Source organism: Massilia sp. UYP32, from assembly GCF_050434365.1.
Lineage (GTDB): Bacteria > Pseudomonadota > Gammaproteobacteria > Burkholderiales > Burkholderiaceae_D > Telluria > Telluria timonae.
The window spans coordinates 1-57,671 of sequence record NZ_JBNDIK010000023.1 but is presented as its reverse complement, the minus strand read 5'-3'; the positions used below and the strand labels follow the sequence as shown (position 1 = coordinate 57,671).

Annotated in this window: 43 protein-coding genes and 2 pseudogenes (1 of these 45 running past the window's edge); 26 read left to right on the top strand and 19 right to left on the bottom strand. The window is 67.4% G+C overall.

The window, feature by feature from the left end; translation table 11 throughout:
- The 3 genes from ABIB42_RS18400 to ABIB42_RS18390 form a co-directional block, all read left to right on the top strand.
- Window positions 1–97, top strand: the 3' portion of a protein-coding gene (locus ABIB42_RS18400) for a bifunctional rhamnulose-1-phosphate aldolase/short-chain dehydrogenase (RefSeq protein ID WP_429248771.1). Its footprint begins 2,012 nt before the window's first position; only the last 97 of its 2,109 coding nucleotides appear in the window; its start codon lies off the left edge, out of view; the stop codon is at window positions 95–97.
- Between the two features lie 126 nt (window positions 98–223).
- The gene (gene rhaI / locus ABIB42_RS18395) at window positions 224–1,519 is read left to right on the top strand and encodes an L-rhamnose catabolism isomerase (protein ID WP_429248770.1); all 1,296 of its coding nucleotides are present in this window, start codon (window positions 224–226) and stop codon (window positions 1,517–1,519) included.
- Window positions 1,520–1,521: 2 nt separating this feature from the next.
- A complete protein-coding gene (locus ABIB42_RS18390) occupies window positions 1,522–1,845 on the top strand; it encodes an L-rhamnose mutarotase (protein ID WP_005670405.1) in 324 nt (107 codons plus the stop codon).
- A gap of 50 nt (window positions 1,846–1,895) precedes the next feature.
- On the opposite strand, the gene ABIB42_RS18385 is transcribed toward ABIB42_RS18390, so the two are convergent.
- Window positions 1,896–3,245 (bottom strand): hypothetical protein, encoded by a 1,350-nt coding sequence (locus ABIB42_RS18385; protein ID WP_005670407.1) that lies wholly within the window; start codon window positions 3,243–3,245, stop codon window positions 1,896–1,898.
- A 156-nt stretch (window positions 3,246–3,401) separates the two neighbouring features.
- Here ABIB42_RS18385 and ABIB42_RS18380 point away from each other — a divergent pair, with 156 nt between their 5' ends.
- Entirely contained in the window at window positions 3,402–5,675 is a 2,274-nt protein-coding gene (locus tag ABIB42_RS18380; protein ID WP_429248769.1) for a DUF6250 domain-containing protein, read from the top strand.
- Between the two features lie 15 nt (window positions 5,676–5,690).
- The gene (locus ABIB42_RS18375; protein WP_429248768.1) at window positions 5,691–7,052 is read left to right on the top strand and encodes a glycoside hydrolase family 88/105 protein; all 1,362 of its coding nucleotides are present in this window, start codon (window positions 5,691–5,693) and stop codon (window positions 7,050–7,052) included.
- 71 nt (window positions 7,053–7,123) lie between these two features.
- Here ABIB42_RS18375 and ABIB42_RS18370 read toward each other — a convergent pair whose 3' ends face one another.
- Genes ABIB42_RS18370 through ABIB42_RS18350 form a run of 5 tightly spaced genes read right to left on the bottom strand, consistent with a single transcriptional unit; the run spans window position 7,124 to window position 15,195 of the window.
- The gene (locus tag ABIB42_RS18370) at window positions 7,124–8,098 is read right to left on the bottom strand and encodes a glycoside hydrolase family 43 protein (RefSeq protein WP_273028825.1); all 975 of its coding nucleotides are present in this window, start codon (window positions 8,096–8,098) and stop codon (window positions 7,124–7,126) included.
- Window positions 8,095–9,384: a rhamnogalacturonan acetylesterase gene (locus ABIB42_RS18365; RefSeq protein WP_273028826.1), complete on the bottom strand. Its 1,290-nt coding sequence runs from the start codon at window positions 9,382–9,384 to the stop codon at window positions 8,095–8,097. Before ABIB42_RS18365 ends, ABIB42_RS18370 begins: the two co-directional genes overlap by 4 nt.
- 19 nt (window positions 9,385–9,403) lie before the next feature.
- Window positions 9,404–12,085 carry a Tat pathway signal sequence domain protein gene (locus ABIB42_RS18360; protein ID WP_429248767.1) on the bottom strand — a complete coding sequence of 894 codons (2,682 nt, stop codon included), beginning with the start codon at window positions 12,083–12,085 and terminating at the stop codon, window positions 9,404–9,406.
- Window positions 12,086–12,089: 4 nt separating this feature from the next.
- Entirely contained in the window at window positions 12,090–13,310 is a 1,221-nt protein-coding gene (locus ABIB42_RS18355; RefSeq protein WP_005670418.1) for a DUF4861 family protein, read from the bottom strand.
- A 10-nt stretch (window positions 13,311–13,320) separates the two neighbouring features.
- Window positions 13,321–15,195, bottom strand: coding sequence for a rhamnogalacturonan lyase (locus ABIB42_RS18350; protein WP_184235794.1), 1,875 nt, complete (start codon window positions 15,193–15,195; stop codon window positions 13,321–13,323).
- Window positions 15,196–15,456: 261 nt separating this feature from the next.
- Between ABIB42_RS18350 and lldD the strand changes: the two genes are divergently transcribed.
- Window positions 15,457–16,590, top strand: coding sequence for an FMN-dependent L-lactate dehydrogenase LldD (lldD, locus tag ABIB42_RS18345; RefSeq protein ID WP_429248766.1), 1,134 nt, complete (start codon window positions 15,457–15,459; stop codon window positions 16,588–16,590).
- A gap of 18 nt (window positions 16,591–16,608) precedes the next feature.
- Here the strand turns inward: lldD and ABIB42_RS18340 are convergent, their stop codons facing one another.
- From ABIB42_RS18340 to ABIB42_RS18320, 5 genes are all read right to left on the bottom strand, one after another.
- Window positions 16,609–17,601, bottom strand: coding sequence for a site-specific integrase (locus ABIB42_RS18340; RefSeq protein WP_429248765.1), 993 nt, complete (start codon window positions 17,599–17,601; stop codon window positions 16,609–16,611).
- A 239-nt stretch (window positions 17,602–17,840) separates the two neighbouring features.
- The gene (locus tag ABIB42_RS18335; RefSeq protein WP_429248764.1) at window positions 17,841–19,292 is read right to left on the bottom strand and encodes an MFS transporter; all 1,452 of its coding nucleotides are present in this window, start codon (window positions 19,290–19,292) and stop codon (window positions 17,841–17,843) included.
- Window positions 19,293–19,340: 48 nt separating this feature from the next.
- On the bottom strand, window positions 19,341–19,937 hold the full coding sequence (locus ABIB42_RS18330; protein ID WP_005670428.1) for a TetR/AcrR family transcriptional regulator: 597 nt from the start codon (window positions 19,935–19,937) through the stop codon (window positions 19,341–19,343).
- Window positions 19,938–20,040: 103 nt separating this feature from the next.
- The gene (locus ABIB42_RS18325; RefSeq protein ID WP_429248763.1) at window positions 20,041–21,882 is read right to left on the bottom strand and encodes a DEAD/DEAH box helicase; all 1,842 of its coding nucleotides are present in this window, start codon (window positions 21,880–21,882) and stop codon (window positions 20,041–20,043) included.
- A 74-nt stretch (window positions 21,883–21,956) separates the two neighbouring features.
- The gene (locus ABIB42_RS18320) at window positions 21,957–22,901 is read right to left on the bottom strand and encodes an alpha/beta hydrolase (RefSeq protein WP_229409918.1); all 945 of its coding nucleotides are present in this window, start codon (window positions 22,899–22,901) and stop codon (window positions 21,957–21,959) included.
- Window positions 22,902–23,159: 258 nt separating this feature from the next.
- Here ABIB42_RS18320 and ABIB42_RS18315 point away from each other — a divergent pair, with 258 nt between their 5' ends.
- From ABIB42_RS18315 to ABIB42_RS18295, 5 genes are all read left to right on the top strand, one after another.
- Window positions 23,160–25,358 (top strand): OsmC domain/YcaO domain-containing protein, encoded by a 2,199-nt coding sequence (locus ABIB42_RS18315; protein WP_219864272.1) that lies wholly within the window; start codon window positions 23,160–23,162, stop codon window positions 25,356–25,358.
- Between the two features lie 104 nt (window positions 25,359–25,462).
- Complete coding sequence (locus ABIB42_RS18310) at window positions 25,463–27,064, top strand: phytoene desaturase family protein (protein ID WP_429248762.1); 1,602 nt, start codon at window positions 25,463–25,465, stop codon at window positions 27,062–27,064.
- A gap of 426 nt (window positions 27,065–27,490) precedes the next feature.
- The gene (locus ABIB42_RS18305) at window positions 27,491–29,611 is read left to right on the top strand and encodes a TonB-dependent receptor (RefSeq protein ID WP_005670438.1); all 2,121 of its coding nucleotides are present in this window, start codon (window positions 27,491–27,493) and stop codon (window positions 29,609–29,611) included.
- 11 nt (window positions 29,612–29,622) lie between these two features.
- Entirely contained in the window at window positions 29,623–31,461 is a 1,839-nt protein-coding gene (locus ABIB42_RS18300) for a glycoside hydrolase family 2 protein (RefSeq protein ID WP_005670439.1), read from the top strand.
- 148 nt (window positions 31,462–31,609) lie between these two features.
- Window positions 31,610–32,332, top strand: a complete 723-nt coding sequence (locus tag ABIB42_RS18295) for a GntR family transcriptional regulator (RefSeq protein ID WP_184235823.1) — start codon at window positions 31,610–31,612, stop codon at window positions 32,330–32,332.
- 2 nt (window positions 32,333–32,334) lie between these two features.
- On the opposite strand, the gene ABIB42_RS18290 is transcribed toward ABIB42_RS18295, so the two are convergent.
- Window positions 32,335–32,772 carry an FKBP-type peptidyl-prolyl cis-trans isomerase gene (locus ABIB42_RS18290; RefSeq protein ID WP_429248761.1) on the bottom strand — a complete coding sequence of 146 codons (438 nt, stop codon included), beginning with the start codon at window positions 32,770–32,772 and terminating at the stop codon, window positions 32,335–32,337.
- 397 nt (window positions 32,773–33,169) lie between these two features.
- Here ABIB42_RS18290 and ABIB42_RS18285 point away from each other — a divergent pair, with 397 nt between their 5' ends.
- On the top strand, window positions 33,170–36,013 hold the full coding sequence (locus ABIB42_RS18285) for a TonB-dependent receptor (RefSeq protein WP_184235826.1): 2,844 nt from the start codon (window positions 33,170–33,172) through the stop codon (window positions 36,011–36,013).
- A 97-nt stretch (window positions 36,014–36,110) separates the two neighbouring features.
- Here ABIB42_RS18285 and ABIB42_RS18280 read toward each other — a convergent pair whose 3' ends face one another.
- The gene (locus tag ABIB42_RS18280; protein ID WP_005670454.1) at window positions 36,111–36,839 is read right to left on the bottom strand and encodes a GntR family transcriptional regulator; all 729 of its coding nucleotides are present in this window, start codon (window positions 36,837–36,839) and stop codon (window positions 36,111–36,113) included.
- Window positions 36,840–37,475: 636 nt separating this feature from the next.
- Here ABIB42_RS18280 and ABIB42_RS18275 point away from each other — a divergent pair.
- From ABIB42_RS18275 to ABIB42_RS18245, 7 genes and pseudogenes are all read left to right on the top strand, one after another.
- Window positions 37,476–38,207, top strand: a complete 732-nt coding sequence (locus ABIB42_RS18275) for a gluconate 2-dehydrogenase subunit 3 family protein (RefSeq protein ID WP_184235829.1) — start codon at window positions 37,476–37,478, stop codon at window positions 38,205–38,207.
- Window positions 38,208–38,213: 6 nt separating this feature from the next.
- Window positions 38,214–39,989, top strand: a complete 1,776-nt coding sequence (locus tag ABIB42_RS18270; protein ID WP_429248760.1) for a GMC family oxidoreductase — start codon at window positions 38,214–38,216, stop codon at window positions 39,987–39,989.
- Window positions 39,990–40,001: 12 nt separating this feature from the next.
- Window positions 40,002–41,399 carry a cytochrome c gene (locus ABIB42_RS18265; RefSeq protein WP_005670459.1) on the top strand — a complete coding sequence of 466 codons (1,398 nt, stop codon included), beginning with the start codon at window positions 40,002–40,004 and terminating at the stop codon, window positions 41,397–41,399.
- A 220-nt stretch (window positions 41,400–41,619) separates the two neighbouring features.
- The gene (locus tag ABIB42_RS18260) at window positions 41,620–42,708 is read left to right on the top strand and encodes a tartrate dehydrogenase (protein ID WP_005670461.1); all 1,089 of its coding nucleotides are present in this window, start codon (window positions 41,620–41,622) and stop codon (window positions 42,706–42,708) included.
- A gap of 121 nt (window positions 42,709–42,829) precedes the next feature.
- Window positions 42,830–43,069: pseudogene (locus tag ABIB42_RS18255) on the top strand (cation:dicarboxylate symporter family transporter); the annotation flags it as partial.
- A 1-nt stretch (window position 43,070) separates the two neighbouring features.
- Window positions 43,071–43,574 (top strand): TonB-dependent receptor domain-containing protein, encoded by a 504-nt coding sequence (locus tag ABIB42_RS18250; RefSeq protein ID WP_273028845.1) that lies wholly within the window; start codon window positions 43,071–43,073, stop codon window positions 43,572–43,574.
- A 17-nt stretch (window positions 43,575–43,591) separates the two neighbouring features.
- Window positions 43,592–44,572 carry a glycoside hydrolase family 43 protein gene (locus ABIB42_RS18245; RefSeq protein ID WP_184235839.1) on the top strand — a complete coding sequence of 327 codons (981 nt, stop codon included), beginning with the start codon at window positions 43,592–43,594 and terminating at the stop codon, window positions 44,570–44,572.
- A 61-nt stretch (window positions 44,573–44,633) separates the two neighbouring features.
- On the opposite strand, the gene ABIB42_RS18240 is transcribed toward ABIB42_RS18245, so the two are convergent.
- Together ABIB42_RS18240 and ppk2 are read right to left on the bottom strand one after the other, a co-directional pair.
- Complete coding sequence (locus tag ABIB42_RS18240; protein WP_429248759.1) at window positions 44,634–45,602, bottom strand: phytanoyl-CoA dioxygenase family protein; 969 nt, start codon at window positions 45,600–45,602, stop codon at window positions 44,634–44,636.
- 156 nt (window positions 45,603–45,758) lie between these two features.
- Complete coding sequence (gene ppk2, locus ABIB42_RS18235; RefSeq protein ID WP_184235845.1) at window positions 45,759–46,679, bottom strand: polyphosphate kinase 2; 921 nt, start codon at window positions 46,677–46,679, stop codon at window positions 45,759–45,761.
- A gap of 154 nt (window positions 46,680–46,833) precedes the next feature.
- On the opposite strand from ppk2, the gene ABIB42_RS18230 reads away from it, so the two are divergent.
- The 3 genes from ABIB42_RS18230 (at window position 46,834) to htpX (ending at window position 49,851) form a co-directional block, all read left to right on the top strand.
- Window positions 46,834–47,217, top strand: a complete 384-nt coding sequence (locus ABIB42_RS18230) for a hypothetical protein (protein ID WP_005670470.1) — start codon at window positions 46,834–46,836, stop codon at window positions 47,215–47,217.
- Between the two features lie 136 nt (window positions 47,218–47,353).
- Window positions 47,354–48,937 (top strand): TerC family protein, encoded by a 1,584-nt coding sequence (locus ABIB42_RS18225; protein ID WP_273028837.1) that lies wholly within the window; start codon window positions 47,354–47,356, stop codon window positions 48,935–48,937.
- A gap of 38 nt (window positions 48,938–48,975) precedes the next feature.
- On the top strand, window positions 48,976–49,851 hold the full coding sequence (gene htpX / locus ABIB42_RS18220; RefSeq protein WP_005670474.1) for a protease HtpX: 876 nt from the start codon (window positions 48,976–48,978) through the stop codon (window positions 49,849–49,851).
- Here htpX and ABIB42_RS18215 read toward each other — a convergent pair.
- Entirely contained in the window at window positions 49,848–50,861 is a 1,014-nt protein-coding gene (locus tag ABIB42_RS18215) for a DUF4105 domain-containing protein (RefSeq protein WP_429248758.1), read from the bottom strand. The two genes, htpX and ABIB42_RS18215, sit on opposite strands and share 4 nt — an antisense overlap.
- A complete protein-coding gene (locus ABIB42_RS18210; RefSeq protein WP_429248757.1) occupies window positions 50,858–52,234 on the bottom strand; it encodes a uracil-xanthine permease family protein in 1,377 nt (458 codons plus the stop codon). Before ABIB42_RS18210 ends, ABIB42_RS18215 begins: the two co-directional genes overlap by 4 nt.
- 100 nt (window positions 52,235–52,334) lie before the next feature.
- Between ABIB42_RS18210 and ABIB42_RS18205 the strand changes: the two genes are divergently transcribed.
- The 4 genes from ABIB42_RS18205 to ABIB42_RS18190 all read left to right on the top strand — a co-directional run bounded on the left by ABIB42_RS18205 (window position 52,335) and on the right by ABIB42_RS18190 (window position 55,862).
- Window positions 52,335–53,678, top strand: a complete 1,344-nt coding sequence (locus tag ABIB42_RS18205) for an MBL fold metallo-hydrolase (protein WP_429248789.1) — start codon at window positions 52,335–52,337, stop codon at window positions 53,676–53,678.
- 53 nt (window positions 53,679–53,731) lie between these two features.
- The gene (locus ABIB42_RS18200; RefSeq protein ID WP_081589997.1) at window positions 53,732–53,977 is read left to right on the top strand and encodes a LuxR C-terminal-related transcriptional regulator; all 246 of its coding nucleotides are present in this window, start codon (window positions 53,732–53,734) and stop codon (window positions 53,975–53,977) included.
- Window positions 53,971–54,720 (top strand): aquaporin Z, encoded by a 750-nt coding sequence (gene aqpZ, locus ABIB42_RS18195; RefSeq protein WP_005670483.1) that lies wholly within the window; start codon window positions 53,971–53,973, stop codon window positions 54,718–54,720. The genes ABIB42_RS18200 and aqpZ overlap by 7 nt, the downstream gene beginning before the upstream one ends.
- A 236-nt stretch (window positions 54,721–54,956) precedes the next feature.
- Window positions 54,957–55,862 carry a PLP-dependent cysteine synthase family protein gene (locus ABIB42_RS18190; RefSeq protein ID WP_429248756.1) on the top strand — a complete coding sequence of 302 codons (906 nt, stop codon included), beginning with the start codon at window positions 54,957–54,959 and terminating at the stop codon, window positions 55,860–55,862.
- 2 nt (window positions 55,863–55,864) lie between these two features.
- On the opposite strand, the gene ABIB42_RS18185 is transcribed toward ABIB42_RS18190, so the two are convergent.
- Together ABIB42_RS18185 and ABIB42_RS18180 are read right to left on the bottom strand one after the other, a co-directional pair.
- Window positions 55,865–56,554 (bottom strand): trimeric intracellular cation channel family protein, encoded by a 690-nt coding sequence (locus ABIB42_RS18185; RefSeq protein WP_005670486.1) that lies wholly within the window; start codon window positions 56,552–56,554, stop codon window positions 55,865–55,867.
- Window positions 56,555–56,637: 83 nt separating this feature from the next.
- Window positions 56,638–57,462: pseudogene (locus ABIB42_RS18180) on the bottom strand (alpha/beta fold hydrolase).
- Between the last annotated feature and the right edge of the window lie 209 nt (window positions 57,463–57,671).

Below are 57,671 nucleotides of genomic sequence, written 5' to 3'. Positions count from 1 at the left end.
CGAAGCCGTGTACTTCTTCGCCGGCGACAAGTCGGGCAAGAGCACCGGCAACATCCTGAACGTGGATGCCGGCAACGCGGCCGCCTTCACCCGCTGACTACGCTGCCGACTGCGGTCGATACGCTAAGATAGCGGGACATCACAACAAGCCGGGACGCAAACCCTCCAGGGCGCGCGTCACCGGTCATCGGCGGCTTATGCCGCCTGCATCAAGGAGACGAGTATGACAAGCGTTATCGACGCCGGCCTGGTCGCGGACCAGAACGCCAAACTGGACGCGCAGCTGCAGGCCGACTACGAGGGATTGGGCGGCATGCTGGCGCGCCGCGGCCTGGACATCGACCGGTTGACCGCGCTGGCGCAGAGCTTCGCCGTGGCGGTGCCCAGCTGGGGCGCCGGCACCGGCGGCACGCGCTTCGCGCGCTTCCCGGGCCGCGGCGAGCCGCGCAATGTGTTCGAGAAGCTGGAAGACTGCGCCGTGATCCACCAGCTGACCCGCGCCACGCCCAGCGTGTCGCCGCGCTTCCCGTGGGACAAGCCGACCGACGCCTCCGAGTTGCGCGAAACGGCGCAGGCGCTGGGCCTGGCCTTCGACGCGGTCAATTCGAACACTTTCCAGGACCAGCAGGGCCAGGAACAGAGCTATAAATTCGGCAGCCTTACGTCGGCCAGCGCCGCCGTGCGCGCCCAGGCGGTGGCCCACAATATCGAATGCATCGAGATCGGCCGCGCGATCGGTTCGCAGGCGCTGACCGTGTGGGTCGGCGACGGCGCCAACTTCCCCGGCCAGCATAATCTGCGCGGCGCGCTCGAGCGCTACCTGGACAGCATGCGCGAGATCTACGCCGCGCTTCCCGCCGACTGGAACGTGTTCATCGAGCACAAGCTGTTCGAACCGGCGTTCTACGCCACCACCATCGCCGACTGGGGCACCAGCTTCGCCTGCGCCACCGAGCTGGGACCGAAGGCCAAGTGCCTGGTCGACCTGGGCCACCATGCGCCGAACACGAATATCGAGATGATCGTGGCGCGCCTGGCGCAGTTCGGTAAACTTGGCGGCTTCCACTTCAACGACAGCAAGTATGGCGACGACGACCTGGATTCCGGCTCGATCAACCCGTTCCAGCTGTTCCTGGTGTTTAACGAGCTGGCCGATGCGGCGCGGCGCGAGGGCGACGCCTTCAAGCCGGCCTATATGCTCGACCAGTCGCACAATGTGACCGACCCGATCGAGAGCCTGATGAGCAGCGCGGCCGAGGTGCAGCGCGCCTTCGTGCAGTCGGCCCTGGTCGACCGCGCCGCGCTGGCGGCTCTGCAGGAGCAGAACGACGTGCTGGAGGCCGCGCAGACCCTGAAGCGCGCCTTCCGCACCGACGTCAGCCCGATCCTGGCGATGGCGCGGGTGCGTGCCGGCGGCGCCGCCGATCCGGTGGCCTGCTACCGCGCCAGCGGTTACCGCGACCGCGTGGCGGGCCTGCGTCCGGTCAAGGCCGGGGCCAGCAGCAGCGGGATCGTCTGACCATGACCGTTCACGCCACGCGGGCGTTCCGCATGAAGCTCAAGGCCGGCAACGAGGCGGAATACCGGCGCCGGCACGACGCCATCTGGCCCGAGCTGGCCGCGCTGCTGTCTGGCGCCGGCATCCACGATTATGCGATCTTCCTCGACGAGGCGACGCTCGACCTGTTCGCGGTGATGAAGCTGCACCCGGGGCATGAGCTGGGGCCGCTGCCCGACCATCCGGTGATGCGCAAATGGTGGGATTACATGGCCGACCTGATGGAGGTCGAGCCGGGCAACCGGCCGAAGGAGTGGCCGCTGACCCAGGTATTCCACCTGGCTTGAACCCGATTGGTCCCGCGGCCTGGCATTGCCAGGCCGTTTTTCCGTTTGCGTCAGCGCGCCGGGAAGCTGCGCTCGAGCCAGGCCTTCGGCACCGGCACCACCACGATATTCATCGAGCGGCCGTCCTCGGACAGCATCGCTGACTGGATCTGGATGCGGGTGCCGTCGGCATTGAAGGTCGGGTGTGGATGGTCGGCCGCGGTGGTCTTGTGGCCGGTGGTGAGCAGCATCATCTCGCGGTTGCGGCGGTCGATCAGGTAGACGCTGCGGCTGAAGTCATCGCCCACCGCGAAGCGGCCATCGCTCGAGCCGTGCACGTGCCACAGGCCGCTGCCCGATTCGGTCTGGCCGACGATCTGCATCTGGCGCGTGCGCAGGTTGACGATCGCCAGGCCGGTCGGCTTTTCGCGGGTGCCGGTGGCGCCCCAGCCGTCGTCCTGGCCCGGATTGGCGCCGCCGACGTCGGTGGCCGGGCCGGCCACCGAGGCCGCCGCGCCGGGAATCGCGCGGTGGCCCATGATGGCCATCGCCACCTCGTCCTTCGTGATCACCGCCTCGTGCGTGACCCATTCGTACGGCGCTTCCGGATACAGCGGACGCAGGCCGCTGCCGTCGGCGCGCACGGTCCAGGTGCGCTGCGGCGACTTGCCGCCGGTCTCCCAGCAGAACACGATCTCGCCCGGATTCCACAGATTGGCCTGGATGTGGCCGACCTGGAACGGCACCGACACCACGTGTTTTATTTCGCCGGTGCGCACGTTGAGGCGCGCGATGCCTTGCGGGCCGGCGCCCATCTTGCGCGGGCCGAAGGCCGGCTCGATCTTCGTGCCCGGCGCCAGGTGCCTGGCCGCCTGGCCGGGGCCGACCTTGAAATAGACCCATTCCTCGTCGGCGTCGAGCGCCAGGTCGCCGCCGGCTTCCAGTTCGGCCGGCAGGTTCGAGACCACGCGCTGGTAGGTCGCCGCGGGCTGCATGCGCCTGGCGGCGCTGTCGGCCAGCACGCGCGCCAGGTCGGTTTCGACGATCTGCAGGCCAGCGTCGCCTTTGCGCATGTAGTACAGCTTCATCGACTTCTGCGCCAGGTTCAGCATGCCGGTGTAGCCGCCTTCGGTCACCTGCACCAGGTCGCCCGTCTCTTCGTTCACCGCCAGCGCCTCGCTGCCGGCCAGCCGCGAGCGGAACACCAGCCACTTGCCGTCGGCGGTCCATTGCGGGTGGGTCGGGTAGATCTTCGAATCGCCATGCGGTTTGCTGGTCAGGAAAGTCAGTTCGGTGCCGGTGACCGGATCCTTGACGAGCTTGCGCTCGGAAGGAAAGCGTTTGCCGATCTGGGCCGAGGCGTCGGCGCACAGCAGCAGCGCGACGGCCAGGCCGATCGCGGAATGGATGAGGGGTCGCATCAGGGTGTCTCCGTCTTGTGGATGTTGTCCGCTCATTGTTACAGTACGAGTTGCTCATTTCCAATCATATTGCTGATTCTTTCTGCGGTTTGACCGCCGCGGCTGATTACGCCGCATAGAATCTGCCTATAACAACGACCGACGGAGACCGTGGCAATGACTGTTTCGCGCGCCCTGCAGCGGATACTGGTATGGCTGGCGCTGGCCTGCGTCATGGCATCAAGCCATGCGCAAGGCCCGGCCGCCGCCGTGAATACCGACCCCGCGCGCGCCCGGGTCGTGCTGCCGGAACCGGCCAACCCGGCCCTGCCTTCGATCATCCTGATCGGCGACTCCACCGTGCGCAACGGCCACGACGACGGCCAGGGCAAGGGCGCGCAGGGGCAGTGGGGCTGGGGGAATCCGCTGGCGGCCCACGTCGATGCGGCGCGCGTCAACCTGGTGAACCGCGCCGTGGGCGGCCTGTCCAGCCGCACTTATATCAGCAGCGGCCATTGGGAGCGCACGCTGGCCCTGGTCAAGCCGGGCGACGTCGTCATCATGCAGTTCGGGCACAACGACGCCTCGCCGGTCAACGACGACAAGCGTGCGCGCGGCACGCTGCGCGGCGTGGGCATTGAATCCACCGAGATCGACAACCTCCTGACCGGCCAGCGCGAGACGGTGCACAGCTACGGCTGGTACCTGCGCAAGTACATCGCCGACATCCGCGCGAAGGGGGCGACGCCGGTAGTCGCCTCGCTGGTCCCGCGCAAGGCCTGGAACGACGATGGGGGCAAGGTGCGCCGTAACCGCGCCGATTACGCTGGCTGGGCGGCCGAGGTGGCGCGCAGCGAACAGGTGGGCTTCATCGACCTGAACGAGATCGTGGCGGGGCGCTACGACGCGATGGGACGTGACGCGGTCATGGCACTGTTCCCGGCCACCGTGCCGGACGAGCGCGTCCATACCAACTGGGCCGGCGCGGTGCTCAATGCCCAAGTGGTGGCGCTCGAGTTGGCAAAGCTGGGCCACCCGCGCATGAAGACGTTCCTGAAACCGGTGGACGACGTGCGGCCGGTGGTCGATGCGCGCACCGTGCGCGACGAGGTTGCGCGCGATCCGACCTTGCCGACCCTGTTCCTGGTCGGCGATTCAACCGTCAAGAGCGGTGGACAGAACGGGGCGATCGGCTGGGGCGAGCGCATCGCGCCGTATTTCGACGCCGGCAAGATCAATGTGGTCAATGCCGCGATCGGCGGCCGCAGCAGCCGCACCTTCTTCACCGAGGGCCGCTGGGAGCGGGTCAGGGCGCAGCTCAGGCGCGGCGACGTGGTGCTGATCCAGTTCGGTCATAACGACGGGGGCCGCATCGGCGACCCGGCCTCGAAGAACCGCGCCTCGGTTCCGGGCATCGGCCCCGAGACGGTCGAGGATACCCGGCCCGACGGCAGCAAGGAACAGGTGCACAGCTTCGGCTGGTATATGGCGCGTTACGTCGCCGACGCCAGGGAGAAAGGCGCCACCGTCGTCATCGCCTCGCCCATCCCGCACCGCGACAAGTGGCAGGGCGAGCGAGACTTCGCCAACATCGCCGACTGGGGCAGGCAAGTGGCCGCGGCCGGCGGCGCACACTTCATGGACTTGACGATGCTGGTTTCGGACGCCTATCGCGATATTGGGGCGGCCACCGTCGACACCTTCTTCTCGGACGCCCGCACCCATACCAACGCGGCAGGCGCCGAATTCAACGCGCGCCAGGTCGTCGCCGGCCTGGCCGCGTTGCCGGGCGATCCGCTGGGGCCTTATTTTTCGCCGCAGGCCTGCGTGCGCTGGGGCGAGCGCGGCGCCTTGCTGCACCGGGACGATTTCGATGGCCCATTGAGCGGCTATGTGAGCGAATATGTGCGCAAACCCGGCAACATCGTCGCCAACCGCGACGGCCGCCTGCTGATCGACGTCGATTCGGGCGCCACCGTGTGGCTCGACAAGCCCCTGTCGGGCAATCTCCTGATCGCCTACACGCGCCGGGTGGTGATGGACGGCGGGCCGAACGACCGCCTGTCGGACCTGAACCAGTTCTGGATGGCGCGCGACCCGGCGCGCGACTCGCTGTTCACCCGTTCCGGCAAGTTCGAGGACTACGACGACCTGGAACTGTATTACGCCGGCATGGGAGGCAACGGCAACACGACCACGCGCATGCGGCGCTATGGCGGCGGCCAGCGCGAGCTGGTCGCCGAACGCCTGGGCAGCGACTTCCTGCTCGAGCCGAACCGCGACTACCGCGTCGAGATCGCGGTGCAGGACGGCTGCACGCGCATGCGCGTGGACGGCCGAGACGTCTTTACTTATCACGACCCGCGGCCGCTCACGCGCGGGTATGTCGGTTTTCGCACCACGTGGTCGCGCCAGACGATCGACGGACTGACCATCCACCAAATCCAATAAAAGGAGACTTCACCGATGCATTCCCCCAAGCCGCGCCACACCCTGATGGCCATTCTCGTGGCGGGCCTGTTCCCGTTCTCCCTGGGCGCGATCGCGCAGGACGCGCCGCCGCCGCAGGAAAAAGGACCGGCGCCGGCCGACGCCATGCTGCACGCGCTGGAGGTGACTTACCCGACGCCGTACCGCGCCATGGAAGCGGCCGAGGTCAAGGCCGTGCTCGACCGCGTGTTCGCCTACCTCGACCGCACGACGCCCGCTGAACTGATCGACAAGACCACGGGCGCCGCCATCACCGACGTAACGAAGGCCGACCCGAACGCGGTGCTCAAGCCCGGCGACTTCCGCCTGACCAGCTACGAGTGGGGCGTGACCTATATCGGCATGCTGGCCGCGGCCCAGGCCACCGGCGACGCCCGCTACCAAGAGTACGTGACCAGGCGCCACACTCTTCTGTCTCAATTGACCCGCGCCTACCTGCCGGTAGTGAAGGCCGATGCGCAGAACGCGCATGCGCCGATCAAGAGCTTCCTGAACCCGCACGCGCTGGACGATGCCGGCGCGCTGTGCCACAGCTTCATGAAGGCCAGGGTGGCCGGCTCCAAGGTCGATTACGGCCAGATGATCGGCGTGTGCGGCGACTTCGTCACCAACAAGGAATACCGCCTGAAGGACGGCACGCTGGCGCGCGGCGGCCCGGACGGCAAGGGCGGCCGCAAGATGCGCCCGCTGCCGGACACCCTGTGGCTGGACGATATGTTCATGGGCGTGCCGACCATGGCCTACCTGGGCAAGACCACGGGCGAGGCCAAGTACTACGACGACGCGGTGCGCCAGGTGCAGCAGTTCTCCAAGCGCATGTTCAACCCCAGGCTCGGCATCTACATGCACGGCTACGTCGAGGGCAAGCGCGATCATCCCGAGCTGCGCTGGGCCCGCGCCAACGGCTGGGCGGTGATGTCGATGGTCGAGGTGCTCGAAGTGCTGCCGAAGACCCACAAGGGTTACAACGCCGTGCTCGAACAGCTGCGCGCCCACATCCGCGGGCTGGCCGGCTACCAGAGCCGCGACGGCTTCTGGCACCAGCTGATCGACCGCAACGACACCTACCAGGAGACCTCCGCCACCGCGATCTATGCCTACGCGATCGCGCGCGCGGTCAACCGCGGCTATGTCGAACCGGAGATGTATGGCCCGATGGCCAACCTGGCCTGGAACGCCGTGGCCAGCAAGGTGACGCAGAATGGCCAGATCGAGGGAATCTGCGTGGCACCGGCATGGCCTTTGATCCGGCGTTCTATGCTTATCGCCCGACCAGCGTCAAGGCGGCGCACGGATATGGTCCGACCCTGCTGGCCGGCGCCGAGATCATCGAGATGAACAAGAAGTTCAAGTTCGGCTTGAACGATAGCGGCCTGATGTTCCAGGGCGGCCGCGACTGAGCCTCCCTCTCAGGGCGCCAGCGCCCTGAGCCGCTCCACCAGGCTGGCCGGGGCCGCGAACGCGGTCCCGTGGCGCATCTTGCGCGGAAAGCGCATGCGCGTGCTGACGTCTTCCCAGTGCAGCATGTCGCGCGAGCGCAGCGCGCCGTAGTGGCCGGCGGTGTAGGCGTCGAAGTACAGCAGCACCTCGTCCCCGACCTGCAGCGCGCTCGGTCCCTCGGCCCACAGGCCGGCCGGCGTGACCGGCGCGCTCAATGGTCCGAACGGGCCTTCCAGGCTGGCCGCCTGTGCGACCTGCAGGTATTTGCGGGGAGGATGGCGGGTCTCGTCCTTCACCACCAGCCACTCGCGCCCCAGCGCCCGGACGAAGGTGGCGTCGATCACCGAGAAGCCCGGATCGTAGAATAGCCGCGTCGGCGTGAAGCTGGCGAAATCCTTCGTGGTGGTGGCGTAGATGCGGTGGTCGTACCTCTTGTCGCCGGCAGCGTCGCCGCCGGCCTCGGTATGCGGGAAGCGGCCCGGGATCGTCGACGACCACAGGATCAGGAAATGCGCGCGTCCGGCGTCGTGGAATATTTCTGGTGCCCAGGCGTTGAGCGCGCCCGGTTCGTGCGCCATCACCGGCAGGCTGCGCTGGCCCGACCATTGCACCAGGTCGGGCGAGGAGGCGTAGCCGATGCCGGTGTCGTTCCAGCCGCTGGTCCAGACCATGTGGAACAGGCCGTCCGGACCGCGTTCGATGCACGGGTCGCGCATCAGTTTGGTCGGGCCGACGGTGGGCGCCAGGAAGCTGGCGCCGCCGCGCAGCGCTTCCCACTGGTAGCCGTCGCGGCTGGCGGCAAAATGCAGGCCGTCGGCGCCGTTGCCCAGGAAGTAAGAGAACAGGTAGGCCTGGTCGTCGTCGCTCCGGCTGGCCGGCAGCGGGCCGGCGCAGCCGCCGAGCAGGCCGCCAGCCAGCAGGGCCAGGGTGGTACGGCGCTTCATCGAGCAGCTCCGCTGGTCACTTCGCGCTGCCCGTCGTCGCCGAGCGGTCGTGGTTGCGTGCGTCCGGGGCTGGGCGGCGCCGTGAAGCCGGCCACCGGATCGGGATGGGCCGGGTCGAAGCGAAAGTCGGGGACGAGGTGGGCGGCCAGCGCAAGCTTCGCCTCGCGCATGCCCAGCGCCACTGCCTTGGCCAGCAGGTAGCTGCCATATGGGTTGTGGTGGGTGTTGTCCAGCTTTCCCGGGGCGGGTGAGGCAAACGCCGCCTTCGAGCCCTCCACCCCGAGCGCGGCGTACAGGGTCTTGCTCATCGCGTTGAGGTCGATGAACGGCACCCGGAGTTCGCGCGCCGCCTGGCGCGCGGCCTCGGCATAGTCGCTGAGCGTGGGCCTGACCTGGCCCGCCGCGTCGAAGGCGCGGCGCTCGACCGGCGAGACGATCACCGGCAGGCCGCCGCGCGCACGCGCCATGTCCACATGGGCCCTGATCTCGGCCTTGTAGGTCGTGAACGGGCCGCTGCGCCCGTCCTTGACCTGCTTCTGGTCGTTGTGCCCGAACTGCATCAGGAGCAGGTCGCCCGGCTGCATCATGCTCAGGATCTTGTCGATGCGGCGGCGCGCCAGCGAGTCGCGGTAGGTCTCGCCCGACTGCGCGTGGTTCGACACCGCGACCCGGGGTCCGAAGAAGCGCGGCAGCATCTGGCCCCAGCTGTTGTACGGTTCGCCCGGCTGGTCGCTCACGGTCGAGTCGCCCAGCAGGAAGATGGTCGGCACCCTGGCCGGCACGATCTCGATGCGCTGGACGGCGTTTGGCTCGCCATTGAATTCCAGGGTCAGGCGCTCGTCCCAGTTCCAGGCTTCGGACTCGGTTTCGCGCGGGGCCTTGAGGGCGACCGCGCCGGCCGCGACGCCAGGCACGGGGGCGATGCGCGCGGTGCGCACATTGGCGACGAAGGTGCGCAGCACGCGCTGTCCGGCCGCCGCCGGCACGTTTTCGAGCATCAGCCGGCGCAGCTCGGATTTTATCGTGGTCGCCGTCGGCTGCGTGGCATGGCCCAGGACGACGGTGACGGCGTAGTTGCCCTCCGGGAGGCGGACCGAGAAATAGTGGCCGCCATCCTCGAAGCCGTAGCCGCGCGCCGCGTCGTAGGGCGCACCAGGCGCGACGCGGGTGTGGCCGGCGGGCGCCTCGGCGTCGCCGAACACGAACCGGGTCGGCGCGGCGGCGTGCACGTGGGCGGCCAGCAGCGCGCCGGCCGCCAGGCAGAATGCATGGAAAGTGTGGGTCATGGCGAATCGCATCGAAGGGTCAGAGGGCGTCACCGATCAGCGCCAGGTTCTGGATCGCGGCCAGGCCCCATTGCGCGGTGTCGTTGGTCGTGGCCCACGGCACCTCCATGACCGGATTGAGCGTGGCCGCGCCAAGGACCCTGGTCGCCACGAAGGGCGGATAAGGGCGGGCGTGCGCGAACTCGGCCCAGGCGCGGCGCGCCAGCGCCGGGTCCTTGCGGCGCCAGGCCGCATACGCCGTCTGGCGCGAGTGGCCGATTACCAGCACGTCGGAGCCGCCATGCGGCTGGCCCAGGCGGCGCTGCTGCTCGTCCTTCGGCGCGTTGTACAGGGCGCAGTAGTCGAGCCAGGCGCGTTCGAAGGCCTGGTCGCCGGTAAGGGCGATCAGCTCGTCGAACACTTCCACCGCGCCAAACACGGCGTTCAGGTGCGAGGCCTTGACGCTGTCGCCGGCCATATTGTGCAGGCGACCGGTGCGGGGCTCGTAACCCATGCGTTCGCCGCTGAAGAAACCGTGCGGCATGGCCGCGATGTCGCGCATGCCGGTCAGGATCTTGTCGCGGTAGCGGGTGTCGCCGCTGCGTTCCCATTCGGTGAGCCAGTTGGCCGCCAGCGAGGCCCAGTCGGTGCCGAAGCTGGCGCGCACCGGATACGGGCCCTTGGACGGCTGGTTCGGGAGCTTGCGCACCGGGTCGACGGCGTCCAGGCGCAGGTCGGCGTCCAGCAGCTCGCGCATGACGTCGCCGGTGCGCTCGTCGGCCGTCAGGTAATAGTACATGCGGCGGTAGACCGCGGTGCTGATGCGCACCTGCTTGGCGCTGCAGCCCCAGTGCTGGACGTTGTGGCGCGTGCCCAGCCCGGCGAAGCGGCCCAGGTGGTAGGTGTCCACATCCGTGGTGTGGCGCACCATGGCTTCGCCCATGCGGAAGATGTCGGCGCGGCCGCTGCGCAGAAAAGCGTACCACAGCCACAGGTCGGGCGAGAGTTCCGAATTGGCCCAGGCATAGCCGCCGACGTCGTAGCGCCATTCGTGGCGATCGGTGTCGTAAGTGTGGCGCACGTCGCCATGGTCCCAGAAGCCGTACCAGCGGCGCTGCTCGACCTCGTCGCGGTAGAAGGCGAAGTTGGCGTCGAGCCTGTCTTCGATGTGCGCCTTGGCCGGGGTCGAGCGGTCCGGCAGCGCATACAGGTTGCCGAAGGCGCGCGTGGCCAGGATGTGGGCTGGCGCCGCGCACAGCTGCGGCGGCGACTGCACATGGGCCGCCATGCGCACCAGCTGCTCGCGCGCCGGCGTCGTGTCCAGCGCCCACAGCGTGAATTCACTGCTGCGCGCCACGCCGACCGGCGTGCCGAAGCCTTTTTCGTAATCCTCGTAGGTGACGTCCAGCGCCTGCAGCTCGTCGGCATGGGTCTGCATGCCCATGCCGTCGTGATAAAAGCGCAAGTCCATCGCCGGCGCATCCGGCGCCCAGATCCACAGCGTGACCTGGGCGGCGTCCGTCTGCGCGTTGCGGATGTCGAGCTGGGTCGGATGGCGCTGCCAGAAGTCGCGCATGCCGAAGGCCAGGCCGCCGCTGGCGCCGCCGATATAGCCCAGGCCCGGCGCGCGCCGGCCCCAGGCCGCGTCGATCCAGCCATGGCCTGCCTTGGTCCGCTTGCGGATGCGGAAGCTGTCGGGAGAAAGCTGCGCCAGGCTGTAGTCACCCCAGGCCGGGATCAGGTGCAGCGACTTGTTCACGCGCTCGGAGATCGGCGGCACCGCCTGGCCGGCCAGCTGCGCCTTGCGCACCGCTTCGCCGGGATCGCGCCGCAAGCCGGTGAGATTGCGCACGCCCTCGGCCCACAGGCCGCCAGCCTCGCCGCCGAAGCGCACGTGGCGGTCGTGCGGAGCGTCGACCAGCGGCACGTCGAAGCGCAGGCCGAGGCCGCGCACGAAATCCTTCTGCTCGTCGCCGTCGAACACGAAGGTGTGCATGATGCGCACCGATTCGGCGCCGGCGTAAAAATACAGGCGTAGCGTGAACGGCAGCCAGGAACGGTCGCCATCCCGGGCGCGGTGCATGCCCTCGACTTTTGCCACGCAGCGCACGGGCCCGCGCTGTTCGAGCGTGACGCGCTGCAGCCGGCTCTCGTAGGCCGTCTGCCGGGTGCTGCCGTCCGGGCTGTCGTCGCTCAGGGCGACCAGCTTGCCGGCGCGCGCGATCTCGCGCCCTCCACGGCGCAGGCTGCGCACGATGTCGGCGCCCTGGCGGGGGATGGCGCACTCGATGACGCCGGTGTCGATCTCGATGGCGTCCGGGCTTTCCCTGACCGTCACTCGCTTGCCGCCCGTGGCGCCGGAACTGCCGGGCCGCAGGCGCAGGCGCTCCGGCGCCGCATCCATCGGCGGCAACGCGTGCGCGCTCCACTTCAGCGAACCGTCCGGCCAGTAGGCCAGGGCCCAGCTCTGGCAGGGCAGGTCTTGCCCGCCGCCGGCCAGGACGAAGGCCTGGTCCCTGGGGAGCGCGCCGCGTGGCCAGGGCACGCCGAAGGTGGCGCCGGTCAGCAAGGCAGGCCTGCCTTCGAGCCAGGATAGATCCACCTTCCCCGGTGCGGCCGGGGCGGCCGGCGCAGCATCGGCCTGCCCCGCGTTCAGGCCCAGCGGCAAGGCGGCGGCCAGGGCTCCGGTCTTGAAGAAGCTGCGGCGGGACAGCGGCGCCATGCTGTCAGCGTCCCGCGGCCAGGCTCACGCTCACCGGCGAACGCAGGCGCAGCGCCTCGTCGGCGACCTGCTGCTGCCACTGCGCCTGGGTCGCGAACGGGCTGCCGCGGGTCCAGGCGGCCCCGACATAGTAGCGCAGGGGCTGGCCCGATGTGACCGGCGCCGTCACCAGGCCGTTGCGCGCGTCGGCGGCGAAGCCCGAGGCCGACGGCACGATCACCGCCACGCCGAAGTCGCCGAAGCTGCGCTGGGTGACCCATTGCACCAGGCTGCCTTCCGCCTTGTTCTGGGCGAAGTCGACTTTGACTTCCTGGCCCTTGTCGCTCGGGTTCTTGTGCAGCCCGACGGCGGCGTCGAGCGTGGCCGGGCCGCTGAAGGTGAAGGTGCTGTCGATGCGGTCGAACCAGCGCCCGGCGTCGACCGTGAAGCGCTTGACCTCGGACACCTTGGCGCCGCCCGCGTCCCAGGCGTCGTAGTGCAGTTCGAACACGGTGCGGATCGGGCCGTTGGCCAGGATCCGCCACTCGCGGTAGTTGGCGCCGACGTGGAGCTGCTTGCCGTCCCAGATGCCGGTGCCGCCGGCGCCGCGGGTGGGGCCGACGTTGTACATGTCGATGCCTTCGCCCTGGTCGACGTGGTAGTGGTCGTGGCCGATGTTGTACCAGCGGTCGACGATCGGATACGGCACCCGCTTGAACCAGATATCGAGGCCGCTGGTGACCAGCACTTCCTTGTCGCTGCCGGGCGGCGCCGGCGCCTTGAGCGCCGGGCCATAGGCGCGGTGCGCCAGCTTGTCGTTTTCCCAGGCGAAGTCGTCGAGCCGCTCCTGCACGAAGCGCGCATAGGTCTTGGGCGGGAAGGGCGGCACGGTGGCCCCGGCCTTCTCGATGCTGAAGGTGGCCGATTTCTCGCCCGCCTTGAAGTCGTACTGGAACAGCAGCTCGCCATAGGCGGCGCCGATCATCTGCGGGTCCTTGGCGGTGGCCGCGACATTGGTCACCTGATAGGCCAGGGTGCGGCCGGCCCCGTCCTTGATCACGAGCTGCTGCGATCGGGCCTGCGGCAGGGCCTCGTTGATTCTAGCCCAGGGAATCGAGATCGTTTCGGCCGGCCGGGCGATGTCCAGCGCATGGCTGGCGGTCACGCTCAGGCGATCAAAGGCGCGGGCGTCGAAGGTGAGCAGGGTGGCGAGGGCGGCGAGGGGAAGGGAAAGGCGAACAGTCATGTCAAGGGCGTTATCTGGATTGATCGGAAACCTGCAGCGGCAGCGTCATGCCTTCGCCGAGGAAGAAGCTGGGATGGGGCGGCTGGTTGTAGGCGGCATTCTGCGCCGCCACCTGCACCCGGTACTGGGTGTCGTGCATCAGGGTCGGGATGCGGTGCCGGGTCGGCGCCGTGGTGGAGAACACCAGCAGCGCCGCGTCGTCGGCGCTGCGCCAGACCACTTCTTCGCGCCAGTCGCCGAACAGGTCGGCCGACAGCACGGGATTGGCCTTGGTGCCGTTGATCGAGGCCGCGCCATGCTTCGCCCCGTCGAGGAGCGGCTCGAGGCGCTGCGCCTGTGGGTTCCATTTTTCGATCCGGGTGCCGTCGAGCGACTCGCGCAGCAGGTCGCCATCCCACCACAGGCCGAAGTTGAAGGCGCGCGGGCGCACGGGCGAGATCTGCACGCCGGCAGCGTTCACCAGGCCGCCGGCCGGATTGTTGATGCCGCCGATCGCGGCCCAGCACTCGTTGCCCGGATGCGCGGGATCGATGTCCATGCAGATGCCGCGTCCCACGTCGATGCTGCTGGCGATGCCCCACAAGACCTTGCCGGTGGCGGCGTCGTGCATCTCGGCGCCGTGGCCCTTGTAGCAAGAGGGCGACTCATGCACCATGAATACCTGCAGGCCCGGCCGGCTCGGGTCGTGCTTGCCGACGTGCAGGGCGTCGCCGTGGCACAGGCCGGTGCTGTACATCAGCGCGCCGTCGCTCCTGATGGTGGCGGCGCCGTAGACGATGTCGTCGCGGCCGTCGCCGTCGGCGTCGGCCACGGCCATCCAGTGCGCGCCCTGGCCGGCGGCGGCCGTGTTGGCGGGCAGGTCGCTGTCGAACACCCAGCGCCGGGTGAGCTTGTTGTCGCGCCAGTCCCAGGCCGCCAGCACGGCGCGGGTATAGTAGCCGCGCGCGAACACGGCGCTCGGACGCGCGCCGTCGAGATAGGCCACGCCGCCCAGGAAGCGGTCGACCCGGTTGCCGTGCGCATCTCCCCAGGCCGCGACGTCGCCGCGCGGCGGCGCGTAGTCGGTGCTGGCCAGGGCGGCGCCGGTGCGGCCGTCGAACACGGTCAGGAATTCCGGGCCGGCCAGGATGTAGCCGTCCTTGTTGCGGTGGTCCGCCGCCGGGTCGCCGATGGCCTTGCCGGCGCCGTCGACGGCGCCGTCGGCGGTCTTGGCCATCAGTTCGGCGCGGCCGTCGCCGTCGAAGTCGAAGGCGAGATAGGTCGTGTAGTGGGCGCCGGCGCGGATGTTCCTGCCCAGGTCGATGCGCCACATGAACGTGCCGTCCAGGCGGTAGGCATCGATGAAGGTCGAACCCGTGTAGCCGCGATGGGCGTTGTCGTGGGCGTTGCTCGGCTGCCACTTGACCAGCAATTCGTAGACGCCGTCGCCATCGAGGTCGGCGGCGGAACCGTCGTTCACGCCATAGGTATAGGCCTCGCCATCCGGGGTGTCGCCTCCAGCGGGTTTGCGCAAGGGGACGGTCTTGAACGGCTGCGGCCAGGTGGCGCCGGCGCGCCCGTCGACGGCGCTTTCGACCCCCTTGCTGACGGCACGTACGCTGTAGGCCGCGCTGGCGGAGGCGCCCGCATCGACGAAGTTGGTCGCGGTCAGCGGCGTGGTATTGATGCGCACGCCGTCGCGGTACAGGTTGAAGGTGGTGGCCGGGTCTTCCGGGCCGAGCGCGCGCCAGCTGACGAAATTGCCCGCGCCGGTGTGGATCGCGACGACGCCGCGATCGAGCGGCTCGAGCTGGCGGCCCGGGGTGGCGCAGGCGGCGCAGGCCAGCGCCAGCAGCGCGAGGGCCGCGCCGCGTTTCAGTTTCTGGTAAGGGGGAATGGATGCCATCGTTGTCCTGGTCTGCGTCCTGGTCTGCGCCCTGGTCCGATCAAGGCGTGTCGGCCGAGTATTCATTTTCCGTTCGGGAAGTGTCAACGGGCGGGCGGCCTTGCGGTCCATTTAATCAGGCGCTTGAGCGTTTGCCCTGCATGTCAATACGGCGTGCGCGCTCAGGACGCTGATTATCCCGGGCCCCTGGATGGACGAGGATGCGCGCGACGGCGTAGACTGCGGATTCGATCCGCTCATCTGCTCATCCAGTATCCGTACATGATCATTTCGTCCGCCACCGACTTCCGCCAGGCCGCGCGCCGCCGGCTGCCACCCTTCCTGTTCCACTACCTCGACGGCGGCGCGGGCGCCGAGCAGACCCTGCGCAGCAACGTCGACGACCTGCAGGCGATCAGGCTGCGCCAGCGCGTGCTGCGCGGCTCCGAGCAGCTCGATTTGAACGTGCAGTGGTTCGGCGAAGGCTATTCGCTGCCGATCGCGCTGGCGCCGGTCGGCCTGACCGGCATGTACGCCCGGCGCGGCGAGGTGCAGGCGGTGCGCGCCGCCTGCCACCGCAACATCCCGTTCATCCAGTCGACCGTCTCGGTGTGCCCGCTGGCCGAGGTGGCGGCCCAGGCCGCGCACCCGATCTGGTTCCAGCTGTACGTGCTGAAGGACCGCGGCTTCATGCGCGACGTGATGCGCCGCGCATGGGATCTCGGCTCGCGCACCCTGGTGTTCACGGTCGACATGCCGGTGCCCGGCGCGCGCTACCGCGACGCCCACAGCGGCATGAGCGGGCCGAACGCACCGCTGCGGCGCATGCTGCAGGCCGTGCTGCATCCGCGCTGGGCCTGGGACGTGGGGCTGTTTGGCCGTCCGCACGACCTGGGGAACATCACGGCCTATCGCGGCAGCGCCACCGGCCTGGCCGACTACATCGGCTGGCTCGGCGCCAATTTCGACCCCGGCATCGCCTGGCCCGACCTGCAATGGATCCGCGACGAATGGCAGGGCAAGCTGGTGATCAAGGGCATCCTCGATCCGGAAGATGCGCGCGATGCGCTGGCCTTCGGCGCCGACGGCATCGTGGTGTCGAACCATGGCGGCCGCCAGCTCGATGGCGCGCCCTCGAGCGCCTCGGTGCTGCCGGCCATCGCGGCCGCGGTCCAGGGGCAGATGACGATCTTCGCCGACGGTGGCGTGCGCACCGGGACCGATGTATTCCGCATGCTGGCGCTGGGGGCGGATGGCGTCCTGCTGGGGCGCGCCTTCGTGTATGCGCTGGCCACCCAGGGCCAGGCCGGGGTCGAGCGCCTGCTGCAGATCATGGAAAAGGACCTGCGCACCAATATGGTCCTGACCGGCGTGCGCTCGGTCAGCGAGATCGGGCCGCACCTGCTGGCGGCCTGACGGTTTTTCGGGCGCCCGTCATTCTTCCGGATCCGGCCTCACGCGCGTGAGCTTGTAGTCGGCGGCGGAACGCTCGAGCGCCAGGCCCAGCACATCCTTCAGTTCGTCGGGGCTCGCGCCCCCGTCCAGCTGGCGCTTGGCGAAGGTGTTGCGCAAGGTGCGCCCGCCGGAGCGCGACAAGTCCATGCCGGCCCGCTCGAAGGTGGCGCGCATCTGCATATAGACGGTCTTCCTGGTCATCCTGGCCCCGGTGAGGTTGGCCGGGAATACGAACTCGCCCGGGATCGCCATCGCTTCGCGCTCCTCCAGCCAGGCGCGCAGCTCGTCGGCGCCTTCACGGGGGAGGGCGACCTCGTGTTCATGGCTGGTGTCGAGCTTTTCAGTCGGCGTGATCGTCAGCACGATCGCGCCGTCGATCGACGCCTGGCGGCCGACTTCCGCGGTCAATAGGCCGACCGCTTCCGTTACCTTCAGGCCCGCCAGCGCGATGACCACCTGCATGGCCCGGTCGCGGCGGCGCTTCCAGCCATCGAAAGGGGTGTTGCGGCGTTTGCGTGGCGCCTCGGCCGGCAGCGCGGCGAAGAAGCGCTGCAGCTGGTCTTCCGACAGGGTGCGTCCGGCTTCATCCTTCGCGATGTGGGCGCGGTCGATGCCGAGGATTGCCTCCTGGGCCGGATTGGGCACGACCCCGAGATGCTCGTAGCAGCGCTCCAGCAGGCGCAGGTAACGGTAGGCGATCTTGCTGTTCAGGATGCGCTTGCCCTTGACCGTGCGGCCGATGAAGCGCAGCAGGTCGGCCTTGGACACCCTGGAGAAGGTGAGTCCCTGTTCCTGCAGCCAGCCGGCCAGGTTGTTGAACATGAACAGGTAGATCTTTGCCGACGCCGCCGACAGCACCCGCAGCGTGCCGTCGGCGCGCTGGCGCCGGCCGGTTTCGGCGAAGGCCGTGGTCGATATGAATGCCTTGAAGGATTTGACCGGGTCGGCGTCCCATGAAGTGGCGGTGTGCATGGCAAGACGGGTTGGGTGGAGATGACGTCACCATATCATAAAACGTAACTAACCAACATAGGACAGCCACTCAGACGAATCAGCTAACGCTGACGACTACGGAAAAGTTAACACTACCCAACAAAGCTTGCAGGAAAGGAGGGACCTGTGGACGCTCCATGCGCAGAGAAGGCGGTTCTGACGCTCCTGAGATGGCGCCGCGTGGGCGCCGTCAAGAAAAGGCGCGGATGTCGGCGGCCTTACGCACCGCTGGTCCGGCCTGTCACGATCGGGGCGACGCTCGCCTGGCGCGCCAGCGTCGCGCCCAGCACCGCGCCGAGGCCGAGGCAACAGGCGATGCACAGGATGGCGACGGTGAAGGCGTCCGTGATCGCCGCCGGGTCGTCATGCACGCCGCGGACGGTGTAGAAGACGCCGCCGATCAGCGCCACGCTGAGCGCAGTGCCGACTTGCAGGGTCGAACTTGCGACGCCGGCGATCATCCCGGCGTGGGCGGGCGCCACGCGGCCCGTGATCATTCGCATCAGCGACGGCAGCGCCAGCCCCTGGCCGCAGCCGATGACGAAGAGCAGGGCGGCCAGCGTCGCCCCCGCCGGGGCGACACCCACCGGCGTCGCCGCCACCAGCGCGGCCAGCCCGACAAAGCCCGATGTCAGTAATGCCATGCCGACCGGATTGAGCCACTCGCCCAGGAGGCGCCTACCGAACGGCGTCGCCAGGGGCCCGAGCAGGTAGCCGAGGCCGAACGGCAGGAACACCAGGCCGGCGTCCAGGGCGCTCACGTGCAGCGCGTTCTGCAGATAGACCGAGAACAGCAGGAAAAAGGCGGCCAGTGCATAGAACAGCAAGGCGATCACCAGCGCGCGTCGCATGCCCGGTGCGCGCAGCGCGGTGGGATCGACCAGCGGCGCGCCGCCTGCGCGGACAAGCGCGTTCTGGTGGCGCCAGAAGCACCATGCCAGCAAGGGCGCGGCGCACAGACACAGCCAGGACCACCAGGGCCAGCCCGCTTCCCGGCCTTCGATCAGCGGCACGATCAGGGCGCCCAGTGCGAGCACCGACAGCGCCGTGCCGCCCGGATCCAGCCGGATGGAGCGCGGCGCGCGCGTTTCCTTCAGCAAGGGCAGGCCGAATGCCAGGACCAGGATCGCCACCGGCAGGTTGACGAGGAAGATCATGCGCCAGCCCATGCCGAACAGGTCCAGTGCAATCAGGATGCCGCCCAGCGCCTGGCCGATGACGGAGGCCAGGCCGAACACGGCGCCGTACAGGCCGAGTGCGCGCGGCTTCTCGGCTTCCGGGAAGATCGCATGGACCGACGCGAGCGCCTGCGGCGCCATGATGGCGGCCGTCACTCCCTGCAAGGCGCGCCCGGCGATCAGCGCCGCCGGCGACCAGGCCAGGCCGCACAGCAGCGATGCGGCGGCGAAGCCGGCCAGCCCGAAGAGGAAGATCCGGCCACGACCGAACAGATCGCCCAGGCGTCCGCCGCTGATCAGGGCGACCGCATACAGCGCGGCGTAGGATGAAATGACGAGCTGCTCGGCCGAGGCCGGGGCGCCCAGTTCGGACTGGATCGACGGCAGCGCCACGTTGACGATGAAAAAGTCCAGCGGCGGCAGGAAGGAACCGACCAGCAGGACGGCGAAGATCGCCCAGCGGCGCGGTTCGGGTAAGGTCGTGTGAGTCATCGGATCCCCCTTACGGAACCAATCGGTTCCAAAGTAGACAAAAAAAATTCAGTCGAGAAGACGCATGCCGGTGTCGACGATTGCGACCATCTCCGCTTCGGGAACGCCGGTCTTTCCCAGCACGCGCATGCCCTGGATCTGGCAGACAAGAAAATGGGCCAGCACCTGCGGGTCGCGTGGCGCGATCTCGCCGCTCGCCTGGCCGCGCGCGATCGCCTGCGCATACAGTTGCTGCAGGCGGCGGAACATGCGGCCGGTGCGTTCGGCGATGTCCGGGTCGTGCGTGCCGACCTCGGTGGCCATCGCCACGATCAGGCATCCGCGCCGCCCGGCATCGCCTGAGGAGAGATCAGCAAGGCGCATCAGCGAAGCGCGGATCGCTTCCCTGGCGGAGCCCTGGCGGGAGAGGAGGTCGGCGGTGGCTTGCAGCCCTTTGTCCATGTACAGGTCGAGCGCGGCCAGCAGCAAGCCCTTCTTGTCGCCGAACGCCTTGTACAGGCTGCCGCGCGACAGGCCCGTGCCCTCGATCAGGTCGGGCAGGGAAGCCCCTTCGTAACCCCGGTCCCAGAACACGTTCATCGCGTCGCGCGCGGCGACATCCAGTTCGAATTCGCGGGGGCGACCGAGGCCGCTATGATTTGTCATCGATAATCCTGAGGTGCTGGTCAATATGTGAACCGATCGGTTCCTATATTAGCACCGCGCGCAAGAAGAATGCAACCGTGGGAGCTGCACGGCTCAACGACGCTCAGAGCGCGCGCAAAACACCCATCGCCCCCGACATTTTTTCCGACAGCAGGGAGGTGTCGCTATGCGTCATGACCAGTTCCTGCGTGGCGCGGGTCATCGCCACATACAGCAGCCGCGCCTCGTCGCGGTCATCCTCGCCCTCCCTGGCCGGCGCGCCGATGCCGGGGATGCAGACGAGCGGGAATTCAAGCCCTTTGCTGCTGTGCATGGTGATCAGTTTCACGCTATCGTGTTCCGGGACGAACGAGCCCTTGCGATCCTGCTGCCACTGGAAGGGGATGCCCTTGTGCGCCAGGGCGTCGACGAGCAGCTTGCCGATGCCGTAGCGGCGGTAGACGACCGCCATGTCGTTCCATGGCATTCCCAGGCGATTGGCTTCGGCCAGGCGATCGGCCAGGAACGCGGCCTCGTCCTTCAGCGTCGGCAAGGTAATGAGCAGGGGCTTCGGGCCGCGGCGCCCGGCGCTCATCGGCAGCACGGTCGGCGCTTGGTCCTCCTCGGCATCGCTTGGCGCCAGCAGGTTGTCGGCGAAGGCGCGCGCCACCGCCAGGATTTCGGCCGTATTGCGGTAGTTCAGCTTCAGGATGGTGGTGCGGCCCTTGGCCTGGATGCCGACGCTGGAAAACGAAAACCGCGGCTTCTTGCGGTCGCCATAGATCGACTGGGCGTCGTCGTACAGCACCAGCAGCGAGTTCGAGTCCGGGTGGACCATCTGGACCACGAGCTTGAACCATTCCGGCTTGAAGTCGTGGCCCTCGTCGACCAGCACGGCGTCGTACTGCGCCGGCGGGATCAGCTTCTGGTCGACCGAGCGGATCACGCGTTCCACACAGGCCTCGAAGAAGGCGTTGGCATCGCCGTCATTGACCGGCTTGCCCGCGTGATAGGCGTCGAGCTGGCGCACGCACCAGGCATGGAAGGTGGCCACGTGGACCTTGTCCTGCAAGCCTTTCGCCGCCATCACGCTCGCGAGCTTGGTTGCCAGCGTCTTGTTATAGCACAGCACCAGGATCGGTCGCGTCGAGGATTTCGCCAGGTGTTCGGCCCGGTAACCAAGGATCAGCGTCTTGCCCGAACCGGCGACGCCGTGGATGACGCGGTGCCCTTCGCCCAGGCTGCGCGCCAGCTGCTCCTGCTGCAGGTCCATCACGCGCAGGACGTCGGGCAGTTCGACCGTCATCTGGCCCGGTTCGTCGAACGCATCCGGCTGGGGTGGAATACGCACCTCGGGAAAGATGTGCCAGCGGATGCGGTCGATCTGGGGCAACGTCAATTTCATCGTGAACTTGATGGGGAACATCTGCCACAGCCGCTGCTGGAAGGCTTCCGCGTCCACGGCTTCGGTCATCTCGTCCTGGCAGATGACGAGGTGGGCCGGCAGGACGCCGCCCAGCTCGGCCTTGTCGAACTGCTTGCGGCTGATATTGGTCAGCACCACGCCATGGCCATAGGGAAAGAACGGCTTCCCTTTCAGCGAGCCGCTCGGCCAGACCAATTGCGGGTCGCGTTCGAGCTTGTTGAGAACGGCGAACATGTACTGACGCGCCTGTTCCAGGGGATTCTGCACGTGCTTGATGCCGTCGCCCGCCAGGATCGCGACGGCCTGCTTGTCGATGCTGCGGATCGTGTCGAGGCGCCAGTCCTTGACTTCCAGCACCAGCAGACCGCGGTGTGGATGGAATACGACGAAATCGGGATGCTGGGTGCGATCGCCGATCGAGACGTCGTACCAGCACAGGTAATCGTCTTCCAGCTTGTCTTCGAGACGGGCCGCCAGGCGGCGCTCCCCTGGCGTCATGCGCGAGGCGCAGGCGCCGATCGAAGGTATCAGCGTTGCCATGTGCGCTCCTTGTTTCACTCAGAAAATCATTTTACCCGACGCCCCGACCACGAAAACTCGCCAATCTCCACCGCCTATTTCGTCCGGTCCAGCAAGCCACGCGCCTGCAACCACTCCTCGGCGCGCCGCGGCCACGCCGATGCGGTGCCCAGATTGGGCCGCATGCCCATCCCATGCTCGCCATGCTCGAACACATACATTTCGGCGGGCACCTTGGCGCGCGTGAGCGCCTGGTAGAACAGGATGCTGTTCTCGACCGGCACGGCGGCATCGGCCTGGGTATGGATCAGCAAGGTCGGCGGCGTGCGCGCCGTGACCTGGCGCGCGACCGACATCAGCTCCACGTCCGCCGCGCTCGGCGACGCTCCTAGCAGGGCGTTGCGCGAGCCCATGTGCGCCGCCGGTCCTTCGAGCGCGATCACCGGGTACATCAGCACCAGGAAGTCGGGCCGCGCGCTGACCGCGTCGAGCGGGGCGCCGGTGCGTCCGAGCGGATGGTCGAACAGGGTGCCCGCGCTGGCGGCGAGGTGGCCGCCGGCCGAGCTGCCCATCACGCCGATGCCCTCCGGCCGCAGCTTGTACTGGGCTGCCTGCGAGCGCACCAGGCGCACCGCGCGCAGCACGTCCTGCAGCGGCGCCGGATGGCCGAATTCCCGCATGCGGTACTTGAGCACGAAGGCGGTCACGCCCAGGCCCGCTAGCCAGCGCGCATACTGTTCGCCTTCGCGCTCGATGGCCAGGCGTTCGTAGCCGCCGCCGGGACAGATCACGACGGCGCTGCCGTTGGCGCGGTCGACCGCGGGAAGATAGACGGTGAGGGTGGGCTCGGAAACCCGGCTGATCCTGCCGTCGACATAGCGTTCCGGTTCCAGTCCGGCGCGGGCGCCGGGCACGCCCTCGGGCCAGAGCGGGATCGTGGCGGGCGCCGGTGGCCAGCCTTCCGCCGATGCAGGCGCGGCTGACAGCGCGGCCCCCGATGTGGATGCGGCCAGCATGGCGGCCCCGACCTGTTTCAACATGCGTCTCCGTGTCGTGTGCATGATTATCCTTGATTATTATTATCCTTATAGTAACCCAGTGACGGCTGAGCAAGCACTGGAATGAACCATCCGGCCAGAGGCGACGCAGCGCCTGCGTGTTAAAATACGCGCCTATCCTTGGCAGTAGCGGATCGAGCGAACTGAGACGCTCCACGAGAAATTCGGTACTGTAATAAGCGACCATGAGCCCTGTCCCGACAGGGCTTTGTATTTTTCCCACCGTATCTGGATTTTTCCATGGAAATTAAAGTCAACTTCCTCGACAAGCTTCGCCTGGAAGCCAAGTTCGACGATTTCACCGTCATCGCCGACCAGCCCATCCGTTACAAGGGCGATGGTTCGGCGCCGGGGCCTTTCGATTACTTCCTGGCCTCGTCCGCCCTGTGCGCCGCGTATTTCGTGAAGTTGTACTGCAATACCCGGAATATCCCGACCGAGAATATCCGCCTGTCGCAAAACAATATCGTCGACCCGGAAAACCGTTACCAGCAGATCTTCAAGATCCAGGTCGAGCTCCCGGCCGACATCTCCGACAAGGACCGCCAGGGCATCCTGCGCTCGATCGAGCGCTGCACGGTGAAGAAAGTCGTCCAGGCCGGCCCCGAATTCGTGATCGAGGAAGTGGCCAACCTGGACGCCGACGCCCAGGCCCTGCTGACCCTGCAGCCGGACGCGCAATCGCGCACCTACATCCCAGGCAAGGACCTGCCGCTGGAACAGACCATCGCCAATATGTCCGGCATGCTGGCCAGCTGGGGCATCAAGATCGAGATCGCGTCGTGGCGCAATATCGTGCCCAATGTATGGTCGCTGCATATCCGCGACGCGCATTCGCCGATGTGCTTCACCAACGGCAAGGGCGCGACCAAGGAAAGCGCGCTGGCGTCAGCCCTCGGCGAATACATCGAACGCCTGAACAACAACCACTTCTACGCCGGCGTGTTCTGGGGCGAGGACATCGCCAACGCCGACTTCGTGCATTATCCGAACGAGCGCTGGTTCAAGCCCGGCCCGGACGATGCGCTGCCGGAAGGGATCCTCGACGAATACAGCCTGTCGTTCTACGATCCCGATGGCGAATTGCGCGGCTCGCACCTGATCGACACCAATTCGGGCAATGTGGAGCGCGGCATCGTCGCGCTGCCCTTCGTGCGCCATTCGGACGGCGAGGTCGTGTACTTCCCGTCGAACCTGGTCGAGAACCTATATGCCAGCAATGGCATGAGCGCCGGTAACACGCTGGCCGAAGCGCAGGTGCAGTGCCTGTCCGAGATCTTCGAACGCGCCGTCAAGCGCGAGATCCTGGAAGGCGAGATGGCCTTGCCCGACGTGCCGCAAGAAGTGCTGGCCAAATACCCGGGCATCGTGGCCGGCATCAAGGGCCTGGAAGAGCAGGGCTTCCCGGTGCTGGTCAAGGATGCCTCGCTGGGCGGCCAATACCCGGTGATGTGCGTGACCCTGATGAACCCGCGCACCGGCGGCGTCTTCGCGTCCTTCGGCGCCCACCCGAATTTCGAGGTGGCGCTGGAACGCAGCCTGACCGAACTGCTGCAGGGCCGCAGCTTCGAAGGCCTGAACGACCTGCCGCGGCCGACCTTCGCCAGCGAAGCCGTGACCGAGCCGTATAACTTCGTCGAGCACTTCATCGATTCGAGCGGCGTCGTGTCGTGGCGCTTCTTCAGCGCCAAATCGGATTACGATTTCGTCGAGTGGGACTTCAGCGCGCAGGGCGACAACGCCAACGCCGAGGAAGCCGCGACCCTGCTCGCCATCCTCGAAGAGATGGGCAAGGAAGTCTACACCGCCGTGTACGACCAGCTGGGCGCGGTGGCCTGCCGTATACTGGTGCCCGATTATTCCGAGGTGTATCCGGTCGAAGACCTGATCTGGGATAACACGAATAAATCGCTGCTGTTCCGTTCCGATATCCTGAACCTGCACCGCCTGGACGACGACAGCCTGGCGGCGCTGCTGGAGCGCCTGGAAAACAATGAACTGGACGAGTATTCCGACATCGCCAGCCTGATCGGCATCGAGTTCGACGAGAACACGGATTGGGGCCAGCTGACGGTGCTCGAGCTGCGCCTGTTGATCAACCTCGCGCTGAAGCGTTTCGAGGACGCGCACGAACTGGTCGGCGCCTTCCTGCAGTACAACGACAACACCGTCGAGCGCGGCCTGTTCTACCAGGCGCTGAACGTGGTGCTCGAGGTGGTGCTGGACGACGAGATGGCACTCGACGACTACGTCGTCAACTTCCGCCGCATGTTCGGCGACACGCGGATGGATGCGGTGCTGGGCTCGGTCGACGGCAGCATACGCTTCTACGGCTTGAGCCCGACCAGCATGCAGCTCGAAGGGCTCGATCGCCACCACCGCCTGATCGACAGCTACCGCAAGCTGCACGCGGCGCGCGCCAAGGCGGCAGCCAAGTAAGACCAGCATGATCCAGCCCCTGTCCGCAGGGGCTTTTTTTTGCCTTCAAGCCAATCCCTCGCTAGAATCGTCGTGTTCGCTTGCACGCTCCGGGGAGACGCCAGATGCGCGACGCAATCATCATCGGCGCCGGCCATAACGGCCTGGCCTGCGCCTGGTACCTGGCCCGCGCCGGCTTGAAGGTGACGCTGCTCGAGCGGCGCGGCGTCGTCGGCGGCGCCGCGGTCACCGAGGAATTCCATCCCGGCTTTCGCAACTCCGTGGCCGCCTACACCGTCTCGCTGCTCAACCCCAAGGTGATCCGCGACATGGAACTGGGCCGGCACGGCCTGCGCATCGTCGAACGACCGCTGTCCAACTTCCTCCCATTCGAGGATGGCCGCTACCTGAAGGTCGGCGCCGGGCGGACCGCTCTTGAAGTGGCCAGGTTCTCGCAGCGCGACGCCGCCCGCCTGGACGACTACCACCGGCACCTGGACGACGCGGCCGACCTGCTGCGCGAGCTGGTGCTGCAGACGCCGCCGAACCGCGTCGAGGGCGGCTGGCTCGCTGCGCTGCCCGAACTGCTCAAGGCCGGCCGCATCGGCAACCGCATGCGCAAGCTGTCTCTCGCAAGCCAGCGCGAGCTGCTGGACCTGTTCACCAAGTCGGCCGGCGACGTCCTGGACGGCTGGTTCGAGAGCGATCCGATCAAGGCCGCCTATGGTTTCGACAGCGTGGTGGGCAACTACGCCAGTCCCTACACCCCCGGGTCGGCCTATGTGCTGCTGCACCACGTGTTCGGCGAGGTCAATGGAAAAAAGGGGGCCTGGGGCCACGCGATCGGCGGCATGGGCGCCATCACCCAGGCGATGGCGAAGGCGGTGCAGTCCCTCGGCGTCGAGATCCGCACCGGCTGCGCGGTAGCCGAAGTCGTGGTGCGCAAGGGCCGCGCCACCGGCGTCGTCACCGGCGACGGCGAGCGGTTCGATGCGCGCGCCGTCGTGTCGAATCTCAATCCGCGCCTCCTGTACACCCGGCTGGTCGACCCTGGCGCGCTGCCGGCCGACTTCCTGCGTCGCATGGAAGGATGGCGCTGCGGTTCGGGCACCTTCCGCATGAACGTCGCGCTGTCCGAACTGCCGGACTTTCGCTGCCTGCCGGGCAAGGAGATGGCCGAACACCATGGCAGCGGCATCATCATCGCACCCAGCCTGCATTACATGGAGCGCGCCTACCACGACGCCCGCGCCGCGGGCTGGTCGCAGGCGCCGATCGTCGAACTCCTGATCCCGTCGACGCTCGACCCGACCCTGGCCCCGCCGGGGCAGCACGTGGCGAGCCTGTTCTGCCAGCACGTCGCGCCGAACCTCCCCGATGGCGCGAGCTGGGACGATCACCGCGAGCGGGTGGCCGACCTCATGATCGACACCGTCGACCGCCATGCGCCGAACTTCAGGCGCGCGGTGCTGGGCCGCCAGATCATGAGCCCGCTCGACCTGGAGCGCACCTTCGGCCTGGTCGGCGGCGACATCTTCCGCGGCGCGCTGGGACTCGACCAGCTGTTCTCGGCGCGCCCGATGCTGGGCCATGCCGACTACCGCGGTCCCGTGCCCGGCCTGTACACCTGCGGGTCGGGCGCCCATCCCGGCGGCGGCGTGACCGGCGCGCCGGGCCACAACGCCGCGCGTGAGATCCTGCGCGACTTCAGGCAGCGGGCCGACTAGGCAGCTCAACCCAGGGCGCTTCGATCAACTTGGTGACTAAACCCGCCAGGCCGTTGTGCATGGTGGGTTGGAATCCTAATATATCACCGCAGTCGGCCGATCGGATTCTCTGAGGTAACCCTAGTCCGCTGCAGTCTCTTTGCTGGCTCGCCCGGTGCGAGCCAGCCCTTTTGAGATTCCCGATGGATGGCCGCGTGAGCTGAAATACTAGTCGATCACGCCGCTAGCAGCACGCATTCCACAATTATTATCAGGAGACACAATGAGTTTTCCATCCCCGCGCCGCCGCTCGGCGTTGACCGCGATCGCCCACGCCGCGGCCCTGCTGGCCGCCGGCGCCATGACCGCACAGGCCCAGGAGTCCGGCGCGCAGTCGTCGGAAGGCCTGCAAGTGGTGACGGTGACGGCGCAAAGCGCCCGCAGGCGATGCAGGACGTGCCGGTCGCGGTCAGCACCGTGGACGAGCGCGCGATCGAGAACCAGCAGATCGTCGGTTTCTCGGACCTGACCCGCGTGGCGCCGGCCCTGACCATCAACGAAAACCCCAACAACAACAATATCGCGCTGCGCGGCATCGGCACCTTCGCCTTCAGCATCGGCATCGAGTCGGCGGTCTCGGTGATCATCGACGACGTGCCCGTGATCCAGCAGTTGCAGGCGTTCTCGAACCTGAGCGACATCGCGCGCGTCGAGGTGCTGCGCGGCCCGCAGGGCACGCTGTTCGGCAAGAACTCGTCGGCCGGCGTCATCAATATCGTCACCAAGGAGTCGAGCGAGGAGCGCGAAGGCCATGCCCAGGTCACCGTGACCAGCGACGGCGAGAAGCGCCTGGAAACCGGCATCTCGGGCCCGGTCAGCGACAAGCTGGGGTATCGCCTGAACGCCTACACCGGCAACCGCGAGGGCGACGTCACCAACCTCGAGTCGGGCGCCAAGCTGAACGGCGAACGCAGCAAGGGCGCGCGCCTGCGCCTCGACTTCAAGCCCGCCACGAGCCTCGACGGCCGCCTGATCGCCGACTACAACAAGCGCCGCATCGAAGGCCCGGTGACGACCTTCCTGTCGGTGCCGCCCGGCGCCAGCCTGCGCGGCGTGGCGCCGATCGGCCCGGCCCTGGTCGGCGTCACGCCGGGCCCGGACAACCGCGACGTGCGCATGGACGATCCGGGCTTCGCCGAGCACGAGTCGCGCAGCATCGCCGGCACCGTGAACTGGAAGCTGGACAACCATACCATCACCTCGGTGACCACCTGGCAGGACTGGCAGTTCGACTTCCTGGCCGACTTCGACGGCACCAACCTCGACCAGCTCGGCCCGCAATCGAACGGCCGCTTCCACGGCGGCGTCACCGCCGGCGGCCCATACCGCTCGCGCATGTCGACCCAGGAGCTGCGCCTGACCTCGAACGGCGACGGCGCGCTTACTTATCTCGGCGGCCTGTATTACGCCGATTCGCGCACCGAGCGCAGCTATGTGCGCGGCCCGGTCTCGAACCTGGCCGACTGGGAGGCGCGCTCCGGCAACCAGACCGCCGCCGCCTTCGCCCAGGCCGAATACCGGATCACGCCCGCCACCCGGCTCAGCACCGGCCTGCGCTTCAACCGCGAAACGATCGAGGTCGACTTCACCAACCGCCTGCCGGCGGTGCCGGCCAGTTTCGACGGCCGCAGCCGTGACGACGCCACCACCGGCAAGGTCGCCCTGCAGCACGACCTGGCCAGGGACGTGATGGTCTACGGTTCCTTCGCCACCGGCTACAAGGGCGCCGGCTACGACGTCTCGACCGGCTTCAACGAGGCGCGCGTGCGGCTGCCGGTGGCGCCGGAGACGTCCGAATCGTGGGAGCTGGGCATGAAGAGCCGGTTCTTCCGCAACCGCCTGCAGCTCAACGCCACCGTGTTCCACACCGACTACGAGGACTTCCAGGCCCAGTCGCGCCGCCTCGATCCGCTCACCCAGGCGTATGAAAACGTCGTCACCAACGTCGGCGAACTGCGCACCCGCGGCCTGGAGCTGGAAGTGCAGGCCAAGCCGATCAACACGCTGCTGCTCGAAGCCTCGGTGGCCTGGGTCGACGCGACGATCAAGAAGTTCCCGAACACGAACTGCTATCCTGGCCAAACGGCCGCCGAGGGCTGCGTGCCGGTCGGCGGCGTGCCGTTGCAAGACCTGTCCGGCAAGCGCCTGTCGAACGCGCCGCGCACCAAGCTCAACCTGGGCGCGACCTACAACTTCGCCGTGGGGGAGAGCGGCTACAGCGGGATCGCCAACATCAATGGCCAGTACCAGTCGAGCGTGAACTACGACCTGGCCGCCAATCCGCTGGCCGAGCAGAAGGGCTATGGCACCGTCAACGGCAGCATCGCCTTCTTCAATCCCGCGCAGGACGTGAAGCTGACCTTCTACGTCAACAACCTGTTCGACAAGAGCTATGCCAGCTTCGTCGGCGACAATTACAACGTGTTCGGCAACGTCCACGTGCTGACCCAGACCTTGCCGCGCAACTCGGACCGTTACTTCGGCGTGCGCATGAAAGTCGATTTCTGAGATCCACAGACATGAAAAAACTCATCACGGCATTCTGGCTATTCCTTGGCGCGCTGGCCTGCCAGCCGGCGCTGGCGCAAGCAGACACCCTGCGGCCCGCCTTCCTGCTCACCGGCGCGCTGCACCGCGACAGCCAGGACCTGTCCGGCCAGTGGACCTACTCGAAAGACCTGTACCGCACCGGCCTCACCGACATCAACGGCTGGGTGGCCAAGTCGCGCATGCAGCGCGCGCGCGACGTCGACGTCGCCGCCGTCGAAGCCAAGGGCGGGGTCGACTTCTACGAGTTCGACATGGACCGCGGCCCGCTCATCAATGTGCCCGGCGCCTGGAACGCGGCGGCGGCCGAGCTGCGCTACTACGATGGCCTGATCTGGTTCCAGCGCAAGTTCGATGCGCGCCCAGGCGCAGGCAAGCGCGCCTTCCTGCGCTTCGAGGCGGTCAACTACCGCGCCTACGTCTACCTCAACGGCAAGGAAGTGGGGCGTCACGAGGGCGGCTTCACGCCCTTCGTCCTGGAGGTGACCGAGGCCCTGCGCGCCGGCGAGAACCGGCTGGTGGTCGGGGTCGATTCGAGCCACGACGCCCAGTCGATACCGACGTCGATCACCGACTGGGACCTGTATGGCGGCATCACGCGCAAGGTCAGCCTGGTGACGACGCCGGCGACCTTCATCGACGATGCGACCTTGAGTCTGGGTCCGGATGGCCGCATCGCCGGCGAAGTGCGGCTGCAGGGACCGCAGGCGGCGCACCAGGCGGTGACGGTGGCGATCGGCGCGCTCGGCACGGCGCGCGCCACCACCGACGCCAACGGCCGCGCGCTGCTCGACCTGCCGGCGCCGAAGGGCCTGGAGCGCTGGACGCCCGAGAAACCGACGCTGTACGACGTGCGCTTTTCCGCCAGCGGCGACCAGGTGCGCGACCGCATGGGCTTTCGCACCATCGCCGTCAAGGGCAACCAGATCCTCCTGAACGGAAAGCCGCTGTTCTTGCGCGGCATCTCACTGCACGAGGAGGAGTTCGGCCCGAACCCGGCGCGAAATATGACCGAGCAGGCGTCGCGCGCGCTGCTGCACGAAATCAAGCACGGCCTGAACGGCAACTATGTGCGCCTGTCGCACTATCCGCACTCCGAGACCACGGTGCGCCTGGCCGACGAAATGGGCTTGCTGGTGTGGAGCGAGATCCCGGTCTACTGGACCGTCGACTGGGACAACCCGGCCGTGCTGCGCAAGGCGCTCGTGATGCAGGCCGAGACCATCTACCGCGACCGCAACCGGGCCTCGGTGATCCTGTGGAGCGTCGGGAACGAGACGCCGGTGTCGCCCTCGCGCACGCGCTTCCACGGCGCCATGGCCGACAATGTGCGCGCGCTCGATCCGACCCGGCTTGTGAGCGCCGCGCTGCTGGTCGAGCGCAAGGGCGACGTGCTGGAGATCCAGGACTCGCTGATCGACAAGCTCGACGTGCTGGCGGTGAACGTGTATGCCGGCTGGTACGGTCCCGACACGCTGGACGGCATCGCGAACCTGCGCTGGGACGTCCCCGGCGAGCGTCCGCTGATCCTGTCCGAATTCGGCGCCGACGCGCTGGCGGGGCACCGCGGCCAGGGGCTCAGGAAGTTCAGCGAGGAATACCAGGCCGAGTACTACCGCAAGACGCTGGCCATGGCCGAGGGCATCCCGACGCTGCGCGGCCTGTCGCCCTGGATCCTGAAGGACTTCCGCTCGCCGCGGCGCGAACACCCGGTGTTCCAGAACGGCTGGAACCGCAAGGGCATCCTGTCCGAGACCGGCGTGCGCAAGCAGGCCTTCGACGTGCTGGCCGACTACTACCGCCGCAAATGAGCATCCACGCCGTGGCCACCGGCCACGCGCTTCGCTCATGATCTTGATTGATTGTCATAGGGCGCGAACAGCGGGCCGCCGATGGTAAACAATAGGGCACTGGAACATTGATATACCAGCGACCCGCAGCGCCAGGAGAGACAAGGACATGAACCCCGCCGACGACAGCTTCCACCTCGACCGCTCGCGCAATGCGACCATCCAGGTGTTCGAGCATCTGCGAGAACTGATCGTCAGCCTGGCCATCAAGCCGGGCACGGTGCTGGCGCGGCCCCAGCTGTGCGACTACTACAAGCTGTCGGCCAGCCCGGTGCGCGAGGCGCTGCTGCGCCTGGAAGAAGAGCACCTGGTCGACATCTACCCGCAGCACCAGACCCGGGTGCGCCGCATCGACCTGGCCCAGGCCAGGCAGGCGCACTTCTTGCGGCTGTCGGTGGAGCTCGAAATGGTGCAGGTGCTGGCCCAGGACGCCGACCCGGTCCTGGCGCGCACTCTCGCCGGGCTGGTCGAGCGCCAGCGCGCCAGCCTGGATTCGGGCGACCTGGGCACGTTCACCCAGGTCGACATGGAATTTCACCGCTGCCTGTACCACGCCGCGGCGGTGCCGGACCTGTGGTCCATGATGCGTAGCCGCAGCGGCAACCTGGACCGCCTGCGGCGCCTGCACCTGCCGCTCAATGGCAAGGCGCAGTCGATCCTCGACGAACACGGCGCGATCGCCCAGGCCATCGCGCGCGGCGACGCGCAGGCGGCCCAGCAGATGGTGCGCAGGCACCTGTCGGGAACGCTCAGCGCGATCGACGCGCTACGCACGCGCTATCCCGACCTGCTGCTGCCGCTCGACTACGGCGCGCCGGCGCTGGCCGCCTGAGGTTAGCGCACGTCGAGCAGTTCGACGTCGAAGATCAGGCTCGCGTTCGGTGGAATCGGACCTGCGCCGCCGGCGCCATAGCCCATCTCGGGCGGCAGGATCAGGGTGCGCTTGCCGCCGACCTTCATGCCTTGCACGCCTTCGTCCCAGCCGCGGATGACCTGGCCGGCGCCCAACTGGAAGCTGAACGGCGCGCGTCCGACCGAGGAGTCGAACTGCGTGCCGCGCAGCGTTTCCTTGCCCGGCTCGTACAGCCAGCCGGTGTAGTTGACGACCGCGGTGGCGCCGGCCACGGCTTCCTTGCCGGTTCCGGGAATGGTGTCGATCTTCTGGAAGGCGACCGCGGACGCGGCCGACTGCGGCGCCTGGGCGCGGTCGCAGCCGGCCAGCGCCAGGGTCAGGCCCAGGCCGAGGACGCAGGAGGACAGCAGGTGTTTCATAGTCTTCTTTCTTTGATGGTTGCCGTAAATGGGATGCCCGGGAGCATACATGGCGCCGCGCGCGCTGCCAACACCGGCGCATCCACGAGGCGAGCCCATGTTCGCGGCCGGAGTTGGCCACCCGGCCGGCGTGACGCCGTCGAGCGCGATTCCGGCGCGGCGAGCCGCGTGCGCGCGACACACTGGACCTTGCAACTGTCGCCAACAAGCCCGCTTCGGCGGGCTTTTTTTCGTATGTACGCCAATCCGGCGCGCCTTGTAAAAGGATGTATGAAATATTTTGTGTACTTATGTCAACGGAATGACATGCCAGAGCGTTAAGGCTGGTATCGAAGGGCGCGACCCGGCATGTCCGGAGCACGTGTACGCAAGCCCGAATCACAGAATTGGAGAGTGAATGACCCGATTGAAAGTCAAGCCGATCTGCGCCGCCATCATGCTGATGTCGGCCTACGGCGCGCCAGCCCTGGCGCAAACCGCCGCCGCAACCGACGCCACCGAACAGACCGCGCCGGCGGCCGAATCCTCTCCAGTCGCACCTGCCGTCCCCGCTGCTCCAGCTGTACCAGCCGCGCCAGCCGCGCCGGCGCCCCAGGCCGCGCCAGCCGCCGCCGTGGTCCAGGTCACCGGCCTGCGCCAGAGCCTGCGCTCGGCCGAGGACATCAAGCGCGACGCCGCGCAGGTGGTGGATGCCATCAATGCCGACGACATCGGCAAGTTCCCCGACCGCCAGGCGGGCGACGCGCTGCAGCGCGTCGCCGGCGTGCAGGTGGGGCGCGACCGCGGCGAGACCAGCACCGTGATCATCCGCGGTCTGCCCGACGTGGCGACCACGCTCGACGGCAACGAGATCTTCACCGCCGCCGGCCGCCGCCTGTCCTACCAGGACTTGCCGGTGCAGTCGATCGCCGGCATGGAAGTGTATAAGTCGGCCACCGCCAACCAGTTCGAGGGCGGCATCGCCGGCGCCGTCAACATCCGCCTGCGCGCGCCGTTCGACAACAAGGGCTTCACCGCGACCGGCTACGTCGAGGACCGCGTCAACCAGACCAATGGCAGCGGCAATACCTCGGACAAGCACAGCCCGGGCGGCGGCTTCCTGGTCAGCAACCGCTGGGACACCGACTTCGGCGAGATGGGGGCGCTGTTCGACGTCGCCGTCAACCGCGACAACTGGGCCTTCCCGGTGCAGTACGTCGACCGTCCCGACAATGTGTTCTCGGTCAGCCCGGACGGCAGCGCCACGCGCCTGGGCAACGTCGGCCCGTATGCGCCGGCCGCGCCGGGCGACGTGCTGGGCCAGCTGCCGAACATCGGCGGCATCTACAACGCCGGCCAGCGCGAGCGCCAGAGCGTGCACGGCGCCTTCCAGTGGAAGGTCAATCCACGTCTGACGGCCAACGCCCAGTACCTGGGCATGGGTTACCAGGGCCGCACCGGCGTCAACTACGTGATGAGCAACGCCACCTGGGCGCCGCGCCTGACCGATGTGGTGATGGCGCCGCAAGGCAGCGCCTGTGCCACCCCGCAGGGCGCGATCTGCCCGATCCTGGCCGCCAGCGCGCCGGCCGCGCAGTTCGGCAATGCCTATGACTGGGACCCGTACACGGCGTCCAGCACCTGGGGCCAGAACGAGCGCACCGCCACCCACTACCTGAACCTCGGCCTGAAATACGCCGACGGACCGCTCAGCGTCGATTCGCAGTTCGGCTATACCCGCTCCAGGTTCGTCAACGACACCGTGATCGTCGACCAGCAGGTGCCGGGCGCCAGCGCCAGCGTGTATTCGTATGGCGCCGACGGCCACGGCGGCTTCAATGCGATCACGCTGCCGGGCAGCGGCGGCAATGCGCTGCAGGACCCACGCAACTACGTGCTGCGCGGCATGGTCCAGAACTGGAACGAGCAGACCGGCAGCCAGCTGCAATGGCGCACCGACGCCACGTATCGCCTGGGCGGCGACGGGTTCTTCACGGCCCTGCTGGGCGGCCTGCGCCTGTCCTCGCGCAAGGCCAGCTACCACGGCGCCGAAGGCCACGCCGATTTCACCGGCGAGCGTCCAAGCGCCATCGGCGCCCTCGGCCCGTCGTTCCAGGCGCAAGTGCCGGGCCTCGATCGCCTGGGCGGCGCCTGGTACGGCCCGTCGTCCGACTACCTGATCGACAATGCCGACGCCGTGCGCAACCTGTACGGCGCCGCCAGCGGCCGCGTGCCGGACGACCCGGGCCGCCTGTTCGACCAGCGCGAACGCAACGCGACCCTGTACCTGGCCGCGCGCTGGGCCGCCAACCCGGGCGGCATCGACGTCAAGGGTGAAATCGGCGGGCGCGTGGTGCGCCTGAATCGCGAGCTGAGCGGCATGACCCGGATCGGCGACGAGGTGTCGAACGTCGACCTGTCGACCTACGAAACCAATTACCTGCCGAGCGCTTCGGCGGTGGTCGGCTGGACCGAAGACCTGCAGTCGCACTTCTCGGTAGGCAAGACCATCACCCGGCCGAACTTCGGGACGCTCAATCCGGCCCTGACCCTGGTGCCGTCGACCGTCAACGTGCCGGGCAGCGGCAGCGCCGGCAATCCCTACCTGGAGCCGACCCGCTCGACCAATATCGACGCCACGCTCGAATACTACTTCCAGAAGAACGGCTTCGCCCAGGTCGCGCTGTTCCACCGCGACATCGACGGCTACGAGCAGAGCTTCACGCGCGACGAAGTCATCGACGGCCAGGTGTATCGCGTGACGCGTCCGCAGAACTCGGGCAAGGGCCGGCTGCGCGGGGCCGAATTCGGGGTCCAGAAGTTCTTCGACTTCCTGCCCGGCCCATGGGCCAACTTCGGCGCCCAGGCCAACTACACCTGGATCGACGGCGAGAACCAGAGCCGCACCGCGTTCGACAGCGACACCTATACGACCACGCCGCTGACCGGCGTGGCCAAGAAGAGCTACAACTTCGCGCTGCTATACGAGGGCAACGGCATCACCGGCCGCCTGGCCGCGACCCGCCGCGGCGACTACGTCGAGCAGATCGCCGAGGCGCCGTTCAACCAGGACCGCGTGGTCAAGGCCGCGACCTTCGTCGACCTGAGCATCGGCTACGAGATCAACGACAAGGTCTCGCTGCAGTTCGACGCGATCAACCTGACCCGCGCCAAGTTCGAGAGCTCGCTGGGCGAATACATGCCGCGCGACGTGCGCTACAACCCGACGACCTATGGCCTGAGCCTGCGGTTCCGGATGTAAACGCCGTCCGGCGGGGCGGCAAAACGAAGGCGCCGGCGTCCTGATGGGAGGCCGGCGCCCTGCAGTGCAACGCTGGTGGATCGGCGTAGCGCGAAGGTCAGGACACCTTGCGCAATGGCGCGGCGTCGTCCACCATCTCCATCACCGAATTGCGCTTGTCCAGCAAGTGAAGCGACAGGATCGCCGCCAGGCGCTTGCCGTCGCGCGCCTCGAGCGCCTCCATCATCTGGCGATGTTCTTCGATCGCCTGGTCCCATTTCTCCGGCTTGATGTTCGACTTGAGGCGCAAGGACTGCAGCCGCCGGTTCATGTTCAGATAGGTGTGGTGCAGCACCGAGTTGCGCGCCGCTTCGGAGATCTTGTTGTGGATCGCCTGGTTGCGGCTGTAGTAGCCGGGCAGGTCACCCTGTTCGCGGCAGGTCAGCATCGCATCGTGCAGCGCCCGGATTTCGGCGACTTCCTCGGGCGTGATCCGTGCGCACGCGTGTTCGCCCGCGAGGGCTTCGAGACCGCTGACGAACTCGAAGGTTTCCCATACTTCTTGCTGCGACATCTTGTAGACCGAGGCGCCGCGGTTCGGCGAGATCTCGATCAGGCCCTCCGCGGCCAGCGCCTTCAGGGCTTCGCGCAGCGGGGTGCGCGAGATGCCCATGGTTTCGCACAGCTCCCGTTCGTTGAGCTTCATCCCAGGCGGAAAGACGGATTCGACGATCAGCCGGCGCAGGTGGGACACCACCGTCTCATGCAGGTGTTGCCGCGCCAGCTTTGGAAGGGAGGGCGCGGCAACGCCGGGCTCCGCGGCCGGTACAACTTCCGAGTTTTGCATCAATGTCTCCACTTCCATAATTTTGGAGGAATTCTATCATTCAGGCGTATTTGCATTGTTGAAACCAGGCTTAACCTCGTGAACCGGTCGACCCATGTCGCGTGGCGGACACGGCGCGGACGTTTCATTTGCGCAACAAGCGCCATCAGCGCCCGAAGGTCCCATCCATATGAGGGCAGGGTGACCAAGTTTCAGGCCCGACGCTGCGCGACAGTGCCTTCCGACTGCGCACATGGCGTGCGGCTGGTTTGGCGTCCGATCTCTCCACCTCGTCCTGGCGCCTGCGAACAGCGGATCGGCGCGTGCCGAAGCGCAGGCTAGCGTCCGTCAAATCAGGCTACTGCTGTCGACCGAACCGTGAAATGAGAACATTCTAAAACTTCTGAACTTTCGAAATAGCCATTCTAGCACCAGCGCCGCGCTCGCGTGATGCAACTTATGGTTGCAACCTCAATGTGCTTGTCGGCCGTTATGACTCCTGCTGTTTCTCGCGCTCAACCCCTTTCCATTTCAAATTTTCTTTACGGAAATTATTGATCACCAATATTTCAATTTGGCATAGTAGGGCGGTTGTTGGTACTATGTATCTTGCATTTTGCATACAAAATACATTCTTCACATTGAGAGAGAGACTTCATGTCCGACGATCAGCAATCCCCATCGCGGCGGCGCCTCATCAAGAGCCTGGTGTTCGTGCCCATGGGCGCGGGCGCAGCGGCGGCAGCCATCCATCAGGGTCTGCCCAACGCCAATGCCACCGCCACCGCAGCACCGGAAGGCAAGCCGAATCCCTACACGCCCAAGTTCTTCAACGCGAAGGAATGGAAATTCGTGATCGCCGCGGTCGATCGCCTGATTCCGCATGACGAGCACGGCCCCGGCGCCGTCGAACTGGGCGTGCCCGAGTTCATCGATCGCCACATGCAGTCGCCGTACGCATCCGGCAGCATCTGGTATATGCAGGGCCCGTTCCTGGAAGCGACTTCGGAGTTCGGTTACCAGGGCAAGCTGGCGCTGAAGGACATCATCCGCGTCGGCATCGCCAACGTGGATGCCTATTGCGCCAAGACCTACTCGGGCAAGGCCTTCGCCGACCTCGACGTGCGCATGCAGGAATCGGTCCTCAAGGAACTCGAAGGCGGCAAGATCAAGCTCGCCGACATCTCGTCGAAGACCTTCTTCGCCGACTTCCTGGCCGAGACCCGCGCCGGCTACTTCTCCGATCCTAGCCACGGCGGCAACAAGGACATGGGCGCCTGGAAGATGATCGGTTACCCCGGCATGCGGGGCGACTACCTGGAGTGGGTGAAGATTCGCGACAAACCGTATCCGTTGGGACCGGTGGACCTGGCTGGACGGAGGGGATAAGAGAATATGGCAATCGTAAAAGAGAAAAAAGACGTGGTCATCGTCGGCGCCGGCTGGGTCGGCGCCATCATGGCCAAGGAATTGACGGACGCTGGCCTGAACGTGGTCATCCTGGAACGCGGCCCGGACCGCGACACGCAGACCGACTTCGCCTATCCGCGCGTGATCGACGAGCTCGAAGGCTCGGTGCACCGCAAATACCTGCAGTCGCTGGCGCAAGAAACCGTGACCATCCGCCACAACCTGAACACCGTGGCCGTGCCGAAGCGCCGCATGGGCTCGTTCAAGCCGGGCACCGGCGTGGGCGGCGCGGGTTCGCACTGGTCGGGCGTGCACTTCCGCGCGCTGCCGGAAGACTTCAACCTGCGCAGCACGATGGAGCAGCGCTACGGCAAGAAGATCATGCCGGAAGGCATGTCGATCCAGGATTTCCCGATCACCTATGAAGAGCTGGAGCCGCATTTCTCGCACTTCGAATACGTGTGCGGCACCTCGGGCAAGGCTGGCGTGTTGAACGGCAAGGTGGTCGAAGGCGGCAACCCGTTCGAAGGCTCGCGTTCGCGCGAATACCCGCTGGGACCGAACCCGGACTACCTGGGCGGCGAAATGTTCTACAAGGCGGCGCGCGAAATGGGTTACCACCCGTTCCCGATCCCGGCCTCGAACACCTCGGCCAGCTATGTCAACCCGTACGGCTGCCAGATGGGCCCGTGCAACTTCTGCGGCTTCTGCTCGGACTACGGCTGCCTGAACTACTCGAAGGCCAGCCCGAACATCAACATCTTCCCGGTGCTGCGTGGCCGCAAGAATTTCGAGATGCGCACCCTGGCCCAGGTGCTGAAGGTGAACCTGACGGCGGATGGCAAGATGGCCACCGGCGTGAACTATCTCGATGCCGGCGGCCAGGAATGCGAACAGCCGGCGGACATCGTCATCCTGGGCGCGTTCTCGCTGTATAACGTGCACCTGATGCTGGTGTCGAAGATCGGCCCGGCCTACGACCCGGTGACCAAGACCGGCACCGTCGGCAGGAACTACTCGTACCAGAACCTGAACCGCGTCTCGCTGTTCTTCGACAAGAACGTGCACGCCAACCAGTTCATGGGCATCGGCGGCGGCGGCACCACCTTCGACGACCTGAACGGCAACCGCAACGATCCGACCAAGTCGGGCTTCGTCGGCGGCGGCGTGATCTGGGCGCGCCAGCCGGGCGGCGGTCCGGTGCGCGGCATCGCCACCGCGCCGGGCGTGCCGAACTGGGGCAGCGACTGGAAGAAGGGCGCCAAGGACGCGATGCGTCACTCGTTCTACTACGAAGTGCAGGGTTCGTGCATGGCCTACGACGACGCCTACCTGGACCTGGACCCGAACTACAAGGACGCCTTCGGCCGTCCGCTGCTGCGCATGACCTTCGACTGGCATGACAACGAGATCGCGGCGTCGGCCTACCTGGTCGACAAGGCGCAGGAGATGTGCAAGGTCCTGAATCCGCTGGCGACCAAGGGCGATGCCAAGAAGCCGGGCACGCACTACAACATCAACCAGTACCAGAGCACGCACACGGTCGGCGGCGCGATCATGGGCGCCAATCCGAAGACCTCGGCCCTGAACAAGTACCTGCAGTCGTGGGACGTGCCGAACGTGTTCGCGCCGGGCGCCAACGCCTTCCCGCAGAACAACGGCTACAACCCGACCGGCATGGTCGGCGCGCTGGCCTACTGGTGCGCGAAAGCGATCCGGGAACAGTACATCAAGAACCCGGGCCCGCTGGTGCAGGCATAAGAGGACGAACACATGACCAAACAAAAACCTGTCAAGAAAATCGTCCTCGGTCTCGCCATCGCCGGCGCGGTGGTCCTTGCCGGCGCCTACGGCTATGCCGTGGCGCCGACCGAGACCCGCAAGATCGAACCGGGTCCGCAGCTCGCCAATCTGGCCAATGGCGCCAAGCCTGACGCCGGCCTGATCGAGAAGGGCCGCTACGTCGCCACCGCGTCCGACTGTATCGCCTGCCACACGGCGCCGGGCGGCAAGGAGTTCGCCGGCGGCCGCGTGATTCAGTCGCCGATCGGTAATATGTACGCGACCAACGTCACGCCGGACAAGGAAACCGGCATCGGCAACTACTCGCTGGACGATTTCGATCGTGCGGTCCGCCACGGCATCGTGCCGAGCGGCGGCACCCTGTATCCGGCGATGCCGTTCCCGTCGTATGCCCGCATGAGCGACGACGACATGCGCGCGCTGTACGCCTACTTCATGCACGGCGTCGAGCCGGTCAAGCAGGCCAACCGCGACAACGAGATCAGCTGGCCGCTGTCGATGCGCTGGCCGCTGGGCATCTGGCGCAAGACCTTCGTGCCGGTGCAGGGCCCGATGGACCTGACGAAGTACGCCGACCAGAAGATCGCCCGCGGCGCCTACCTGGTGCAGAGCCTGGGCCACTGCGGCAGCTGCCACACCCCGCGTGCGGCGACGCTCAACGAACTGGCGCTGGACGAATCCGGTCCGGAATACCTGGCCGGCGGTCCGCTGATCGATGGCTGGCTGGCGGTCAACCTGCGCGGCGACAAGGTCGACGGCATGGGCAACTGGACGGCGCAGGACATCGTCGACACGCTCAAGACCGCCCGTAACAAGCACTCGGGCGTGCTGGGCGAGCCGATGCAGGACGTGGTCAAGCACAGCACCCAGAACATGCTTGATGCCGACCTGATGGCGATGGCGCTCTACATCAAGAGCCTGCCGAAGAGCGGCAACAAGAAGGCCACCTTCGCCGCCAGCGACGCCACCGTGCAGAAGATCATGCAGGGCAACGACAGCGAACGCGGCGTCCAGCTCTACCTGGACAACTGCGCGGCCTGCCACCGCGTGGACGGCAAGGCGGCCGGCGACGTGTTCCCTGCGCTGCCGGGCAATCCGACCGTGCTCTCGGCCGACCCGACCTCGCTGATCCGCGTGATCCTGGCCGGCGCGCGCCTGCCGTCGACCCACACGGCGCCGTCCGACCTGGGCATGCCGGGCTTCGCATGGCGCCTGTCGGATGAAGAGACCGCGCAGCTGGTGACCTTCGTTCGCAGCAGCTGGGGCAACCAGGCTTCGCCGGTCGGCGCGGCTGAAGTAGCCAAGGTGCGCAAGCTGGTCAAGGAGCACGAGCTGCACACGGCGGACAAGGGCGATACCAAGCACTGATCCGGCGCGTGGCCATGGCGCCGCCGGCACCCGTCAGGTCGACGGGCGCCGGCGGCGCTTTTTCGTTTTCTGTTACGAGGCGAGCATGGGCCGGGACCGCCCGAGTCACGCGGCATTGTCAACTGGGAGTTGATAATGGTTTGAGTCCGCGGTAGTTCGTGCGCCGGGACGGCGCGCTACAGTGAGCCGACAATATCACTCACTGTACGGAGACCGCAGCATGAAAACCTATCATATCGCCACCATTCCCGGCGACGGCATCGGCAAGGAAGTCATCCCGGCCAGCCGCGAAGTCCTGGCGGCGCTGGCCGCCACCAGCGGCAGCTTCCAGTTCGCCTTCGAGGATTTTGACTGGGGCGGCGACTATTACCGCAGGCATGGCGTCATGATGCCGGCCGACGGCCTGGAGGCCCTGCGCGGCAAGGACGCCATCCTGTTCGGCTCGGCCGGCGACCCGGACATCGCCGACCATATCACCCTGTGGGGCCTGCGCCTGAAGATCTGCCAGGGCTTCGACCAGTACGCCAACGTGCGGCCGACCCGCATCCTGCCGGGCATCGACGCGCCGCTCAAGCGCTGCCGCGCCGAAGACCTGAACTGGGTGATCGTGCGCGAGAACTCGGAAGGCGAATACTCGGGCGTCGGCGGGCGCGTGCACCAGGGTCACCCGATCGAGGCCGCGACCGACGTCAGCATGATGACCCGGGTCGGGGTCGAGCGCATCCTGCGTTTCGCCTTCCGGCTGGCGCAGTCGCGTCCGCGCAAGCTGCTGACGGTCATCACCAAGAGCAATGCCCAACGCCACGCCATGGTGATGTGGGACGAGATCGCGCTGCAGGTGTCGAAGGAGTTCCCGGACGTGAGCTGGGACAAGGAGCTGGTCGACGCCGCGACCGCGCGCATGGTCAACCGCCCGGCCACGCTCGACACCATCGTCGCCACCAACCTGCACGCCGACATCCTGAGCGACCTGGCGGCGGCCCTCGCCGGCAGCCTGGGCATCGCCCCGACCGGCAATATCGATCCCGAGCGGCGTTACCCATCGATGTTCGAACCGATCCACGGTTCCGCCTTCGACATCATGGGCAAGGGACTGGCCAATCCGATCGGCACCTTCTGGTCGGTCGTGATGCTCCTCGAGCACCTGGGCGAGCACGCCGCGGCGGCGCAGGTCATGCAGGCCATCGAGTGCGTGACCAGCACGCCGGCGCTGCACACCGGAGACCTGGGCGGCGCGGCCACCACGGCCGAGGTGACGCGGGCGGTCTGCGACTTCATCGGCGCGGGCCGCGAGCGCGCCGCCGCCTGAGCCAGGCTACGTCAGCACCCGCCGGCGCCGGCCTGCCAGGCCGTGCGCCATCCTGCACGGGTCCCGCAACACATCTCGCCGCAGAGCGAAGAGGGGACGCCGCATACATCAAGGAGACACCATGTCAACGCGCTTCTTTGGAAAACTGTACGTGCAGGTCCTGATCGGCGTCGTCGCCGGCGGCCTGCTCGGATTTCTCTACCCGCAGCTTGGCGTCGATCTCAAGCCGCTCGGCGACGTCTTCATCCGCCTGATCAAGATGGTGTTCGCACCGGTCATCTTCGCCATGGTGGTGCTGGGCATCGCCAGGATGGAAAGCATGAAGGAACTTGGGCGCGTCGGCGTACGCGCCCTGATCTATGGTGACGCGCCCGCAGAACTCGGGCCAGGGCACGCTGCGCGGCGCCGAATTCGGCATCCAGAAGTTCTTCGACTTCCTGCCCGGCCCGTGGAGCGGGTTTGGCGCGCAGTTCAACTATACCTGGATTGACGGCGATAACGAAAGCAAGACCGCCTTCGACAGCGACGCCTTCACCACGACCGCGCTGGTGGGCGTGGCGCGCCAGAATTACAATGTGGCGCTGCTGTACGAAGGCCACGGCATCACCGGCCGCCTGGCGGCGACGCGCCGCGGCGACTATGTGGAACAGATCGCCGAACCGCCGTTCAACCAGGACCGGGTGGTCCAGGCCACCACCTTCGTCGACCTGAGCATCGGCTACGAACTCAATCCGCGGCTGTCGCTGCAGTTCGACGCGATCAACCTGACCCGCGCCAAATTCCAGAGTTCGCTCGGTCCCTATCAGCCGCGCGACATCCGCTACAACCCCACGACCTATGGCGTGAGCCTGCGCTTCAAGATGTGAGCCGCACAGGAGAGACGATGCAGCGAACCTACCAGAACCCGGTATATCCGCACCCCATGGCCGATCCCTTCGTGCTCAGGCACGAGGGCGTCTACTATGCCTACGGCACCGCTCCCGCCGGCGCCGACGGCCGCCAGGTCCCGGTGCTGCGCTCGAACGACCTGGTCGCGTGGGAGTCGTTGGGCCATGCGCTGGCGCCGAACGGCGACACCGACTACTGGGCGCCCGAGGTGGCCTGTCACGAAGGCCGTTTCTACATGTACTACTCGTCGGGGAGCGCGCCCGAGGGAACCGACCAGCGGCTGCGGGTAGCGCTGGCGGATCACCCGGCAGGCCCCTTCGTCGACAGCGGCGCGCTGCTCGTGCCGGACCAGCCGTTTTCCATTGACGCCCATCCTTTCCGCGACCGCGACGGCCAGTGGTATTTGTTCTACTGCGTCGATTTCCTGGAGCCCGACGGTGACCAGCGGGTCGGCACCGGGATCGTGGTCGACCGCCTGCTCGACATGCGCACGCTGGCCGGGGAGCCGCGCGTGGCGGTGCGGCCGCACCACGACTGGCACCTGTTTCGCAAGGGCCGCCAGATCCATGGGGCGGTGCGCGACTGGCACACGGTGGAGGGCGCCGCGGTGCAGGCGCGCGACGGCGTCATCTACTGCTTCTACAGCGGCGGCGCCTGGGAGCGCGAGAACTACGGCATCAGCTGGGTGACGGCCGACCATCCGCTCGGCCCCTACCGCCGTCCGGCGGGCGGCACGGATGCGCTCCTGATGCGCAGCCGTCCGGGACTCGTCGTCGGCCCCGGACACAACAGCTTCACCAGTTCGCCCGACGGCAGCGAGAGCTGGATCGTGTATCACGCCTGGGACGTCGGCCAGAGCGCGCGCCGGATGTGCATCGACCGCCTGGAGTGGGATGGCGGGCGGCCGTTCACGGATGGCCCGAGCTCGACGCCGCAGGCCGCGCCTTCAGTGGACGCAGGCGACGTCGGCATATAGGCGCCCCCGGGCGCGTGCTTGCCCACGGCGGCGCGCCCGTCGCTGCCCGCGTCGTGCATGGTCAGATCCATTGCACCGGATGGTCCAGGGTATCGGGCAGGTAGGTCAGGTATTGCACCATGCGCGGCAGCGCGCCGCGGTTCGGCGTGGCGCAATGGGGCAGCGCCTGGTGCCACAGGATGAAGTCGCCGGCCTGGCCCGGCACCGGCGCCGGCTCGAGGTCGCGCTGCGCCCAGTCGCGTGGATGCACGCCCGCCGGCACGCGCGCCAGCCAGTCGGGAAGGCGCCGGTGAAAGCCGGGAACGCAGTGGAAGGCGCCATCGAGCGGCCCGCAATCGCCGAGGTACAGCAAACCCTGCAAGCGGAACGGCATCGGCAGGCTCAGGCTTGCGTCCCAATGCAGCGGGCTGCCGTGGAAACGCCAGGAGCCCGACTCGGGCGGGTTGAAGCTGACCTTGTCGATCGACGGATAGATCGCCGTGGCGCCATACAGTTGTTCGCAGACCCGGCGCACCAGCGGCGCTGCGCGGTTGGCGGCCAGCGCAGGATGGTCGTAGAAGTCGAGCATCATGCCGCGCTTGCCGGGATGCTCGCGATACCAGGAACCGGGATCGTCGGCGCTGGCCCCGAGAAAATCCCAGATCGCCTGGCGCGCCGCATCGCACTGCGCGCGCGGCACGACGCCCGGCAGCACGAGGTAGCCATGGCGGTCCCAGAATTGCCGCTGGTCCGCCGACAGCGGGCCGCCGTCCGCGTACGCGGTTGGGTCGGGGGCGGCAGGTGGTGGGCGGCCGTGCTCCAGCAACCAGGACTGGAACGCTGCGCGGCCGGGGCGCTCGTGATACAGAAACTGCAGAGCGGTCTCGATCGAGATGCCGCGCCGGTACAGTGCCCGCACCTGGCGCTGCCAGTCCGGCCCGCTGGCCGGGCCATGCATGCCGACGCTGTTCTCCCGCAACGCTTCGAGCGCGGCCTCGTCGTCGTCCAGCTGAGTACAACAATTTGTCTCGAGATACTCTTGCAAGGTCATCAGTCCAGTCCAGGAAGTCCCGTCCCACCCCGCCAGCGCCGTCGGCGCAACGGGATGGCCACGCAGCAAGTCGATCTGAAGCTTAGCAAAAAAAAACAGTTCCGGGACAGGAAATCGTCGACCCGCTTTACAAGCCTGCTGCGTGCCGGCCGGTGCCTAGAACACTTCCGGCACGATGATCTCCGGCGGCACTGGCCGCCGCACGTAATCGTCGTGATATTCGCGTTGAGGCAGCTCGATCGCCGGCCGCTCGACCTCGACGTAAGGCATCTGCTGGAGCAGGTGATGGATGCAGTTCAGGCGGGCCCGCTTCTTGTCGACCCCTTGCACCACCCACCAGCGCGCCTCCGGGATATGGGTGCGCTCGAGCATGATTTCCTTGGCCCGCGTGTATTCTTCCCAGCGCCGGCGCGATTCCAGGTCCATCGGGCTCAGTTTCCACTGTTTCAGTGGATCGTGGATGCGGCTCAGGAAGCGTGCGTTCTGTTCCTCGTCCGAGATCGAGAACCAGTACTTGATCAGCTGGATGCCGGAGCGCACCAGCATGCGTTCGAACTCCGGCACGGTCTGGAAGAATTCCTCGTACTGGGCGTCGGTGCAGAAGCCCATCACGCGTTCGACCCCGGCGCGGTTGTACCAGCTGCGGTCGAACAGCACGATCTCGCCCGCCGCCGGCAGGTGCGACACGTAGCGCTGGAAATACCACTGGGTGCGCTCGCGGTCGTTCGGCGCCGGCAGCGCCGCCACCCGGCACACGCGCGGATTGAGGCGCTGGGCGATGCGCTTGATGACGCCGCCCTTGCCGGCGGCGTCGCGCCCCTCGAACAGGATCACGACCTTGTGGCCGGTGTGCACGACCCAGTCCTGCAGCTTGACCAGCTCGGCCTGCAGGCGGAACAGCTCATGGAAATACTGGCGCCGGGCTTCTTTCTCCTGCTCGCTGCGGGTGGGCGTGGGCAGCAGCGTGTCGGAATCGAGGTCGCGGTCGTCGAGTTCCAGTTCGAGCTCTTCGTCGTAGCTGTCGGTGAGGTCGCGCTGCACGCGCTGGTTGAGGTCGGTGGATTGGGCGGCAGGCATGGCGGCCTCCTCTGGAAACGGATGTTGGACGGTGAACGATCCATTCCAGTCTAGCGTCGTTCCGTGTCACCGGCATGACGGCGTCCTGCTGCATGAGCGGAACGGAGCTGAAGCGACATGCTATACTGGCGCCGTTCCGACTCTCGCACCGTATATGAGACGATTTTTCGTCATCTGCCTGACCCTGTTGCTCCCCCTGAACATGTTTGCCCTGGCCATGGCCGCATCCGCGATGCAGCCCGCCGCAGCGACGGAACACGTCACACCTTCCGAAGTCCTCATCCACACGGCTGCGCTCGAGACCGATGCCGCCGTGCCGCTGTTCGCCGACGCCTACCTGGCGGGCGGCTACGATTGCCAATCCGCCTGCGACATCGATCCCGATGAACCGCCGGCCGGCGCCGACGTCCACGACTCCGTGCACGAAGAGCTCGGCCTGCAGCTGTCCGGCCTGCCGGGCGGGGCGATCGCGCCCCGGTCGCCGCCGCGCGCCAACCATTCCTCGTTCCCGCCGCTAAAACCCCCGCGCGAGGCCTGAAGGCCTGCCTTCGCCGCAGTCGCGGCGCCCCTGGCCGATCACGATCCTTGCATCGCGACGCGCGTCGATCCGACCGCGCCGCCGTGCCCGCGATCGCGGCCGCGACACACTTTTAGCAAAATAACGAGGTAACACCATGGAATGGCTATTCGACCCGGCAATCTGGGCGGGTCTGCTCACACTCGTTGTCCTGGAAATCGTCCTGGGCATCGACAACCTGATCTTCATCGCGATCCTGGCCGACAAGCTGCCGCCGCACCAGCGCGACAAGGCGCGCCTGATCGGCCTGACCCTGGCCATGCTGATGCGCCTGGGCCTGTTGACCATCGTGTCCTGGCTGGTGACGCTGACCACGCCGCTGTTCGCGCTGGGACCGTGGTCGCCCTCGGGGCGCGACCTGATCCTGCTGCTGGGCGGCGTGTTCCTGCTGTTCAAGGCCACGGTCGAGCTGCACGAGCGCCTGGAAGGCGTGACCCGCGTCCATACCCAGTCGAAGGTGTATGCCAGCTTCGGCGCCGTGGTGGCGCAGATCGTGGTGCTGGACGCCGTGTTCTCGCTCGACGCCGTGATCACCGCGGTCGGCATGGTCGACGAACTGGGCGTCATGATGGCGGCCGTGATCATTTCGATCGGCGTCATGATCCTGGCGTCCAAGCCGCTGACCCGCTTCGTCAACGCGCATCCGACCGTGGTCGTGCTGTGCCTCTCCTTCCTGCTGATGATCGGCCTGTCGCTGGTGGCCGAGGGCCTGGGCTTCCACATCCCGAAAGGCTATCTGTACGCGGCGATCGGCTTCTCGATCCTGATCGAGACCCTGAACCAGTTCGCGCGCCGTAACTTCCTCAAGAACGAGGCGCGCCTGCCGCTGCGCGACCGCACCGCCGACACCGTGCTGCGCCTGATGGGCGGCAAGCGGCGCCAGGATGCCGAGCCGGACGGCCAGGACGAGCAGATCGACGAGGCGCAGGCCTTCGGCGTCGAGGAGCGCAATATGGTCAGCGGCGTGCTGACCCTGGCCGACCGCTCGATCCGCTCGATCATGACGCCGCGCTCCGAGATGTCCTGGGTTAACCTCGACGACGAGGCCGACGCCATCCTGCGCCAGCTGCAGGAGTCGCCGCACAGCCGGATGCCGGTCGGCCGCGGCCAGCTCGACAACCTGGTCGGCATCGCCCGCACCAAGGACCTGATCAGCCAGCTGGTGCTGCAGGCGCGCATCGACGACGTGGTCGACGACGGCAATGGCGCCACTGGACCAATCCGCAAGCCGATCCTGCTGCCCGATACCGCCGGCGTGCTCAAGGCCATGGATACGCTCAAGCGCGCCCACGGCCAGCTGGTGCTGGTGACCGACGAATTCGGCATCGTCCAGGGCCTGTTGACCCCGGTCGACATCCTGGAAGCGATCGCCGGCGAGTTCCCCGACGAGGACGAGCAGCTGGCGATCCAGCCCAAGGGGCCCGGCGAGTGGGAAGTCATCGGCACCGCCGACCTGCACCAGCTGGAGCAGGTGCTGGAGACCGGGGGGCTGGTCAGCAGCGACGACGACTACACCTCGCTGGCCGGCTTCCTGCTGGCGCGCTTCGAGAGCTTGCCGGAGCCGGGCCAGGAGATCGAGATCGACGGCCTGCGCTACCGCATCCTGAGCGTCGAGGAGCGCCGCATCGCCAGGGTGCTGGTCCGGCGTATCGCGGCCGACGATGCCGCGCAGGCCGCCTGAACCCGTTTTTTTACCGTAACCGTACCAAGAAGGACATCATGAAACGTACTCTGTTGTTTATCGCGACCAACCTGGGCATCATGCTGGTGCTGGGCATCACCGCCAGCCTGCTGGGCGTCAACCGCTTCCTCACCTCGAACGGCCTGGACCTGCCCAAGCTGCTGATGTTCGCCGGCCTGATGGGCTTTGGCGGCGCCTTCATCTCGCTGCTGCTGTCCAAGCCGATCGCCAAATGGTCGACCGGCGCCCGCGTCATCGCCCAGCCTTCCAACCCGACCGAGCAGTGGCTGCTGAACACGGTGGCGGCCCAGGCCCAGCGCGCGGGCATCGGCATGCCTGAAGTGGCGATCTACGAGGGCGAACCGAACGCCTTCGCCACCGGCGCGACGAAGAACTCGTCGCTGGTCGCGGTGTCGACCGGCCTGCTGCAGTCGATGACCGAGCAGGAAGTCGAAGCCGTGCTGGCCCACGAGGTGGCCCACATCGCCAACGGCGACATGGTCACGCTGACCCTGATCCAGGGCGTGGTCAACACCTTCGTGATCTTCCTGGCGCGCATCGTCGGCTACTTCGTGGACGGCTTGCTGCGCAAGAATGACGAGGAAAACACCGGCCCCGGCATCGGCTACATGGTCACCGTGATCGTGTGCGAGATCGTGTTCGGCATCCTGGCCAGCATCATCGTGGCCTGGTTCTCGCGCCAGCGCGAGTTCCGCGCCGACCGCGGCGCCGCCAGCATCATGGGCCAGCCGCAGCCGATGATCGCGGCGCTGCGCCGCCTGGGCGGCATGGCCGAAGGCGAGCTGCCGAAGAACATGAGCGCGTTCGGCATCTCGGGCAAGGGCGGCGCGCTGGCGCTGTTCTCCAGCCATCCGCCGATCGAGGAGCGGATCGCGGCCCTGCAGGCGCGCTAATCGTTCGGGGCGATGCCCGGCACGCCGGCGCGGATGGCGCGTGAATAGTCGTCGGCGTCGCGGTCGGACTTGCGGGCGCGGGCATTGATGTGGCCGCGTTCGCGCAGCATCGCATACGGCAGGCCCGGGGTAAGCGCGCCCTGGTCGTAGGCATACTCGGCGAAATGGCCGGAGGCCAGCAGCCGGTAGTCGAGCGGCAGCGTCGGGTCGATATGGCGCGCCAGCTCGAACAGGATCGTGGTGCAGTTGCTGGTCAGGGTGTTGTAGAACTCGGGCTGGCCGCGCAGCCGTTCGGCGCGCGCCAGGTAGTCGAGCAGCACCGAGCGCAGCTGCGCCGGCGTCGCGCGCAGCCGGTACAGGTAGACCTGCTCGCCGCGCGCATTGCTGCGCGTGCGGATCAGGTCGCGCTCGTCGGCGGCGACGATCACCTGCTCGAACTTGCGGAAAAATCCGCCGAGCGCCGAGAACGTTTCGTCGCGTTCCTTGCGGATCTCGAGCGAGAACACCAGTCGCTGGCCGTCGCTGAAGCCGAACGACACCAGCGTGTGGGCGATGTGCGGCCCCATCCAGTACGACAGGATCAGGTCGGCCGATTCGAGGCGCGACAGGTCGTAGCGCCGCGTTTCCCAGCGCGGCGTGTAGTCGGTCTCGGTGCGCCACTCGAAGGCGCGCACATTGCGCAGTTCCAGGCGGTCGCCGTCCACCGTCGATTCCAGCAGGCGCGCCACGTCGTCGGCCCATGGACGATCGTGCGACGGCGCGAGCGACTGCCACCATCCCAGCATCGCGAGCGCCGCCAGCGCGCCGGCCAGCAGCAGCCTGCGTTCGTGCCGCCAGCCCGGCGTGCGCGCCAGGACCAGCGCCACGGCCAGGCCGAGCAGGGTCCAGGCGCCGCCCAGGGCCAGCGCGAGCGCCGGCGCCAGCTGGAACCACAGCGCGAGCGCGCCCCAGGCCGTCGCGGCCACGACCGCCAGCGCCGCCAGGCTCCTGGCCAGCCGCTTCCAGTTCACCGCGCTTCCTTCGCCGCCGCCGGCTCGGGCAAGAACCAGTTCAGCAGCAGCGCGCACAGGCCGCCGGTGGCGACGCCGGATTCGAGCACATTGCGCACCGCGCCCGGCATATGGGCCAGGAATTCGGGCACCTGGGACACGCCCAGCCCCAGCGCCAGCGAGACCGCGATCACCAGGAGCGCGCGGCGGTCGAGGGTGACGCTGGCCAGGATGTTGATGCCGGCCGCGGCGACCGCGCCGAACATGACCATGGCGGCGCCGCCCAGCACCGGTTCGGGCACCGCCTGGATCACGCCGGCGACCGCGGGAAACAGGCCCAGGATCACCAGGAACAGGGCGATCCACATGCCGACGTGGCGGCTGGCGATGCCGGTCAGCTGGATCACGCCGTTGTTCTGGGCGAAGATCGAACTCGGGAAGGTGTTGAACATGCCGGCCAGCAGGGAGTTGGCGCCGTTGACCAGCACCCCGCCCTTGATGCGCGCCATCCACAGCGGCCCTTCGACCGGCTGGCGCGAGACCTTGCTGGTGGCCGTCACGTCGCCGATCGCCTCCAGCGAGGTGACCAGGTAGATGACGATCATCGGGATGAACAGCGACCACGAAAAGCCCAGGCCGAAGTGCAGCGGCGTGGGCACCTGGAACAGCGGCGCCTCGTGCATGCCGCTGAAGTCCAGACGCCCCATCCAGCCGGCCAGCGCATAGCCGACGCCGAGTGCGATGACGATGGCGGCGCTGCGCATCCAGACCACCGGCGCCCGGTTCAGGATCACGATGATGGCCAGCACCACGCCGGACAGCAGCAGGTTCTCGCCGTTGGCGAAGCTGCCGCCCGCCATGGCCGCGTAGCCACCGCCCATGCTGATCAGGCCGACCTTGATCAGGGTGAGGCCGATCATCAGCACCACGATGCCCGTCACCAAGGGCGTGATCAGGCGCTTGACGAAGGGCAGCACGCGCGAGACGCCCATCTCGATGAAGGAGCCGGCCACCACGACGCCGAAGATCGCCGCCATCACCGCCTCCACCGGCGTGCCCTGCTTGACCATCAGGGCGCCGCCGGCGATCAGCGGGCCGACGAAATTGAAGCTGGTGCCCTGCACGATCAGGAGGCCCGCGCCGAACGGACCGAAGCGGCGGCATTGCACGAAGGTGGCGATGCCGGAGACGACCAGCGACATCGAGACGATCAGGTTGGTGTCGCGGCTCGAAACGCCCAGCGCCTGGCAGATCAGCAGGCCCGGCGTGACGATGGGGACGATGATGGCCAGCAGGTGCTGCAGGGCGGCCAGCATGCCGAGCAGCGGGGGCGGGCGGTCGTCGAGGCCGAGGATCAGTTCCGGGTGGGTCTGCTGGGAGTGCGGTGTCGACATGGGGACGGCTGGCTGAGTAAAGAGGCGATTCTACAGGCAGACGGGCGGCGCGGGCGGCCGGCGTTGTAGAATGCCCCCTTTCACGGGGAGAGAGCAGGGCATGGCGGAGCTGACGATATCGAGGATCCTGCACGCGGGGTATGTCTTCGAGTGCGAGGGCAGGCGCATCGCCTTCGACCCCATCTTCGAGAACCCGTTCAGCCGCAACTGCCATGCCTTCCCCGACGTGCGCTTCGACCTGGAGGCCATCCGGCGCCAGCGCTTCGACGCCGTGTTCATCTCGCACTTCCACGACGACCACTGCTCGCTCGACAGCCTCGACCTGCTGGAGCGCGCGACGCCGATCCACCTGTATTGCCAGTTCGGGGCGCTGTTCGACATGCTGCGCCAGCTGGGGTTCACCAACGTCCACGCGCTGGCCCTGGACCGGGCGGTCGAGGTCGGGCCGTTCACGGTGATCGCGCGCGAGGCGATGGATATCGACGTCGACTCGATGTTCCAGGTGCGCGCCGCCGGCATGAACGTGCTGAACGTGGTCGACTCCTGGATCGACGACGACACGCTGGGCCAGCTGGTCGCGCAGGGGCCATGGGACATAGTGCTGTGGCCGTTCCAGACGATGCGCGAGCTCGAGGTGCTGGCGCCGTCGCGCCACGCCGCGGCGCCGCCCGGCCTGCCCGAACAGTGGCTGGTCCAGCTGCGCGCGCTGGCGCCGCGCTACATCGTGCCGAGCTCCTGCCAGTTCCGGCAGGAGCCGTGGTCCTGGTATAACCGCGCCTTCTTCCCGATCTCCTACGCCCGCTTCGCGCACGAGGTGGGAGCGGCCTTGCCGGAGGCGCGGGTGGTGCGCCTGAACCCCTCGGTGTCGGTGCGGCTCGACGCCGCCGGCCTGCACCCGGCGCCGCCGCTGGCGTGGGTCGTTCCGGTGGGCGAGCAGGACGTCGACTACGCCTATGCCGGCAATGCCGCGCCCCCGTCCACGGGCGAGATCGCGCGCCATTTCGCGCCGTTGAACGCGCAGGAGCAGGCGCGCGTGGCCGAGTACTGCCGCCGGGAGCTGGTGGCCAGGTATGGCGACATCGAAGCCGGGTCGGTGTATTTCGACCGGCCCCGCATCTGGCGCTTGTCGCTGTTCGACCATGCCGGCCAGGCCTGCCACTATCACTATCGCCTTGAAGGCGACAGCGCGGAACTGCTGGACGGCGCCGCCGGCCCGCTCGGCTGGAGCACCGAGGTCCCGGCCGCCAAGCTGTATGCGGCGCTCGAGCTGGGCGAGTCGCTGACCTCGATGTACATGCGCATCAATGACGAGCGCTTCGCGCCGGATGCCGAGCGCGAACTGATGGATGCCGACGTGGTCGACGATCCCTTGATCCGCTGCCTGTTCGGCGATACCTTCGGCGCCTACCAGGCGGCCCAGCTGCGCCGCCTGCTGGCGCGCTAGCTCACTCGCCCACCGCGCTCGACGCCACCCGGGCCAGCGACTGGCCATGGGGGTTGCTGACGCTGTGCGAGACCAGGATGTCGACCGGCGTCGGGATCGCCGAAAAGACCATCAAGGTGCACCGCGCCCGGGTCATGGAAAAGATGGGCGCCACGTCGCTGGCCCAGCTGGTGCGCGAGACCCTCGAACTCGAGGCGGGCGCGGTGTTCGCTGCCGACGGCGTGGACAGCGCAGGATGGCGATCCGCAGGCGCGCGCCGTACGTGCGCCCGGCACGATGGGGGAGGAGCGTCATGTTGAACAAACTCTTGGCCGAATTCATCGGCACATTCTGGCTGGTGCTGGGCGGCTGCGGCAGCGCCGTGCTGGCCGCCACCTTTCCCGAGGTCGGCATCGGCCTGACCGGGGTCTCGCTGGCCTTCGGCCTGACCGTCCTGACGGCGGCCTATGCGCTCGGCCCGATCTCGGGCGGCCATTTCAATCCCGCCGTGTCGGTGGGCCTGTGGGCCGGCGGACGCTTCCCGGCGCGCCACCTGGCGCCCTACGTCGTGGCGCAGGTGGTCGGCGCCGTGCTGGCCGCGGCCCTGATCTATGTGATCGCGAGCGGCAAGGCGGGCTTCGACGTCCAGGCCGGCTTCGCGGCGAATGGCTATGGCGAGCACTCGCCGGGCGGCTATTCGCTCGGCGCGGCCTTGGTGTGCGAACTGGTGATGAGCTTCATGTTCGTGCTGGTGGTGCTGGGCGCGACCCATCAGCGGGCGCCGGTCGGGTTCGCCGGCATCGCGATCGGCCTGGCCCTGGCCCTGGTGCACCTGATCAGCATCCCGGTGACGAACACCTCGGTCAACCCGGCGCGCAGCACCGGCCCGGCGCTGTTCGTCGGCGGCTGGGCGATGGCCCAGCTGTGGCTGTTCTGGCTGGCCCCCTTGCTCGGCGGTGCGCTGGCCGGGGTGCTGTACCGCAAGGTGCTGCAGCGCGAACCGGTCGAGCCGTCGGTTACCGGCCAGCTGGAACCGGGCCTCGGTCTCGGGGCGCGCACCTGACTTGCTCTCGCTTCTGCTCTCACTTCCGCTCTCACTTTTTAGCCTCGGGGAAATAGCGCCGAAAATATTCCTGACATTGACGCAGATTAAGCACTACAATCGTCATGCATCCTGTTATGACGATGCACCGTCAGCGCCCGCCCTTGTGCGGGCGCTTGTTCGTTGTGCCTCGCATGCAGCTGGCATATCCGCCCCGGCGGATATGGCATCGCGGGTCTGGCTCGAAAGGAAGCGGCGTGCAATCCGAGATCAAGTCATCTGTCATGGAAGCGATCGGCAACACCCCGGTGGTCAGGCTCGGCCGCGTGTTCGCGACGGCCAATGTGGTGGCGAAGCTGGAATTCATGAATCCCGGCGGCAGCATCAAGGACCGCATGGTGCGGGCGATGCTGCGCAAGTTGCCGCCGGAGGCCGGGCGCGTGGTCGAGGCGTCTTCCGGCAACACCGGCGCGGCCCTGGCGATGGCCAGCGCCGTGCTCGGCCTGGACTGCGAGGTCGCCGTCCCGGTCGCCACCAGCCGTGAAAAGATCCGGCGCATCGAAGCCTATGGCGCCACGGTGCGCGTATGCGACGCCGAACGCGGCCCGGACTACCAGGAGACGGCCCTGGACATCGCGCGCCAGGGCGGCGCCCACCACCTCGACCAGTATCGCTCGAGCCTGAACAGCCAGGCGCACTACGGCGACACCGCCCCCGAGCTGTGGTCGCAGATGAAGGGCGAGATCGACGTCTTCGTGTGCGGCGTCGGCTCGGGCGGGACGATCTCGGGCATCGGGCGTTACCTGAAGGAGCGCGATCCGTCGATCCGCGTGATCGGGGTCGAACCGCTGGATTCGGCCTACCGGAAGCTGGTGACCGACCTGCCGGCGAACGGCGAATTCTCCAGCGCGATCGAGGGCGTCGGCAAGGGCTGTCCGTCGCCCGTGTTCGATCCGAGGGTGGTCGACGACGTGGTCCAGGTGCCGGACGAAGAAGCGCTGGCCTGGATCCACCGGCTGGCGCGCGAAGAGGGCATCCTGGCCGGCGGTTCGAGCGCCTGCGTGGCGGCGGGGATCGCCCGCCTGCTGCCGCAACTGGGCAATGCCCGTGTGGTGACGATCTTTCCGGACTCCGGCGCGTTCTACCTGTCGAAGTATTTCTAGGCTCAGCGGCCGTCGCGGCCGGCGTCCTTGTCTGCCTCCGCCGGTTCCGGCGCGCGCGCCGTCGGCAGGTGCCAGCCGTAGCGGATGGCGGCCAGGCGCAGGCCGAAGCACAGGGCGGCGCCGGCCAGCGCGGTCGGGGTGCTGGGCAGCCCCAGGGCGTCACCAAGCACCACCACGGTGGCCCCGGCCAGGGCGGCGACGGCGTAGATGTCCGACCTGAACACGGCCGGCACGTTCGACAGCAGCACGTCGCGCGCGACGCCGCCGCCGATGCCGGTCAACATGCCGAGCAGCGCCGCCATCACCGGCTCCAGGCCGAACACCAGCGCCTTCTGGGCGCCGGCGACGCAGAACAGGGCCAGCCCGGCGCCGTCGAACACCAGCACCGGGTGGCGCAGGCGGTGCACGGCGGGCGACCAGAAGAAGATCGCCACCCCGGCCAGCAGCGACACGCCCAGGTAGCGCCAGTCGGTGAAGGCGGCCGGCGGCGTGGCGCCGATCAACAGGTCGCGCACGATGCCGCCCGAGGTGGCGGCGACGAAGGACAGCACCAGCACGCCGAACAGGTCGAGCTGGCGCCGCAGTCCGGCGGTGGCGCCGCTCAGGGCGAACACGAAGGTGCCGACCAGGTCGAGCGTCAGCACCAGGGTCTTCATGGCGGCGCCCATGTCGAGGGCGGAAACGGGGAACACGGCGTACCTCTGAACATGAATGGTGCAATCCGCACCGAGGATGCGGATTCTATAGCACCGCGCCGATCCGCGCCCGTCAATGCTCAGCCGCGCACGAAGGCCAGCAGGTCGGCATTGACCTGGTCCTTGTGGGTGTCGGTCAGGCCGTGCGGCGCGCCCGGATACACGATCAGCTGCGCGTGCGGCACCAGGCGCCTGGAGGCGCGTCCGGCGGCGTCGATCGGCACGACCTGGTCGTCGTCGCCGTGGATGATCAGGGTCGGGATCGTGAATTTCTTCAGGTCTTCGGTGAAGTCGGTCTCCGAGAACGCCTTGATCGAGTCGTAGGTGTTCTTGTGGCCGCCCAGCATGCCCTGCATCCACCACGACTGGATCAGCCCTTGCGAGACCTTCGCTCCTGGCCGGTTGAAGCCGTAGAACGGGCCGCTCGGGATGTCCAGGTAGAACTGGGCGCGGTCGGCCAGCTGGCTGGCGCGCAGGCCGTCGAACACCTCGCGCGGCAGGCCGCCCGGATTGGCCTCGGTCTTGAGCATCAGCGGCGGCACCGCCGAGATCAGGCCGGCCTTGGCGATGCGTGCGGTGCCGTGGCGGCCGATATAACGCGCCACTTCGCCGCCGCCCGTCGAAAAGCCGAACAGCACCGCGTCCCTGACGTCCAGGTGGTCGAGCAGCTCGGCCAGGTCGTCGGCGTAGTGGTCCATGTCGTTGCCGTCCCACGGCTAGCTCGAGCGACCGTGGCCGCGGCGGTCGTGGGCGATGCAGCGGTAGCCCTGGCCGGCGAGGAAGATCATCTGCGATTCCCAGCTGTCCGAGTTCAACGGCCAACCGTGGCAGAACACGATGGGCTGGCCGCTGCCCCAGTCCTTGTAATAGAGTTCGACGCCTTCCCTGGTGGTGTAGATGGCCATGTGGGTTTCTCCTTGGTATGAATGGTGGTGAACGGGAAAAGTGGGCGACTGGGCTTGCCGCGCCTGCAACACTGAGTAGACGCGAATTCACACCGCGGCGATACCTGTCAGAAGCCCCCGGTGTCAGAATAGTTGTCGCGTCACCTGATGAAGTAAATACCAACCGGGGACGGGCAAGAGAGATCGTGTGAAGCAGTATTCAGCAGAAC

Bases quoted from the DNA above. Each gene is read 5' to 3' on its own strand.
- ABIB42_RS18265 (WP_005670459.1), top strand. From the start codon at position 40,002: ATGACCAAACAAAAACCTGTCAAGAAAATCGTCCTCGGTCTCGCCATC.
- ABIB42_RS18240 (WP_429248759.1), bottom strand. From the start codon at position 45,602: ATGACCTTGCAAGAGTATCTCGAGACAAATTGTTGTACTCAGCTGGAC.
- ABIB42_RS18295 (WP_184235823.1), top strand. From the start codon at position 31,610: ATGAACCCCGCCGACGACAGCTTCCACCTCGACCGCTCGCGCAATGCG.
- ABIB42_RS18225 (WP_273028837.1), top strand. From the start codon at position 47,354: ATGGAATGGCTATTCGACCCGGCAATCTGGGCGGGTCTGCTCACACTC.
- ABIB42_RS18245 (WP_184235839.1), top strand. From the start codon at position 43,592: ATGCAGCGAACCTACCAGAACCCGGTATATCCGCACCCCATGGCCGAT.
- ABIB42_RS18385 (WP_005670407.1), bottom strand. From the start codon at position 3,245: ATGCGACCCCTCATCCATTCCGCGATCGGCCTGGCCGTCGCGCTGCTG.
- ABIB42_RS18285 (WP_184235826.1), top strand. From the start codon at position 33,170: ATGACCCGATTGAAAGTCAAGCCGATCTGCGCCGCCATCATGCTGATG.
- ABIB42_RS18330 (WP_005670428.1), bottom strand. From the start codon at position 19,937: ATGACAAATCATAGCGGCCTCGGTCGCCCCCGCGAATTCGAACTGGAT.
- ABIB42_RS18350 (WP_184235794.1), bottom strand. From the start codon at position 15,195: ATGGCATCCATTCCCCCTTACCAGAAACTGAAACGCGGCGCGGCCCTC.
- ABIB42_RS18390 (WP_005670405.1), top strand. From the start codon at position 1,522: ATGACCGTTCACGCCACGCGGGCGTTCCGCATGAAGCTCAAGGCCGGC.
- ABIB42_RS18360 (WP_429248767.1), bottom strand. From the start codon at position 12,085: ATGGCGCCGCTGTCCCGCCGCAGCTTCTTCAAGACCGGAGCCCTGGCC.
- ABIB42_RS18305 (WP_005670438.1), top strand. From the start codon at position 27,491: ATGCAGGACGTGCCGGTCGCGGTCAGCACCGTGGACGAGCGCGCGATC.
- ABIB42_RS18355 (WP_005670418.1), bottom strand. From the start codon at position 13,310: ATGACTGTTCGCCTTTCCCTTCCCCTCGCCGCCCTCGCCACCCTGCTC.
- ABIB42_RS18370 (WP_273028825.1), bottom strand. From the start codon at position 8,098: ATGAAGCGCCGTACCACCCTGGCCCTGCTGGCTGGCGGCCTGCTCGGC.
- ABIB42_RS18300 (WP_005670439.1), top strand. From the start codon at position 29,623: ATGAAAAAACTCATCACGGCATTCTGGCTATTCCTTGGCGCGCTGGCC.
- ABIB42_RS18365 (WP_273028826.1), bottom strand. From the start codon at position 9,384: ATGACCCACACTTTCCATGCATTCTGCCTGGCGGCCGGCGCGCTGCTG.
- ABIB42_RS18320 (WP_229409918.1), bottom strand. From the start codon at position 22,901: ATGTTGAAACAGGTCGGGGCCGCCATGCTGGCCGCATCCACATCGGGG.
- ABIB42_RS18230 (WP_005670470.1), top strand. From the start codon at position 46,834: ATGAGACGATTTTTCGTCATCTGCCTGACCCTGTTGCTCCCCCTGAAC.
- htpX (WP_005670474.1), top strand. From the start codon at position 48,976: ATGAAACGTACTCTGTTGTTTATCGCGACCAACCTGGGCATCATGCTG.
- ABIB42_RS18205 (WP_429248789.1), top strand. From the start codon at position 52,335: ATGGCGGAGCTGACGATATCGAGGATCCTGCACGCGGGGTATGTCTTC.
- ABIB42_RS18280 (WP_005670454.1), bottom strand. From the start codon at position 36,839: ATGCAAAACTCGGAAGTTGTACCGGCCGCGGAGCCCGGCGTTGCCGCG.
- ABIB42_RS18310 (WP_429248762.1), top strand. From the start codon at position 25,463: ATGCGCGACGCAATCATCATCGGCGCCGGCCATAACGGCCTGGCCTGC.
- rhaI (WP_429248770.1), top strand. From the start codon at position 224: ATGACAAGCGTTATCGACGCCGGCCTGGTCGCGGACCAGAACGCCAAA.
- ABIB42_RS18290 (WP_429248761.1), bottom strand. From the start codon at position 32,772: ATGAAACACCTGCTGTCCTCCTGCGTCCTCGGCCTGGGCCTGACCCTG.
- aqpZ (WP_005670483.1), top strand. From the start codon at position 53,971: ATGTTGAACAAACTCTTGGCCGAATTCATCGGCACATTCTGGCTGGTG.
- ABIB42_RS18335 (WP_429248764.1), bottom strand. From the start codon at position 19,292: ATGACTCACACGACCTTACCCGAACCGCGCCGCTGGGCGATCTTCGCC.
- lldD (WP_429248766.1), top strand. From the start codon at position 15,457: ATGATCATTTCGTCCGCCACCGACTTCCGCCAGGCCGCGCGCCGCCGG.
- ABIB42_RS18325 (WP_429248763.1), bottom strand. From the start codon at position 21,882: ATGGCAACGCTGATACCTTCGATCGGCGCCTGCGCCTCGCGCATGACG.
- ABIB42_RS18210 (WP_429248757.1), bottom strand. From the start codon at position 52,234: ATGTCGACACCGCACTCCCAGCAGACCCACCCGGAACTGATCCTCGGC.
- ABIB42_RS18315 (WP_219864272.1), top strand. From the start codon at position 23,160: ATGGAAATTAAAGTCAACTTCCTCGACAAGCTTCGCCTGGAAGCCAAG.
- ABIB42_RS18275 (WP_184235829.1), top strand. From the start codon at position 37,476: ATGTCCGACGATCAGCAATCCCCATCGCGGCGGCGCCTCATCAAGAGC.
- ABIB42_RS18375 (WP_429248768.1), top strand. From the start codon at position 5,691: ATGCATTCCCCCAAGCCGCGCCACACCCTGATGGCCATTCTCGTGGCG.
- ABIB42_RS18260 (WP_005670461.1), top strand. From the start codon at position 41,620: ATGAAAACCTATCATATCGCCACCATTCCCGGCGACGGCATCGGCAAG.
- ppk2 (WP_184235845.1), bottom strand. From the start codon at position 46,679: ATGCCTGCCGCCCAATCCACCGACCTCAACCAGCGCGTGCAGCGCGAC.
- ABIB42_RS18340 (WP_429248765.1), bottom strand. From the start codon at position 17,601: ATGCACACCGCCACTTCATGGGACGCCGACCCGGTCAAATCCTTCAAG.
- ABIB42_RS18380 (WP_429248769.1), top strand. From the start codon at position 3,402: ATGACTGTTTCGCGCGCCCTGCAGCGGATACTGGTATGGCTGGCGCTG.
- ABIB42_RS18270 (WP_429248760.1), top strand. From the start codon at position 38,214: ATGGCAATCGTAAAAGAGAAAAAAGACGTGGTCATCGTCGGCGCCGGC.